This is a genomic window from Olsenella sp. kh2p3 (assembly GCA_900119625.1).
Lineage (GTDB): Bacteria > Actinomycetota > Coriobacteriia > Coriobacteriales > Atopobiaceae > Tractidigestivibacter.
Genome location: FPKD01000010.1, coordinates 1 through 57,671, shown reverse-complemented (window position 1 = coordinate 57,671; position 57,671 = coordinate 1). Strand labels below are relative to the sequence as shown.

The 57,671-nt window shown below is 63.0% G+C and carries 46 protein-coding genes (1 of these 46 running past the window's edge); 22 read left to right on the top strand and 24 right to left on the bottom strand.

Annotation, left to right across the window (positions count from 1 at the left end; genetic code table 11):
- Both BT122_RS09675 and BT122_RS09670 read left to right on the top strand, forming a co-directional pair.
- On the top strand, positions 1–965 hold the end of the coding sequence (locus BT122_RS09675) for a sulfatase-like hydrolase/transferase (protein WP_353612550.1). The gene continues 1,171 nt to the left of window position 1, outside the view; 965 of the gene's 2,136 nt are visible here — the last part of the coding sequence; its start codon lies off the left edge, out of view; it ends in the stop codon at positions 963–965.
- Positions 966–1,100: 135 nt separating this feature from the next.
- Complete coding sequence (locus BT122_RS09670) at positions 1,101–1,931, top strand: HAD hydrolase family protein (RefSeq protein ID WP_072355719.1); 831 nt, start codon at positions 1,101–1,103, stop codon at positions 1,929–1,931.
- A 179-nt stretch (positions 1,932–2,110) separates the two neighbouring features.
- Here BT122_RS09670 and BT122_RS09665 read toward each other — a convergent pair whose 3' ends face one another.
- Positions 2,111–3,319 (bottom strand): NADP-dependent isocitrate dehydrogenase, encoded by a 1,209-nt coding sequence (locus tag BT122_RS09665; RefSeq protein ID WP_072355718.1) that lies wholly within the window; start codon positions 3,317–3,319, stop codon positions 2,111–2,113.
- 68 nt (positions 3,320–3,387) lie between these two features.
- Entirely contained in the window at positions 3,388–5,517 is a 2,130-nt protein-coding gene (locus tag BT122_RS09660; protein WP_072355717.1) for a DUF3825 domain-containing protein, read from the bottom strand.
- A 432-nt stretch (positions 5,518–5,949) separates the two neighbouring features.
- Between BT122_RS09660 and BT122_RS09655 the strand changes: the two genes are divergently transcribed.
- Both BT122_RS09655 and BT122_RS09650 read left to right on the top strand, forming a co-directional pair.
- Positions 5,950–7,281, top strand: a complete 1,332-nt coding sequence (locus tag BT122_RS09655) for an MFS transporter (RefSeq protein ID WP_072355716.1) — start codon at positions 5,950–5,952, stop codon at positions 7,279–7,281.
- A 58-nt stretch (positions 7,282–7,339) separates the two neighbouring features.
- On the top strand, positions 7,340–8,272 hold the full coding sequence (locus BT122_RS09650) for a glycerophosphodiester phosphodiesterase family protein (protein ID WP_072355715.1): 933 nt from the start codon (positions 7,340–7,342) through the stop codon (positions 8,270–8,272).
- A 73-nt stretch (positions 8,273–8,345) separates the two neighbouring features.
- On the opposite strand, the gene trmB is transcribed toward BT122_RS09650, so the two are convergent.
- From trmB to BT122_RS09635, 3 genes are read right to left on the bottom strand one after another with little or no spacing between them, the layout of a single operon-like run.
- Positions 8,346–9,218 carry a tRNA (guanine(46)-N(7))-methyltransferase TrmB gene (gene trmB / locus BT122_RS09645; RefSeq protein ID WP_072355714.1) on the bottom strand — a complete coding sequence of 291 codons (873 nt, stop codon included), beginning with the start codon at positions 9,216–9,218 and terminating at the stop codon, positions 8,346–8,348.
- 10 nt (positions 9,219–9,228) lie between these two features.
- On the bottom strand, positions 9,229–9,531 hold the full coding sequence (locus tag BT122_RS09640) for an NADH-ubiquinone oxidoreductase-F iron-sulfur binding region domain-containing protein (protein ID WP_286130359.1): 303 nt from the start codon (positions 9,529–9,531) through the stop codon (positions 9,229–9,231).
- Positions 9,518–10,483 carry a 3-hydroxyacyl-CoA dehydrogenase family protein gene (locus BT122_RS09635; protein WP_072355712.1) on the bottom strand — a complete coding sequence of 322 codons (966 nt, stop codon included), beginning with the start codon at positions 10,481–10,483 and terminating at the stop codon, positions 9,518–9,520. Before BT122_RS09635 ends, BT122_RS09640 begins: the two co-directional genes overlap by 14 nt.
- Positions 10,484–10,604: 121 nt before the next feature.
- Here BT122_RS09635 and BT122_RS09630 point away from each other — a divergent pair, with 121 nt between their 5' ends.
- Entirely contained in the window at positions 10,605–11,783 is a 1,179-nt protein-coding gene (locus BT122_RS09630) for an NAD(P)-dependent malic enzyme (protein ID WP_072355711.1), read from the top strand.
- A 292-nt stretch (positions 11,784–12,075) separates the two neighbouring features.
- On the top strand, positions 12,076–13,362 hold the full coding sequence (locus tag BT122_RS09625) for an ATP-binding protein (protein ID WP_286130358.1): 1,287 nt from the start codon (positions 12,076–12,078) through the stop codon (positions 13,360–13,362).
- A gap of 15 nt (positions 13,363–13,377) precedes the next feature.
- On the opposite strand, the gene BT122_RS09620 is transcribed toward BT122_RS09625, so the two are convergent.
- From BT122_RS09620 to BT122_RS09595, 6 genes are all read right to left on the bottom strand, one after another.
- Positions 13,378–14,721: a serpin family protein gene (locus BT122_RS09620; RefSeq protein ID WP_072355709.1), complete on the bottom strand. Its 1,344-nt coding sequence runs from the start codon at positions 14,719–14,721 to the stop codon at positions 13,378–13,380.
- A gap of 191 nt (positions 14,722–14,912) precedes the next feature.
- Positions 14,913–15,971, bottom strand: a complete 1,059-nt coding sequence (locus BT122_RS09615) for a hypothetical protein (protein ID WP_072355708.1) — start codon at positions 15,969–15,971, stop codon at positions 14,913–14,915.
- Positions 15,964–16,470, bottom strand: coding sequence for an RNA polymerase sigma factor (locus BT122_RS09610; protein WP_218161981.1), 507 nt, complete (start codon positions 16,468–16,470; stop codon positions 15,964–15,966). Before BT122_RS09610 ends, BT122_RS09615 begins: the two co-directional genes overlap by 8 nt.
- Positions 16,471–16,919: 449 nt before the next feature.
- Positions 16,920–17,924 carry a DMT family transporter gene (locus tag BT122_RS09605; protein WP_218161980.1) on the bottom strand — a complete coding sequence of 335 codons (1,005 nt, stop codon included), beginning with the start codon at positions 17,922–17,924 and terminating at the stop codon, positions 16,920–16,922.
- A 300-nt stretch (positions 17,925–18,224) separates the two neighbouring features.
- Positions 18,225–21,971, bottom strand: a complete 3,747-nt coding sequence (locus BT122_RS09600) for a phosphoribosylformylglycinamidine synthase (RefSeq protein ID WP_072355706.1) — start codon at positions 21,969–21,971, stop codon at positions 18,225–18,227.
- Between the two features lie 529 nt (positions 21,972–22,500).
- Positions 22,501–24,162: a putative manganese-dependent inorganic diphosphatase gene (locus BT122_RS09595; protein ID WP_059054979.1), complete on the bottom strand. Its 1,662-nt coding sequence runs from the start codon at positions 24,160–24,162 to the stop codon at positions 22,501–22,503.
- Positions 24,163–24,480: 318 nt separating this feature from the next.
- Here BT122_RS09595 and ettA point away from each other — a divergent pair, with 318 nt between their 5' ends.
- Positions 24,481–26,160 carry an energy-dependent translational throttle protein EttA gene (gene ettA / locus BT122_RS09590; RefSeq protein ID WP_059054980.1) on the top strand — a complete coding sequence of 560 codons (1,680 nt, stop codon included), beginning with the start codon at positions 24,481–24,483 and terminating at the stop codon, positions 26,158–26,160.
- Positions 26,161–26,328: 168 nt separating this feature from the next.
- Positions 26,329–27,309: an L-lactate dehydrogenase gene (locus BT122_RS09585; protein ID WP_072355705.1), complete on the top strand. Its 981-nt coding sequence runs from the start codon at positions 26,329–26,331 to the stop codon at positions 27,307–27,309.
- Positions 27,310–27,610: 301 nt separating this feature from the next.
- Here BT122_RS09585 and BT122_RS09580 read toward each other — a convergent pair whose 3' ends face one another.
- Entirely contained in the window at positions 27,611–28,984 is a 1,374-nt protein-coding gene (locus BT122_RS09580) for a glycosyltransferase (RefSeq protein ID WP_072355704.1), read from the bottom strand.
- A gap of 140 nt (positions 28,985–29,124) precedes the next feature.
- Between BT122_RS09580 and BT122_RS09575 the strand changes: the two genes are divergently transcribed.
- Together BT122_RS09575 and BT122_RS10895 are read left to right on the top strand one after the other, a co-directional pair.
- On the top strand, positions 29,125–30,552 hold the full coding sequence (locus tag BT122_RS09575) for an immunoglobulin-like domain-containing protein (protein ID WP_083432443.1): 1,428 nt from the start codon (positions 29,125–29,127) through the stop codon (positions 30,550–30,552).
- Positions 30,553–30,757: 205 nt separating this feature from the next.
- The gene (locus BT122_RS10895) at positions 30,758–31,123 is read left to right on the top strand and encodes a hypothetical protein (RefSeq protein ID WP_153001590.1); all 366 of its coding nucleotides are present in this window, start codon (positions 30,758–30,760) and stop codon (positions 31,121–31,123) included.
- A gap of 28 nt (positions 31,124–31,151) precedes the next feature.
- Here the strand turns inward: BT122_RS10895 and BT122_RS11025 are convergent, their stop codons facing one another.
- Positions 31,152–31,400 (bottom strand): hypothetical protein, encoded by a 249-nt coding sequence (locus tag BT122_RS11025; protein ID WP_059054983.1) that lies wholly within the window; start codon positions 31,398–31,400, stop codon positions 31,152–31,154.
- A gap of 317 nt (positions 31,401–31,717) precedes the next feature.
- Positions 31,718–32,641 (bottom strand): DMT family transporter, encoded by a 924-nt coding sequence (locus BT122_RS09565; protein ID WP_072355703.1) that lies wholly within the window; start codon positions 32,639–32,641, stop codon positions 31,718–31,720.
- A 154-nt stretch (positions 32,642–32,795) separates the two neighbouring features.
- On the opposite strand from BT122_RS09565, the gene BT122_RS09560 reads away from it, so the two are divergent.
- On the top strand, positions 32,796–33,653 hold the full coding sequence (locus BT122_RS09560; protein WP_072355702.1) for a LysR family transcriptional regulator: 858 nt from the start codon (positions 32,796–32,798) through the stop codon (positions 33,651–33,653).
- Between the two features lie 21 nt (positions 33,654–33,674).
- Here BT122_RS09560 and BT122_RS09555 read toward each other — a convergent pair whose 3' ends face one another.
- Positions 33,675–34,550: a hypothetical protein gene (locus tag BT122_RS09555; protein ID WP_072355701.1), complete on the bottom strand. Its 876-nt coding sequence runs from the start codon at positions 34,548–34,550 to the stop codon at positions 33,675–33,677.
- A gap of 111 nt (positions 34,551–34,661) precedes the next feature.
- On the opposite strand from BT122_RS09555, the gene BT122_RS09550 reads away from it, so the two are divergent.
- The 5 genes from BT122_RS09550 (at position 34,662) to BT122_RS09530 (ending at position 39,143) form a co-directional block, all read left to right on the top strand.
- Entirely contained in the window at positions 34,662–35,006 is a 345-nt protein-coding gene (locus BT122_RS09550) for a hypothetical protein (protein WP_059054996.1), read from the top strand.
- A 237-nt stretch (positions 35,007–35,243) separates the two neighbouring features.
- Positions 35,244–36,008 (top strand): DeoR/GlpR family DNA-binding transcription regulator, encoded by a 765-nt coding sequence (locus tag BT122_RS09545; protein WP_072355700.1) that lies wholly within the window; start codon positions 35,244–35,246, stop codon positions 36,006–36,008.
- Complete coding sequence (pfkB, locus tag BT122_RS09540) at positions 36,005–36,910, top strand: 1-phosphofructokinase (protein ID WP_072355699.1); 906 nt, start codon at positions 36,005–36,007, stop codon at positions 36,908–36,910. The genes BT122_RS09545 and pfkB overlap by 4 nt, the downstream gene beginning before the upstream one ends.
- 18 nt (positions 36,911–36,928) lie before the next feature.
- Positions 36,929–37,327 carry a PaaI family thioesterase gene (locus tag BT122_RS09535; protein ID WP_072355698.1) on the top strand — a complete coding sequence of 133 codons (399 nt, stop codon included), beginning with the start codon at positions 36,929–36,931 and terminating at the stop codon, positions 37,325–37,327.
- Between the two features lie 439 nt (positions 37,328–37,766).
- The gene (locus BT122_RS09530; protein WP_083432442.1) at positions 37,767–39,143 is read left to right on the top strand and encodes an FAD-dependent oxidoreductase; all 1,377 of its coding nucleotides are present in this window, start codon (positions 37,767–37,769) and stop codon (positions 39,141–39,143) included.
- A gap of 88 nt (positions 39,144–39,231) precedes the next feature.
- Here the strand turns inward: BT122_RS09530 and BT122_RS09525 are convergent, their stop codons facing one another.
- A complete protein-coding gene (locus BT122_RS09525; RefSeq protein WP_072355696.1) occupies positions 39,232–39,468 on the bottom strand; it encodes a hypothetical protein in 237 nt (78 codons plus the stop codon).
- Between the two features lie 298 nt (positions 39,469–39,766).
- On the opposite strand from BT122_RS09525, the gene BT122_RS09520 reads away from it, so the two are divergent.
- Both BT122_RS09520 and BT122_RS09515 read left to right on the top strand, forming a co-directional pair.
- Complete coding sequence (locus BT122_RS09520) at positions 39,767–42,301, top strand: excinuclease ABC subunit UvrA (RefSeq protein ID WP_072355695.1); 2,535 nt, start codon at positions 39,767–39,769, stop codon at positions 42,299–42,301.
- A 74-nt stretch (positions 42,302–42,375) separates the two neighbouring features.
- Positions 42,376–44,205, top strand: a complete 1,830-nt coding sequence (locus BT122_RS09515) for a glycoside hydrolase family 2 protein (RefSeq protein WP_072355694.1) — start codon at positions 42,376–42,378, stop codon at positions 44,203–44,205.
- A 157-nt stretch (positions 44,206–44,362) separates the two neighbouring features.
- Here BT122_RS09515 and pflB read toward each other — a convergent pair whose 3' ends face one another.
- From pflB to BT122_RS09490, 5 genes are all read right to left on the bottom strand, one after another.
- Positions 44,363–46,633, bottom strand: coding sequence for a formate C-acetyltransferase (gene pflB / locus BT122_RS09510; protein WP_072355693.1), 2,271 nt, complete (start codon positions 46,631–46,633; stop codon positions 44,363–44,365).
- A gap of 18 nt (positions 46,634–46,651) precedes the next feature.
- The gene (gene pflA, locus BT122_RS09505) at positions 46,652–47,398 is read right to left on the bottom strand and encodes a pyruvate formate-lyase-activating protein (RefSeq protein WP_072355692.1); all 747 of its coding nucleotides are present in this window, start codon (positions 47,396–47,398) and stop codon (positions 46,652–46,654) included.
- Positions 47,399–47,891: 493 nt separating this feature from the next.
- Positions 47,892–48,602: a Crp/Fnr family transcriptional regulator gene (locus BT122_RS09500; RefSeq protein WP_083432441.1), complete on the bottom strand. Its 711-nt coding sequence runs from the start codon at positions 48,600–48,602 to the stop codon at positions 47,892–47,894.
- An 8-nt stretch (positions 48,603–48,610) separates the two neighbouring features.
- The gene (locus BT122_RS09495; RefSeq protein ID WP_072355691.1) at positions 48,611–49,090 is read right to left on the bottom strand and encodes a cupin domain-containing protein; all 480 of its coding nucleotides are present in this window, start codon (positions 49,088–49,090) and stop codon (positions 48,611–48,613) included.
- Positions 49,077–49,979 carry a helix-turn-helix transcriptional regulator gene (locus BT122_RS09490; RefSeq protein ID WP_072355690.1) on the bottom strand — a complete coding sequence of 301 codons (903 nt, stop codon included), beginning with the start codon at positions 49,977–49,979 and terminating at the stop codon, positions 49,077–49,079. The genes BT122_RS09495 and BT122_RS09490 overlap by 14 nt, the downstream gene beginning before the upstream one ends.
- A gap of 217 nt (positions 49,980–50,196) precedes the next feature.
- Here BT122_RS09490 and BT122_RS09485 point away from each other — a divergent pair, with 217 nt between their 5' ends.
- Positions 50,197–51,942 carry an ABC transporter ATP-binding protein gene (locus BT122_RS09485; RefSeq protein WP_072355689.1) on the top strand — a complete coding sequence of 582 codons (1,746 nt, stop codon included), beginning with the start codon at positions 50,197–50,199 and terminating at the stop codon, positions 51,940–51,942.
- Between the two features lie 185 nt (positions 51,943–52,127).
- Positions 52,128–53,036 (top strand): CPBP family intramembrane glutamic endopeptidase, encoded by a 909-nt coding sequence (locus BT122_RS09480; RefSeq protein WP_072355688.1) that lies wholly within the window; start codon positions 52,128–52,130, stop codon positions 53,034–53,036.
- Here the strand turns inward: BT122_RS09480 and BT122_RS09475 are convergent.
- Complete coding sequence (locus tag BT122_RS09475) at positions 53,029–53,385, bottom strand: DUF1304 domain-containing protein (RefSeq protein ID WP_072355687.1); 357 nt, start codon at positions 53,383–53,385, stop codon at positions 53,029–53,031. The genes BT122_RS09480 and BT122_RS09475 overlap by 8 nt on opposite strands.
- Positions 53,386–53,720: 335 nt before the next feature.
- On the opposite strand from BT122_RS09475, the gene BT122_RS09470 reads away from it, so the two are divergent.
- On the top strand, positions 53,721–54,470 hold the full coding sequence (locus BT122_RS09470; RefSeq protein WP_083432438.1) for a nitroreductase family protein: 750 nt from the start codon (positions 53,721–53,723) through the stop codon (positions 54,468–54,470).
- A 35-nt stretch (positions 54,471–54,505) separates the two neighbouring features.
- Here the strand turns inward: BT122_RS09470 and BT122_RS09465 are convergent, their stop codons facing one another.
- Positions 54,506–54,985 carry a GNAT family N-acetyltransferase gene (locus BT122_RS09465; RefSeq protein ID WP_072355686.1) on the bottom strand — a complete coding sequence of 160 codons (480 nt, stop codon included), beginning with the start codon at positions 54,983–54,985 and terminating at the stop codon, positions 54,506–54,508.
- A 10-nt stretch (positions 54,986–54,995) separates the two neighbouring features.
- A complete protein-coding gene (locus tag BT122_RS09460) occupies positions 54,996–56,255 on the bottom strand; it encodes an ATP-grasp domain-containing protein (protein ID WP_072355685.1) in 1,260 nt (419 codons plus the stop codon).
- A gap of 671 nt (positions 56,256–56,926) precedes the next feature.
- On the opposite strand from BT122_RS09460, the gene BT122_RS09455 reads away from it, so the two are divergent.
- On the top strand, positions 56,927–57,671 hold a 745-nt coding region (locus tag BT122_RS09455; RefSeq protein ID WP_502685900.1), incomplete at its 3' end, for an MBOAT family O-acyltransferase.

Here is a 57,671-nt window from a genome sequence, read left to right as displayed (position 1 = left end):
TGTACACAAACAGCCACTTCTTGGATGATGTGGCGGCTCAGGGCTACACCACGGGCATCTACTCTGACTCTGCGGATTGGATCGATGGCTGGAGTGAGTACCTGGGACAGCATGCTGAGAACTTCGAGAGTACCTCGGACGTTGCGAAGAGCGCCCTTGATTGGCAGGGGACGCTTCGCATTCTGTACCAGTGCGCGCTGTATCGGGACATGCCGTGGATTGCCAAGCCATTCTTCTGGTTCTATACGGACCAGATCAATCAGGTCATGACCGCAAGTACGAGCGGGACATCTCCTGACCTGACGCCCTATATCATGGATGACCCTGCCTACTACCAGGCGCTCAAGGAGAATGGCCTTTCCATCAACGACGAGGATGCCTCGTTCCGCTTCATTCACCTTGTTGGTACGCACTGGCCCTATACCATGGATGCCGACGGCAACAGGGTTGCGGAGTCTAGCGACTGGGAGTCGCAGATGGTTGGTGCCTTCAAGATCGTGCGCACCTACCTTGACGAACTCAAGCGTTTGGGCTTGTATGACAGCACAACGGTGATTATTACAGCAGACCATGGTGTGTGGTATCTCACACCAGACGTGTTGGACGGCGTTTCGACGCCAATCATCTTTGTGAAGCCCGCACAGTCTGCCGAGGCGGACACCGTGCCGTGCCAGATTTCCCAACAGCCAGTGAGCCACTACGATCTTCAGGCAACCATGCTTAAGGGTATGGGTGCCTCGCAGGATGTGCTTAATCACTACGGCGAGTACAACCAGGCAATTGAGGATCGTAGGGACCCTGCGGATCGCCTGCGCTATTACCTCATGACGACGAGTAACGGCAAGTTCGACACCGGTTGGCGTGAGTACCAGATATCCGGCGACTCTCAGGACTTCGCGAACTGGCACCTCGACGGGAACGATTGGACTATCACAGACGATGACGCCAAGCGCATCTGGCACTAATTGTCTTCTGAGGTGACGTTTCTATGCTGCAAGTGGCGCCACCGCTCATCTTGGGCGGTGGCGCCCTTGCTTTTCAACGGCGCCTGAGCCGGCCGCGGTATGATGGCAGGGTTGCGTTATTGAAGGGAGCTGTTGATGACGGGTGCTGGCTTTGCGGGAAGGGCGATGGCGAGCGACTTTGACGGAACACTCTTCTTTGGCATTGGCGGCAGGGCGCATCCGCTTCATCGGTTCCTCCCGCGCGACATTGAAGCTATCCGGACGTTTCGCGCTGGGGGTGGACTCTTTGGCGTGTGCACCGGGCGTCCGCTTGGCGCCGTTCTTGCGGATGCGGGAAGAGACCTGAGCTTCGACTTTGCCATCACGAGCAGTGGTGCGTGCGTGAGCGACGGGGCGGGGAACACGCTGTTCTCACGCGAGATTCCCGACGACGATGTGCGCGCACTTCTGGATGCAACGCGTGGACAGACCTCGCGGCCGCCGTTTATAGCGTTGGAATCTGGGTACCTGGTGCTGGGTGGTGCTAGCATTCCCGGTCTACCCAAAGCGTTTCTCAAGCGACTTAGGGTCGTGAGCTCGGTTGATGAAGCGCTGTCCATTGGACATGGCGACAACGGCGGGGGCGTGCAGGTTATCTCGCTGGGGTTTGGTACCCAGGAGCGCGCTGCGCGTTTTGTGGCTGGAGTGGGGGAGTTGCTTGGGGGCAGGGTTTCCGCTTTCCAGAATCTCGATTCTGTGGACGTGGTGCCCACAGGGTGCTCAAAGGGCGCCGGTCTTGCCGTCGCGCGTGAGCGTCTGGGGCTTGGCCTGGTTGGTGGCATTGGAGATTCCTTCAACGACCTGCCGCTTCTGGACGAAGCGGATGTTGCGTACACCTTCAACCGCGCGCCCGAGGCGGTGCGCGAGGGCGCCGATGTGCTAGTGGACGACGTTGTTGGAGCACTTGCGGATCTTGAGCAGCGATAGACGGGTTCGAGAGGCAGTGGCTTAGCCGTTCCCGCCCCTGGTCCTGGCACGAAAAACCGTAGCCCAACCGTCGAATTGCGCCAGGTCACGCATGCAAGCGCTTGGGGAATTCCCAAAGAGCAGAGGAGGGGGCGAGACTATGGCCTCGCCCCCTCCTGCCTTGATTCGATGCGGCGTCTCTACACGCCGGCTTCAAGCTCGTCGCGAATGGCAAGGATGAAGTCACGCGTGTTGAGCTTGGTGGAGTTCTCTAGCGTGGTGATGCGCGCAAGGTCGCCCGTCATGCGGCCGTCCTCGATAGTCTTGACGGTCGCGTGCTCCAGGCGCTTGGCAAAGTCCACAAGCTCCGGCGTGCCGTCCAGCTCGCCGCGCTTGGCGAGTGCCCCGGTCCACGCAAAGATCGTGGCCACCGAGTTGGTCGAGGTCTCCTCCCCGCGCAGGTACTTGTAGTAGTGGCGCTGTACGGTGCCGTGTGCCGCCTCGTACTCGTACTGGCCGTGGGGTGATACCAGCACCGAGGTCATCATGGCAAGCGACCCAAACGCCGACGAGAGCATGTCGCTCATCACGTCGCCATCGTAGTTCTTGCATGCCCAGATGAAGCCGCCCTCGCTCTTCATGATGCGTGCCACAGCGTCATCGATGAGGGTGTAGAAGTACGTGATGCCCGCCGCCTCAAAGCGCTCGCGGTACTCGTTCTCGTACATGTCCGCGAAGATGTCCTTGAAGCGGTGGTCGTAGATCTTCGAGATGGTGTCCTTCGAGGCGAACCACAGGTCCTGATGGGTGGAGAGTGCGTACTCGAAGCAGCTGTGCGCGAACCCCTCGATGGAGGAGTCCACGTTGTGCATGCCCTGGATCACGCCCGGCTGGTCAAAGTCGTGAATCAGGCGACGCTCCTCGTGGCCCTCCGTGTCGGTGAAGACCAGCTCGGCCTTGCCGGCGCCGGGTACGCGATACTCGACGTTCTTGTACACGTCTCCATACCCGTGACGCGCGATGGTGATGGGGCGCTTCCAGCACTTCACCACGGGCTCAATGCCCTTGACCACGATGGGCGCGCGGAAGATGGTGCCGTCGAGCATCGAACGGATGGTGCCGTTGGGGCTCTTCCACATCTGGTGCAGGTGGTACTCCTCGACGCGCTGCGCGTTGGGGGTGATGGTCGCGCACTTGACTGCCACGCCCAGACGCTTGGTGGCCTCGGCGGAGTCGATGGTCACCTGGTCGCCCGTCTCGTCTCGGTGCTTAAGGCCCAGGTCGTAGTACTCGGTCTTAAGATCGACGTACGGGCAGATAAGCTCGTCCTTGATGATCTGCCAGATGATGCGGGTCATCTCGTCGCCGTCCATCTCGACGAGCGGGGTCTTCATTTCGATTTTCGACATGCATGCCTCCAGCGCGGTCTAGTTGCGGCCCTTCGGTGCCTTTGTGATTCCAGTCTACCCGAGCAAGGCTACAGGACGATTTCCGGCGAGAGCCATGTGGGCTGGTCTCGGCTCACGACGCGCGCGCAGGCATAAGCGCGCGGCAGCGAGAGGATCGCCGCTCCACGGTACGCACCGGACGGCATGAGCTCAAGCGACGCGGCGCAATCGGCCACGCCATCGTCTACCAGGCAGAGCGGCAGCAGGAGCCGCATGGTACTGGTGGCGGGGTCAAATGCCGGCGCTGCCATGCGATAGCTTGCCTGCGCTAGGCGTAGCGAGAGGGTCGTGGCATCCTGGAGCGCGCGACCCATGCGGCGGTAGAGGCTGGGGTCTCCCTTGATGGTGCGCGCCAGCTTCCGGCATGCACTGCGCCCCAGGCGACCGTTGCCGGCATCCATGCCGTCACGCAGCAGGCGCGATGCCTCGGGGCTTCCGGCCAGCTGATCGGCGAGGAAGGCGCGCGGCAGGCGGCCGACCTTCTCGCCCAGAAGCGCTTCGGTGTCAAGGATGAGCATGTGCCCCGGCTGGCAGACAACGTCCTCGACGCGCTCGAGGTAGCTTGCCGGCTGCGGCAGCTCGGGAAGCGTCGCCACAAGGCGGGCGCCCAACTCCCCCGAGCCCGCAGTGGCAAAGCCGTCGAGCTTCCAGGGAATGTCGCCGGAGTTGGGCGAGAAGACTGCGTAGACGTCCTCGCCAAAGGGGGTGAGCAACCCCGTGTTATAAGCAGCGAGTGAGCTGTCCGTCGCCGTGGCAATGCGTCCCTGCTCAACGGCACGATGGAAGGTCACAGTGAGGTACTCGCGCAGGATGCCATAGCGAGAGGGACCGCCCACGCCCTCGCCGGGGAAGTTCCAGCGCTCAGGCGCTGCCATGGTGGCAAGCGTCCCAAGCGTGCGCTCCCAGGAGCCGATGACTGCGAACTGCGCAAACTCGCGAAGCGGGCTTACGGCCGGAGAGCCCGTACCCTGCTGCGGCGCACCGGCTAGGTCGCTCCACGCGCCCTCGTCAGCCGCGGGAAGGCCCTCAAGGCCAACCTGCTCGTGAACCGCACCGGTTCCGTCGTCGCCATCCACCAGCGCGAGACTCCACTGCTTGCCGGACGTTGGCCGTGACGTGCGACGGATTGTGACCTCAACTGGACCAGAACCGTCCTCGTGGAGGTAGCGGAGCGGGAACGTGACGCGGCTCCTTGTGCCCGAGAGGGTCCCGGTCGAGCGGGCCACGCGCCAGTCCTCGTCGAGCGTGCGGGTGACGTCGGCGTCGATGGGGAGCTTCTGGTAGAGCACACGGAGAAGCTCGTCCTTGCAGTGGACCTCTTCCGAGAAGCGCTCGGGGAGGTTCTGATGGGGGAGCTGCTGCGAGTTTGGCGCGGGGGTGGGTGCGGCCGCCGGCGCAGGTGCCGAGACGGGCGTAGGTGCTGGGGCGACGGGCGCCGGGGCTGCAGCCGGTGTTGGCGCCGTGGGCTGTGCCTGGGCAGCGGCTGCGAGGTCTGCCTCCATGTCCTCGTAGGGGTCGTAGGTGATGGTGAGGTTGATGCCAGAGCTGGCGGGCGTCTCGGGCGCCGGCTGCTCGCGGGTCTCGGCTTCAGTGGCCTCTGCCTGCGGCTCGTTTGGCTCTTTGGGGGTCTCGGCGGCGGGGGAGGGCTTCGGCGCCGGCGCAGGTGCTGGCGCCGGTTCGGGTTCCGGCACGGTTACGGTTTCAGGCCCCGGCTCCGGCGCGGATGCCGGCTCTGGCTCGGCCGCAGCTTCCGGCTCCGGCGCGGGCTCCGGCTTGGCCTCGGCCTTCTCGACGTGGCGCGGCTTTGTCGGCTTGGGGTCGTGCGAGCCCTTGCGACGCTTCCACGGCTTGCTCTTGCTTCCCTTCTCGCCTGCGCTGTCGGAACCAGACTGTCCCGCGCGCTCGAGGTAGCCGTCGTACTCCTCGTTGGGCACGATCGTTGCGTAGACGCATCCCTTTTTGAAGACGGTGAGCCGAACGAACTCGGGAAGCGCCTCCATAAGCGATTGAATGTCCTCCTGCCCAAGGTCCTGCGGCGCAATGCCGTCCTCCAGAAGCACCTCCTCGACGCGCGAGAGAAGCGCCTGGCGGTTGGTCCCAAGGGTGGACGAGAGAAGCTTGTACAGGTAAAGCCTGTTTCCTGGTGTGATTCTAGGCATCGTTTGCGGCCTTCCTTCAAGGGCTCCCGAGAGCGGGGGCTGAGTTTGCAAGTTTCTACAGTATCACCCGCGGGTGTCGGCGCACAGCGGATTCGGCGCGGATGGGGCTTGCGCCGACGAGAGTGGTTGCTTGTCGCCGGAGCACGCAATTTGATGCACTGTGCACCATTTGGCCACTTCCGGCGACATTTTGTCGCCGGAGCGGGGGGTTATGTTGCAAATGGCGAAAATATAGCTCTTCCGGCGACGGCGACAAGGGCAGCAAAGCAGCTGAGAAGGGCGCCGCCGGGAGAGGAGCGCGTCGCCGGGCGAGAAGGGCGCCGCTGCCCCGCTCCGCGCCGCCTGCCAGACCGCCGGCGGCCGACGGCACCTCCGTCCCTCGCGCCAGCTAGCATCAAAGATGTGCGGCAACCCCGGCGTTAGGAGGAACCCGTGAAACTCAACGTGCGCAGGACCGTCCTTATCGGCTTTGCGTTCTTCTCCATCTGCGCGTTCTGGCAGATGTACAACAGCGTGATTCCGCTCATGCTCACGAACACGTTCCACTTGGACGAGACGTTCTCGGGCATGATCATGGCCGCCGACAACGTCCTCGCCCTCTTCCTCCTGCCGTTCTTTGGCTCGCTCTCGGACCGGTGCCACAGCCGCCTGGGCCGCCGCATGCCCTTCATCCTCGTGGGTACGGCGCTTGCCGTGGTTGGCATGATCTTCCTGCCCATCATCGACAACGCGTACTATGCGGACGGCTCGGGTGCCCTTCTCGCCGCGTTCATTGGCGTGCTGCTCTTTGTGCTTGTTGCCATGGGGACCTACCGCAGTCCAGCCGTGGCCCTTATGCCGGACTGCACGCCCAAGCCGCTGCGCTCGCCCGCAAACGCGATCATCAACCTCATGGGCGCCGTGGGCGGCATCATCTACCTGGGGATTGCCTCCGTGCTCTACAACAAGGGCCGCACTGCTGGCCTCGATCACGTGGACTACCTGCCGCTCTTTGTGATTGTCGCTGCCATCATGGTGGTCTCGGTAGCTATCGTGTTTCTCACCGTAAAGGAGCCCAAGCTCGAGGCCGAGGTCGCGGCATACGAGGCCAAGCACCCCGAGGAGAACCTTGTCGAGAAGGACGCCGCCACGGGCAAGGAGGTGCTCCCCGCGCCGGTCAGGCGCTCGCTGGGCTTCCTTCTCGCATCCATTGCCCTGTGGTTCATTGGCTACAACGCCATGGAGACCTGGTTTACCACGTATGCGCAGGCAGAGTGGGGCATGGCGCTGGGCGAGGCAAGCCGCTGCCTCATCGTGGCCAACGTTGGCGCCATTGTCTCGTACATTCCCGTGGGCGCCATCGCCAGCCGCGTTGGCCGCAAGCGCACCATCCAGGGCGGCATTGTGCTTCTCGGCGGAGGCTTTGCGTTTTGCGCCGCCTGGACCTTTGCCGGCATGGGCTTCTCGCCCGTGCTCTACGTGGTGATGATCGTCCTTGGCATGGGCTGGGCCGGCATCAACGTGAACTCGCTGCCCATGGTGGTCGAGATGTGCAAGGGCTCCGACACCGGCAAGTTCACGGGCCTCTACTACACGTTCTCGATGGCTGCGCAGACGGTCACGCCGATCGCCGCCGGCTGGCTCATGCACAACGTGAGCTATCGCTCGCTCTTCATCTACGCCACGGTGTTCGTGGCCGCGAGCTTCGTGACCATGCTCTTCGTGCATCACGGCGACTCGAAGTTGGTCGAGAAGCGCGGCCTCGAGGCGTTTGACACGGACTAGCGCTATCCTAGGCGCATTGCGTTCTGTGTCGCTGGAATCGGGGGGGGGAGGACTTTCGATGACAACCTGCATGATTCGCAAGCATCCGGCGCTCTTTGCCGCCGGCATCGCCGCAGGCCTGGGAGCGGCTGCCGTGTGCGGGATGGCACCGCGCACGGGGGACAAGTCGGTCGACGAGCGCTGGGAGGAGTTCGCGCGCTACCGCTACGCGCATCGCGGCCTTCACGACGACACGCTTGGCGCCCCGGAGAACTCGCTCGCGGCCTTCAGACGCGCCCGCGAGTACGGCTTTGGCGTTGAGCTGGACGTTCACCTCACGGCGGACGACCGCCTGGTGGTCATCCACGACTCGGACCTCAAGCGCATGACGGGCAAGGAGGGCACGGTCGAGGAGCTCACGCGCCCGCAGCTCGAGGAGCTTCGCCTCAACGGGACAGGCCAGGGCATTCCCACGCTCGGCGAGGTCCTGCGCATCTTCGAGTGGAACGGGGAGGGTTCCATGCCCGCGCCGCTCATCATCGAGGTCAAGACGTACTGCGAGAACGCCGACCTTCTCACCAGCCGTGTCATGGAGTGCCTGGACACCTTCGACGTGCGCTACTGCATCGAGAGCTTCGATCCCGCAGTGCTCGTGTGGCTTCGCTGCAACCGCCCCGAGGTCATCCGCGGGCAGCTCTCGATGGACTTCCTTGGGCGGGATGCCGGCGCGAGCGCCAAGGCGCTGCCTCTGCCGCTGTGCGTGGGAGCGACCGCACTTCTCGGGAACGCTGCCGCCAAGCCGGACTTCATCGCGTACAAGTTTGATGACCGCAAGCAACCCGCCGTGCGCCTGGTGTGCGGGCTTCTCGGCGGCAAGCTGGTCACGTGGACCATCCGCAGCGAGCGAGACATGCTTGCCTCCGAGGAGGAGGGTGCACCAGTGATCTTCGAGGGCTTTGTGCCCGCGCCGCAGTCCTGCGTGAACGCACATTGGGCTGGCGCCACCGCATAGGCGCGCGAGCAACGCCAGCATCTAGCTGCGTCGCCTTGCCATCATGCAAGGCGGCGCTTCTCTGCTGGGGCATCTAGTCGGCGTTCTGGGCGGAGCTGCTGCCCTTGTGGCCTTTTGCCCAGAGCTTCGCCTCGCGGTTGCGCATGTTCCATACCGTGGCCTCCATGCCCAAGGGAACGTAGTCGAGGTCCGCGAGGTCCTGGGGGAGGTACTCCACCAGGCCGCGCTGCGGCGTGGGCGAGAAGCTCGCGGGTGCTGGTCCCGGCGTTGCCTCCAGCGCGAAGACCTTGGCGCCGTTTGCGGCAAGGCGCTCTTCGTAGCCGCTTGTGGGGTCGTCGGGGAAGTCTGCGCGGGCGTCCTCGCTGGTCCAGAGCACCTTGTAGCCGGCAGCGGCAAGCTCCTCGAGCGTGAAGAGGTAGAGGGGCCGGCTGTCGGTCTTGAGCCGCAGCGTGCCCTGTGGCGCGAGGATGCGACGGTAGTCCATGAGGCAGGTGGCGTCGGTGAGGCGAAGGCGCGCCTGGCGCTTGCGCGGGAACGGCGTGGGGAAGTTGAGGTAGATGCGCGAGAGCTCGCCGGGGGCGAAGGCCTCTGTCACGCGATGGCCGTCCCAGGCGAGAAAGACGACGTTCTCGAGACCGCTCTTTGCGGCGAGACCGCCGGCGTACGCCATGCAGAGGGGCTCGCCGTCCATGCCGAGGAAGAGGACGCCCGGCTCGCGGCGCGCTGCCTCCACCGTGAAGGCGCCCTTGCCGCAGCCCAGGTCGAGGCGTACCTCGCGAAAGCGTCCTGGTTGCTCCGCGCCGTCTGCTGGGATGGCGGTGCCGCTCAGGGGGTGGCATGCCTCGGCCCAGCGGCCGGCATAGTCCTGTGGCGCCGGTTCGATGTAGTCTGCGTAGCGCTCAAGGCGCTCCTCGAGGACGAAGTGCTTGGGTGTGCGTGCGTGCATTGAACCTCGGCTATTCTTTGCTCGTCTCGGCGCTGGATGCGGATGCGATGTCTGCATTTCTCCCGCCTCCCAGCGTGAACGTGGTGGCGGCGTGCAGCATGTTGACCTCTGCCAGCTCCAGCTTGCCGTCGATGTAGGGCTTGTACATGGCATCGATTGACCCCACGCCCATGGAGCAGCCGACGCACTGCTCGCAGGACCCGTCGCCGCAGAAGTTGAGCCCGCGGCGCACGATCTCCTCGCGCTCTTCTCGCGTGGTGTCTTTGATGAGGACGCTCTGTGTCATGTGCTGGCGCTCCCTAGAGCTTGCCATGGAGCTTGAGCTCTTCGATGAGCATATGGTCACGGTATTCGGCAAGGGTCTCCGGAGTGTTGCCCGTCTCGGGGGTGCGGTGCGAGAGCTCCTCGTTAACGCCCCTCTGGGCGATGTCAGCCCACTCGGCTGGGAACTCCTTCCAGTCTGCCATGTCCTGGAGCCAAAGCGTCGTGGAGTCGCGCAGGTGGTTCATGAGCCCGGAGACGCCTCCCTTTCCGCCGCCAAGCTCGAACACAAGGGACGGCCCCATGATGCCCCAGCGGATGCCAGGACCAAAGGTCACCGCCTTGTCCGCGTCCTCGACCGAGCACACGCCGTTCATCACGAGATCCGCCACCTCGCGGTAGAGCGCCATCTGGAGTCGGTTGCAGATGAAGCCCAGGGCTTCTTTCTGGAGCACAACGGGCTCCATGCCAATGCGCTGGTAGAAGTCCTTGGCGCACGCGACGGTCTCCTCCGTGGTCTTCTCGCCGCGCGTTATCTCAACGAGGGGGATGAGATGAGGCGGATTGTAGGGGTGCCCGCCGCAGAAGCGCTCGGGGTGCTTTGCGTTCTTGGCGATTTCGGTCACGAGAAGTCCCGAAGTGGAGCTTGCGATGATTGCGTCCGGGGCTGCGGCGGCCTCGATCTGCCCAACAATCTCCCACTTGACCTCGTAGTGCTCCGCCGAGCTCTCCTGGATGAACTGCGCGTTCTTCACTGCCTCGGCGACGGAGTTGGTGTAGTGGATGCGGGACGCGATTTCCTGCGCCTGCTCCTCGGTGTAGACGCTGTTGTTTACGAGGGAGTTCAGGCTCTCATGCACACGCTGCTGCGCAAGCTTGCTGGACTCCGGCGTGCGGTTTTGTGCCCAGACCTCAAGGCCCGCCATTGCGAACTTGAGTGCGTAGCTGTAGCCGATGACCCCCGCGCAGATGGATGCGGCCACCTTGATGTCGTTCGCCTTCATGCCAATCCTTCCGACGCCCGTTTGCAAAGAAGTATAGGCCGGGTAACGTGCTCTGGGCATCTGTCGATGGCTTAAGATAGAAAGGTCGTGTAAGTTGTCCCCTTTCGTCGAAGGAGCCAAGATGGCTGACGATGCAAAGCAGCACGCACTTGACGCACACAAGGAGTGGCACGGCAAGATCGAGGTCGTGAGCAGGGCCCAGATCAGCACGCCGGAGGAGCTTGCCGTGGCCTACACGCCGGGCGTCGCTGTTCCCTGCCTGGAGATCCAGAAGGATCCGAGCCTCTCGTACGAGTACACCCGTCGCTGGAACCTCGTCGCCGTTGTGACCGATGGCTCCGCGGTTCTCGGCCTGGGCAACATTGGCCCCGAGGCGGGCATGCCCGTCATGGAGGGCAAGTGTGCTCTCTTCAAGACCTTCGCCGACGTGGACGCCTTCCCCCTGTGCATCCGCTCCAACGACGTGGATGAGATCGTGCGCACCGTGCAGCTGCTCGCCGGCAGCTTTGGCGGCGTGAACCTCGAGGACATCTCCGCGCCGCGCTGCTTCGAGATTGAGCGTCGCCTCAAGGAGACCTGCGACATTCCCGTCTTCCATGACGACCAGCATGGCACCGCGGTCGTGACCTGTGCCGCGCTGATCAACGCGTGCCGCCTCACCGGTCGTGATCTCGGCGACGTCAAGGTGGTCTTCTCGGGTGCCGGTGCTGCGGGCATCTCCATTGCTCGCCTCATGAAGCGCATGGGCGTGAAGGACATCATCATCTGCGATCACACTGGTGCCATTTACGAGGGCCGCGACGGATTGAACCCGGTGAAGCAGGAGGTCGCCACTTGGACCAACACCGAGAAGGTCCAGGGCTCACTTGCCGACGCCCTCAAGGGTGCGGACGTCTTTGTGGGCGTCTCCAAGCCCAACCTGGTCTCGCAGGACATGGTGCGCTTGATGGCCAAGGACCCCATCATCTTTGCCTGCGCGAACCCCGTGCCCGAGATCATGCCCGACGAGGCGCTTGCCGCCGGCGCTGCCGTGGCGGCGACTGGCCGTTCGGACTTCCCCAATCAGATCAACAACGTGCTGGCGTTCCCGGGCATCTTCCGCGGCGCGCTTGACGTGCGTGCGAGCGACATCAACGACGACATGATGGAGGCTGCGGCCTACGCCATCGCCGGCCTGGTGGACGACGAGCACCGTGCTGCGGACTACATCATCCCCGGTGCCTTCGACAAGCGCGTCGCGTCTGCCGTCGCTGCAGCCGTGGCCGACGCTGCGCGCAAGAGCGGGGTTGCAAGAATCTAGCTTCGGGCGTTCGAGTACTCGAACGAACGTATTTGAGAGGGCGGGCCTTTGGTCCGCCCTCTTTTCGTAACGAAGCTTCACGTTATTCTGACGGCGGAGTTCCTTTGTGACTGCTGTTTTTTGCCCTTCCTAAACAGCTGCGTATGATTCCATAGGAAAATGTGGGAGACTCGCACGTTTTTCCAACGAATAATGTGGGAGTAATCCACATTATTCCAACGAAAATCGTGTGAGTTGCGTATGATGGGCCATACAAGCGATGGATGGGGGCAGCCTGATGCAGAGAACTCTCATGAACGATCTTCTTGCGTGGAAGACCCGCGAGAACCGTAAGCCCTTGGTTCTAAAGGGGGCTCGTCAGACCGGCAAGACCTGGCTCATCGATGAGTTTGGCCGTTCTCAGTTCAAAGATGTAGTGCGCATCGATTTCATGCAGGATGAGGGCGCACGCACCATCTTCGATGGCGACTTGAATCCGCGTCGCATTGTTCGAGATGTCGAGCTTAGAGCTGGACGCCCAATTGATCCCTTAACGACCCTTCTCGCCTTTGACGAGATTCAAGAAGCACCTCGTGCCTTGACGTCGCTCAAGTACTTCTGCGAGCAGGCGCGTGAGTTTCATGTGATTGCTGCGGGGTCGTACATGGGGCTGGCGCTGAGAAGAGCTGGTGAGTCGTATCCCGTTGGCAAGGTCGACGAGCTCACGCTGCGGCCGCTTTCTTTTGAAGAGTTTCTTAGGGCAGCAAATGGAGATCCCGTTGCGGACGCGCTTGAGGCGCAGGACCTTGGAGCACTTGAGAGACTGCACGATGTGCTTGCCGCTCGCTTGAGGGATTACTTGGCTGTTGGGGGTATGCCCGAGGTTGCCCAGGCGTTTGTGCGGAGTGGGGATTACAACGAGTGTCGCCGGCTACAGCGGCAGATTGTCGACGGATATGAGGCGGACTTCTCAAAACATGCTCCGGCACGCATTCTCGAGAGGATGCGTCTGGTCTGGAAGTCGCTACCCGGTCAGCTCGCGCGCGAGAACAAGCGCTTCGTATACGGGGCAGTGCGGCCAGGAGCGCGTGCCCGAGACTTTGAGGAGTGCATTCAGTGGCTGGTTGATTACGGAGTAGCGAGCAAGGTTCCCCGTGTCGACGCGCTGAGGTATCCCCTTGTGGGCTATGAGGATGTGTCAAGTTTCAAGCTCTTCTGCGTGGATGTGGGACTGTTGGGAGCTTTGGCGGGGCTTGATCAGAAAATCGTCCTTGATGGATCAAGGCTCTTCACGGAGTTCAAAGGTGCGCTTACAGAGCAATACGTGGACCAGCAGCTGCTGGCACATGGGCACGCGCCCGTATACTGGTCGTCTTCGACGGGCACTGCCGAGACAGACTTCGCCATCGAGAAAGATGGCGCTCTGCTTCCCATAGAGGTGAAAGCAGCGGAGAACCTCAAGTCGAAGAGCCTCAAGGTGGCATGCGAGAAGTTCAGTCTGTCTCGCGCCGTGCGCACGTCCCTCTCGCCGTATCGCGATGAGGGGTGGCTTGTGAACATCCCCCTTTGGGCTATTGGACAGATTGACGGCTTGGCGTAAGGGTTTGCACGGCGCCTACTCCATGTGTGTCAGAACGCCTGCAAACAGTGGCGTCAGGGTCATGTTGTCGATGATGAAGTAGACAAAGGGTCGGTCTAGGATGACCTCCCGGACCTCGGGCTCATCTGGCGTTGCCGTTGAACCGGCCTCGCCTATTGCGGTAACCGCTGCCGCCTTTGTGCCTGCCTCATTTACGTCAATGAAGGTCTTTTGGAGCACGGCGCTAATGGCAAGGTTGCCGTCCTTGAGGGTGGCCATGCGCGAGAAGTTGGCGAGGTTTGGGTCGAAGGCATCGCGCACGCCCATGGCTACCAGCTGGTCGTTGAGCGTGGTCTGGTAGTCAAGCGAGAACTTGGGGAGACCGGCTGATACCTCGATGTTGGGAACGGGGTTGGTGATCATGTCGAGTAGAGATGTTCCGTCTAGCGATGCCACGAGGTCCGCAAGCTGCACGCCCTGCTTGGGAAGCAGCGCGACAAAGGCAAAGTTGTAGTTCTTATAGGGCTTCAGGAAGCCCTCTGCAAGGCTGTTCTCGAGGTAGGCTGTCTCATGAGAGTGCATCATGCGGACGCTCTGCTCGTCTCCTTTCTCGGTGGCGAAGGTGTCGCCCTGCACGTCGCTTTCCTCGTACGGTTCTTGCCAAACATCATCAAAAGCAAGGGCGTTAATGAGAAAGAGCTGATCATCTGCGGCGATACGGTCCACAAGCTGGTCGATCATGCCATCGGTCTTGGAGCTGACCCAAGAATTGATGTCTTCGGCGGTCGTTGGGTCGAACGGCGCCGAGAACGCCTGCGCGTCAAAGGAGTCTTTGCAGGCGGCGAGGTAATCCTCCGAGACGCTGAGGTCATCTGACGACCTCAGCCAAATGGAGTTTGCGCACTTGAGGGCAAGGGCGTCACCCTTCTGCTGCGTGTCGTAGAGGTCCTCGCCAGAGATGCGACGGACGCAAGCGCCCAGGTAGGTCGCAAGCGAGTCGATATCCATGCCCGTTGCGGTCCCTAGCTGGGAAAGCGTATCGCCTGCGGCACCGGCTCCCGCTAGGGCCAGGGCAAAGAGCGCCGAGAGGGGAGAGACAAGCACGTTTGTCTGCTGGATTGTGGGATATGTGCCCTGAAGCAGACGAACAGCAAAGTCAAACGGCGCGTGCGTTGCCGTCTGGCCTGCAAGGGTGTCAGCGATGGATTCTTGCTTAAGTGCAGCTCCCTCGACGCCTGCGGTAAGCTCCGTGGCAGAGATGTCTGGGGCATTATCCTGCGCATTATTGCTGCCGCAGCCCGTAAGCGCCGTACCAAGCGAGAGCGCTGCAGGCATACCGAGGAGGGCGAGGGCAGTGCGTCGTTCAACGAGGCGTTCCATGGGGACTCCCTTCGCATTGCGTAACGCAATTATACGTAGAGGAGTCCCAGGGAATCGCCTGCGAGCTGGCGAACGAGTGTTTTTGCACGCATATCGGAGTTACCAGCTAGTGAGCTAGCGCTTGTGAGTACCGACCGGGACGGTGCTGGTGGAGCCGTGCGAATCAAGGCTGCGGTGCAGCGAGCGAGGCCCTATTTCTGCTCGAGCTCAGTTAAAACGAACAGGTCGGGTGGCTGGCTGTAGATGTATCGGAGGCGCTCTTGTGCAGCGGCATAGTCATCCGTATGGTCTGGGTCATCACGATAGCATTTGATGGCTGCCTCGGGCTCGACCTGGGAATCCAGCCATTCGTCCAAAATGTTGTCAAAATCCTCGCGTAGCGAAATGGAATACGCGTGACTCTGCACGCCGCCCCCTTGGAGGTGCGCTGTCATAGTGAGAGTGGTTGACGCCAACAGATCTGCGCTTCGTTTTTCAAGGAGCTTTTGAAGTGCAACGTATGCTTCGGCTTGCTGAACGGCATCTTCCCAGGTTGGTCCAGAAAGGTTTATTTCGGATAGTTGCTGAGAAAGCGCCGCATCGAGAGCGTCGTCCGTGGGGAACTCTGCATACAGAGTTCTGTTAAATGCCCGCTCATCTGCTGCCTGGCCATCGTAAGTCACTACGTAGCTTGTGGCGGTACCGTTATTCTCTGGAAGAGACTCATTCTCGCCTGTCTCCCCGTTATACAGTGCATCAAACCTTACGATAGCTTGCCCTGTCGCATCGTGGTCTTCCTCACGACTTGTATTTGGCCCAGAGAGTGAATACTCAATTGACTCAATCCCATCCCCCATGCAGGTAAGGTCGATATCTCTCGAGGCATACCACGTTCCGGTATCTGTGGTGCCCGAGGAACCAAGGGTGCTAATAAACCTCGTGGTAAGCATGCTTCCGTCCCCCTGGGGCATGCCCTCAGCGTATGCACGCAGCACAAAAGGATTACTAGGATTCTCTGTAAGAGAGTCCTGGTCGTTCTGGTGATTTCTGCCGAGAATTGCCAAACCCAATAGAGAAGCGGCAACACCTGCTGACACGGCGCCACCCCACAGGAGATTCCGTCTTGTGACGGAGCGACCAGTTCCGGTCCGGACGATTGCGTCGCCATCCATTTGCCGAGTCTTGCGTTCAACCCCTTCTCGCACCTTATTGGGAAGCCGTACTTCCTTGGCCAGTGCTTTGAGCTCCCTCTCTAGCTGCTCGTCACTCATAATCGCCCTCCATTCCCATGGATTCGAGATACCTCTTCATCTGCGATCTTGCTCTGTGGAGTCGTGTACGCACAGTGGCAGGCTGACAGCCCACAATCCTGGCGATTGTCTCGGTTGGGTATTCCTCAACGTAGTGAAGAAGAGCGACCACCCGCAGCTTCTCGGGTAGGGACTTGAGTGCCGCCCAGACGGGATTCTGCGCAAGGGCACTTACCACCGCTTCCGCAGGGTCGAGATCTGCAGAAGGGATTGCAGTGATCATCTCGTCGGATGGGGCAATACGCTTGTGCCAAGGAGACCTATACAGCTCACGGCATCGATTGATGGTTACGCGCAATAGCCAGGCGTGGAGGTGCTCTTCATCGGCAAACTCCGTATCGCTCGTAAGAAGGCGCAGGAATACGTCTTGAGAGACATCTTGGGCATCAATTTGAGAGCGAGTCTGGCTTAGGGCAACAAGATATACGGCGTCTCCATGGAGGTTCATTGCATGACGCATGAAGTTTTCGCTTCTGCAGCCCGAGGTGCGATGCTGACTACCTCGCATATGCAACCTCCGCTCCGTCTCGTGGCCGTTTACTTTCTACACGCTTCAATAGAGTCGGATGTTCCCTATAAAAGAAAAAATCGGTCATCGCATGTGATGGCTCTGCGTTTGCATCTTTTACGGCACGTCCGCACTCTGTATGTGGACCATGCGACGCTTCCGCGCAAGAATAACTAACTAAAAGCACTCGGAAGTTAGCATATGAGTATTATTTTATTGGCGAGATGTTGCATCCAGCAGCCGTGCGTGTCCCCCAGAGAGTCGACGGTGGTGTTTCGCTGCCTATTTCCCTGTTGGCACTGAAGCCGGATGCGATTAGGGTGCATCAGTCCCTGCGGGTCTATGCCCCTGGTAGCCAGTTGCTTACTCACTTTCCGGCTTTTGCGGGCACTTTTGGGTTTTCAGTTTGCGCGCCTTGACTCGGAGCTGCCTTCGGTCTTCGCGCCCACGCGGTTAACTACCACAATGCCGGCGCTTACCAGCACCAACGCGCAGATGGAGCGCACGGGGTCAACCTGCTGGTACTCGCCGAGGAGCACTGCAGAAAGCACGAAGCCAAACACCGGGTTCATGAACCCATAGACCGAGATGCGCGAGACCGAGTTCACGGAAAGCAGGAGCGACCACACGCTGTACGCTGCAGCCGAGATGAACGCCATGTATGCGAGCAGCGCAATGGCGTTCGGTCCGGTGGGCGAAAGCGTCCCGCCGCCAGCCACGCCCATAGCCATGAGTCCAAGCCCGCCCACCACAAACTGCCATCCGCTGAGCAGCACCGGGTCCTGCCGTTTGGAAAGTCGCTGGATAAGGCAGGAGGACGTGGCCGAGCACAGCGTGCTCAGAAGAATCATGCCCTCGCCATCGGGCGAGAAGGAAAATGAGAAGCTGCCCAGGCCACCGCCAAGATTGATGAGAACAACACCCGCAAATCCCAGCAGGCAACCTGCCAGCTTTCTGCCGGTAAGCCGCTCTTGCCGAAACGCCAGCGCCGAAAGCAGGATGGCAAAGAAGTTGGCGCTTGCCTCGATGACCGAGCTCGTGGTTCCCGCGGCGTGTGCAAGTCCCAGATAGAAGAATGCGTACTGCCCAAATGTCTGGAAGAGCGCAAGCAAGCAGGTGGCACCAATATCCGTGCGCTTGGGCACCAGCGGGCGCCTTCTGGCAATGCTCACAAAGACGATGACCATCGCCCCGGCGAGAAGAAAGCGCGTTCCCGCAAAGAGCATCTGGGACGCGGTGTTGGTACCCGCGATGTCGAACAGCGCGTAGCCAATCTTGATGCACGGAAACGCCGACCCCCAGAGAAGGCAGCAGAACGCGGCCGCGAGCAGGGCTCCCCACGTGCTCGTAAGGAGGCGTTCCTGTCGCTCGCCCATGTGGAACACTGCGCTGTCTTCTCGTGCCATGCTGCTCCTCTCGCGTAGCCGGCGAACCAGTATACGCGGGACGGCTGCCGCTCGCAGGCAGTCGCAAGACGACGTGCCGCGCGAGGACAGCGGGGCAAATTCCGGACGTTCTGGAGCCGAGAAGCCCGGGAAAACGTCCAGATTTAGCCCCGCAGCCACCAGTAGCTTTGCTAGGTCGCTCCAGCAGGTAAGGAAGCGACCCCCGGGGAGGGCCTCAGCCCTTGTCCCCCAGGGGTCGTGGGTTTGATGTACTTCGACGCCTGGGGGACAAGGGCTGAGGCCCCACCTCCCTGGCTGCGCTTAAGCGAAGTAGCTCACACCGCCTTCGAACAGCGGCTGGTATGCGTTGCCGGGCACGTTCTTGTAGAGGCCCGCGCCACTGCGCTCGGTGTGGCCCATCTTGCCCAGCACGCGGCCGTCGGGCGAGGTGAGGCCCTCAACCGCCATGAAAGACCCGTTGGGGTTGGAGCGCAGGTTCATGGACGGCAGCCGGTCGGCGTTCACGTACTGCGTGGCGATCTGACCTGCCGCCTCAAGGCGCTCCAGCTCCTCGGTGGTGCACACAAAACGTCCCTCTCCGTGGCTGATTGCGATGTTGTGCACGTCGCCCACCTTGCACTTGGAGAGCCACGGCGAGATGGTCGACGCCACGCGCGTGCGCACGAGGCGGCTCTGGTGGCGCCCAATGGGGTTGAAGGTGAGGGTGGGGGAGTCCTCGCGCGCGTCCACGATGTCGCCGTAGGGAACGAGCCCCAGCTTGATGAGAGCCTGGAAGCCGTTGCAGACACCCAGCATGAGGCCGTCGCGCGCCTGGAGCAGGTCGCGAACCGCCTCGGTGACGGCGGGGTTGCGGAAGAATGCCACGATGAACTTGGCCGATCCGTCGGGCTCGTCGCCGCCGGAGAAGCCGCCGGGGATGAAGACGATCTGGCTCTCGCGGATGGCACGCACCATGGCGTCGACGCTCTCGGCGACGGCCTGCGGCGTGAGGTTGTTCACGATGACCGTCTTTGCCACGGCACCCACGCGCTCAAACGCCCGCGCTGAGTCGTATTCGCAGTTGTTGCCTGGGAAGACGGGAATCACCACGCGTGGCTTGGCATAGCTGGCGCCGGTCGTATGCCGCGTGGGCGTGACGCCGGCCTTCTCAGCGTCAAACGAGAGAGGCGCGCATGCCGGGCCATCGGCCTTGCCCAGGTACGGATACACGCCGGAGAGCGCATTCTCCCAGGGCTTCTGAAGGTCGTCCGGGATGGACATGCGCTCGCCGCAGGCGTAGAGCGCGTATTCTGCGAGCGTTTGGCCAAACGCCGCCACGGTCACGCCCTTTGGCACCTCGGGCAGGCTGGCATCCGGTGCAAGCTCGATCACAAAGCTGCCGTACGCGGGGTTGAGCAGTGCCTCCTGGGTGAACTCGGGGCGCACGCGCAGGCCAATGAAGTTGCCCACGCACATCTTGAACATGGCCTCGGCCATGCAGCCATAGCCCGGCGTGCTCACCGCGCGCGCGGCGCCGGAGCCAATAAGCTTCTCGACGTAGTCAAACGCGGCGAGAAGGGACTCCGCCGCGGGCGTGATGCCATCGTCGGCGTACTCCGGCACCACAACGATCACCTGGTCGTCGGCGTGCTTGAACTCCGGCGAGGTCACGCGGTCGACCTTGCCCAGGCCGGTGGCAAACGAGACGAGCGTGGGCGGCACGTCGAGGTCCTCGAACGAGCCGGACATGGAGTCCTTACCGCCAATGGAGCCAATGCCCAGGTCGAGTTGGGCCATGAGCGCACCGAGAAGTGCGGCCGTGGGCCTGCCCCAGCGCTTGGGGTCGTCGCGGAGCTTCTCGAAGTACTCCTGGAACGTGAGGTAGAAGTTCTTGTGCTCGAAGCCCATGGCCACAAGCTTGGAGACGGACTCAACAACGGCCAGGTAGGCGCCTGTGTACTCGTCCTCGCTCATGAGGTAGGGGTTGTAGCCCCACGCCATGCCCGAGCACGTGGTTGTCTCGCCGTCCACGGGGAGCTTCGCCGCCATGCCAAGCGCCGGCGTGAGCTGTGTTGTGCCGCCAAACGGCATGAGGACGGTCGCGGCGCCAATGGTGGAGTCGAACCTCTCGGCCAGACCCTTGTTGGATGCCACGTTGAGGTCGCTTACCAGCGATACCATCTTCTGAGCAAAGGTGTCGCCTGCCCACTCGTGGTGGTACTCGTGCGGCGCGCAGACGCGCACCGAGGTGGACTTGGGCGCGCCGTTGGACGAGAGGAACTCGCGGCTCACGTCCACGATGGTCTTGCCGCGCCAGGTCATGCGCAGGCGGGGCTCCTCGGTGACCTCTGCGACAACCGTGGCCTCGAGGTTCTCCTCGCGCGCGTAGCCCAGGAACTCGTCCACGTCCTCTGGGGCCAGCGCCACGGCCATGCGCTCCTGCGATTCGGAGATGGCAAGCTCGGTGCCGTCAAGGCCGTCGTACTTCTTGGGCACGCGGTCAAGGTCGATGAGAAGGCCGTCGGCAAGCTCGCCAATGGCAACCGAGACGCCGCCGGCGCCAAAGTCGTTGCAACGCTTGATGAGGCGGCACGCGTCGCCGCGACGGAAGAGGCGCTGCAGCTTGCGCTCGGTGGGGGCGTTGCCCTTCTGGACCTCGGCGCCGTCCTTCTCGAGCGACTCCACGTTGTGCGCCTTGGAGCTGCCCGTGGCGCCGCCGATGCCGTCGCGGCCGGTACGACCGCCGAGAAGCACGATCTTGTCGCCCGGGGCAGGGCACTCGCGGCGCACGTGGTCCGCAGGCGTGGCGCCCACCACGGCGCCGATCTCCATGCGCTTGGCCACGTAGCCGGGGTGGTAGAGCTCGGAGACCTGGCCGGTGGCAAGGCCGATCTGGTTTCCGTAGGAGGAGTAGCCAGCAGCAGCCGTGCGGCAGATCTTGCGCTGCGGGAGCTTACCGGGAAGCGTGGTCGACACCGGTGCCGTGGGGTCTGCCGCGCCGGTCACGCGCATGGCCTGGTACACGTAGCTGCGGCCCGAAAGTGGGTCGCGGATGGCGCCGCCAATGCAGGTGGCCGCGCCACCAAAGGGCTCGATCTCGGTGGGGTGGTTGTGCGTCTCGTTCTTGAAGAGGTAGAGCCAGTCCTCGTTGTGGCCGTTGACGTCGACCTTTGCCTTCACGGTGCAGGCGTTGATCTCCTCGGACTCGTCGAGACCGGTGAGCTGGCCCGTGTGCTTGAGCCACTTGGCTCCAATGGTGCCCATGTCCATGAGGCAGACGGGCTTGTTGTCGCGGCCAAGCTGGTGGCGTACATCCATGTAGCGGCGGAACGCGGCCGCTGCCTGGGTGTTGTCGAACTGGATGTCGGTGAGGGCGGTGCCAAAGGTGGTGTGGCGGCAGTGGTCGGACCAGTAGGTGTCGATCATGCGAATCTCGGTAATGGTGGGAACGCGGCCCTCGTGCGTAAAGTAGCTCTGGCAGAACTTGGCGTCTGCCACGTCCATGGCCAGGCCGCGGTCGCGCACAAAGTCCTCGATGCCCTTATCGTCCAGGTCGAGGAAGCCGTCCAGAACCTCGACGTCTGCGGGCTCCGGGTACGTGGTTGCGAGGGTCTCGCGCTTCTCGAGCGACGCCTCGCGCGCCTCGACCGGGTTGATTACGTAGTGCTTGATGGCTGTAAGGTCGTCGTCGGTGAGTTCGCCCTCTAGCACGTAGACCTTGGCGTTTCTCACCGTGGGACGCTCGCCCTGAGAGACGAGCTGGATGCACTCGGCCGCCGAGGCGTCGCGCATGTCAAACTGGCCGGGCAGGGACTCCACGGCAAAGACGCGCGCGCCCTCCGCAACCTCGGGCATCTCGCGCGTGGCGCGGTCGGTTTGGGGCTCGGAGAAGACAACGGGCACACACTGCTCGAAGAGCTCTTCGGAGATGCCTTCGACGTCGTAGCGGTTGATGATGCGCAGGCCTGTGAGCGACGAGATGCCCAGCATGTGCCGCAGCTCGTGGCTGAGCGCCCGCGCCTCCCCGTCGAATCCGTCCCTTTTCTCAACGTAGATGCGCGAGACCATCGAGGCCACCTTTCCTGCTGGGTGTTGGCAGAGTGCGCCGCGGGTGCGACGCCGAGAAGGACCGCCCACCATTCTACGGCAGCCGGAGCGCCGGCGCCGGAAGGTGGCGTTCCCGTCACACATTCGTTGCCGAACGCGTTACGGGGCGTCACGCATTGGGGGCTGAGAAAAACTGTGGCAGGTTCGACTTGCGCGGCTAAACCTCACACGTGAGGTTCGACTTGCGCGGCTAAACCTCACACGTGAGGTTCGACTTGCGCGGCTAAACCTCACACGTGATATTTCTTTTTTGATATATAACGACAAAAGCCCAGGTGAAGTTACGCGTACATCAAAGAAGAAACAACACGTGTGAGGTTGTGTGGCTTGCCCAGCATAGGGTTGGGTTGGCCTGTCTCCGGAGCGCGCGATCCTTGCTGATCGATGAGCCGCCTGGTGCCGAGAAGGACCTCGCGCCGAGAAAAGCAGCCGCCCCGGTCGCCAGCATGTCGGCGGCCGGGGCGGCATCAAGCGCGGGGGGCGAGAATTGCTAATCGTCCTCGTCGATCTTCTGGAGCGTTGCCATGATGGGCGGGATGATCTGCTTCTTGCGGCTCACAACGCCCTTGAGCAGCGCCATGCCGTCCTTGGGCGTGACGTCAAAGGCCTGCGCCACCACGTCCTCGGCGCCGTTGCCGTAGATCATGAGGTCGGTGCTCTGCGACTTAACGTCGGTGAACATGTAGAAGATCATGGGCAGCTCCTCGGCCTTGGCGGCCTCGGCGAGGAACGGCCGCACGAGGTTCTCGGCAGCCACGCGGCTGTTCTTTGTCATGTAGCTGCCCTGGCCCACGCCAAACTTGGCGTTGCCGCGGCTGAAGACCTTGAAGTCCTGGTGGAAGACCTCCTCGGCGGTGCGACCCGTGAGGTCGGCGCCGGCCTCGAACATCGAGTCGGCGTACGTCTCGATGTCCTCGCCGCAGATCTTGGCCAGCTCCTCGGCCGCGTGACGGTCCTTGGCCGTGCAGGTGGGGGAGCGGAACGTGAGCGTGTCGGAGAGAATGGCCGAGAGCATGAGGCCCGCAATGTTGGGCGGAATCTCCACGCCGGCCTCGGCGTAGGCGCTGTAGATGATCGTGCAGGTGCAGCCAACGGGCTCGGCGCGGTAGTAGACGGGCGCGTTTGTCTCGATGGTGCCAATGCGGTGGTGGTCGAGAATCTCCATGATCTCGGCCTGGTCAAGGCCGTCCACGGCCTGCGAGCGCTCGGAGTGGTCGACGAGAATGACGTGCTTGCGCTTGATGTTGATGAGGTTGGGCGAGCTCACCAGGCCAAAGTAGGAGCCGTCCTCGTCGATGACGGGGAAGAAGCGGTGACGCGACTTTGCCATGATCTTGCGCGCGTCGTCCACGGACGTGTTGACCGAGAACTGCAGGATGCCCTTGCGCAGCATCTTGGCGCGCACCGGCACGGACATGCCGATGAGGCGCGCAGCGGCGAAGGTGTCGTACGGCGTGGTGATGATGGTGCAGCCGTGGCGCTCGGCGGAGGCGATGACGCGCTTGGACACGTTGGCGCCGCAGCAGATGACCAGGCAGCCGGCGTCGCACTCGACGGCGAACTGCTGGGTCTCGTAGCGGTTGGTGACCAGCACGATGTCGCCGGCCTTGATGGTGTCCTCCATCATCTCGGGCGTGGTGCCCACCCGCACGTTGCCCTTGGTCACGCGGCCGTTGGGGTCGCCCAGAAGCAGCGTGCCGTTGAGCGTCTCGATGATGTTCTTGTAGGAGGTCTGCGCCTCGGAGAGCATGGCGGTGTCGAAGATGTCCATGTTCGCGTTGGCAACGTCCTTCACCGCGATGAGGCCTTCGAGGTGCTTGTCCTCATCGGTGATGCAGAGCGTATCCACCTTGGTGTCCTGCATCATGTTCCAGGCAGCGAAGAGGCTCATCTCGGCGTCGATGCCAGGCTGCTTTTGCACCACGATGTCCTTGATCTGCGGCGTCACCGAGGTGATGAGCGGCGGCTCCTCGAAGCCAAAGTGCTTGAGCACAAAAGCCGTCTCGCGGTTGATGGCGCCCGCGCGCCTGGCCTCGTAGATTGGCTCGTCAATCTGGTTCTTGAGGTAAGCGTAGGAAATGGCGGCGCAGATGCTGTCCGTGTCCGGATGCAGGTGGCCGATAACGTTGACCTTGCGGATTGCCTCTGGCATGAATCCCCCTCAGTTCTCTTTGCACCATGCCCGCCGTCAGAGCGGTCGCGGCCGTACAGGTGTATCCCATCCCCCTCGATTGTGCCACCGGTAGTAACAAAAAAGATGCACGCATGGGCGAAACCGCAGGTTTTGGGCATGCAACGGCATCCGATTGTGCACAAACGTTGAAGGGCGCGGCCCCGTGCGCCGCCGCCCGCGGGGTCGCCCACACGCCCTCCCGTAGAATGGGAGCATACACACGCCCGTGGCGAGTACTTCTCGCCGCATGCGGCACCCCTCACCCAAGGGCACGTTTGGCCCCAGACAGGAGCAGCAATGGCAGAGTTCGTGTACCAGATGTACAAGGCCCGCAAGGTCGTGGGCGAGAAGGTCATTCTCGACGACGTCACCGTGGGCGTCTATCCCGGTGCCAAGATCGGTGTGGTTGGCCCCAACGGCATGGGCAAGTCAACGCTTCTCAAGGTCATGGCCGGCCTCGAGGACGTCTCCAACGGCGAGGCCCGCCTCACGCCGGGCTACACGGTGGGGCTTCTGCAGCAGGAACCGCCCCTCGATGAGGACAAGACCGTGCGCGAGAACATCGAGATGGCCTTCTCGGACGTGATTGCCAAGGTCAACCGCTTCAACCAGATTGGCGAGGAGATGGCGAGCCCCGACGCGGACTTTGACGCCCTCATGGCCGAGATGGGCCGCCTCCAGGACGAGATCGACGCCGCCAATGGCTGGGACCTGGACTCCCAGCTCTCGCAGGCCATGGACGCCCTGCAGTGCCCCGACCCGGACGCCCCGGTGACCCAGCTCTCCGGTGGCGAGCGTCGCCGCGTGGCGCTGTGCCGCCTGCTGCTCGAGGCGCCTGACCTGCTCCTTCTCGACGAGCCCACCAACCACCTGGACGCCGAGAGCGTGCTGTGGCTCGAGCAGTTCCTGCACAACTATCCCGGTGCCGTCATGGCCGTCACGCACGATCGCTACTTCCTGAACGACGTTGCCGGCTGGATCTGCGAGGTGGACCGCGGCCAGCTCTACCCCTATGAGGGCAACTACTCCACCTACCTGGAGAAGAAGGCCGCCCGCCTGGAGGCAGAGGGTCGCGAGAACGCCAAGCGCGCCAAGAAGATGCGCTCAGAGCTCGAGTGGGTGCGCCAGAGCCCCAAGGCGCGCCAGGCCAAGAACCGCGCGCGCCTGGAGCGCTACGAGCAGATGGAGGCCGAGGCCAGGGCCACCAAGAAGCTCGACTTCTCCGAGATCCAGATTCCCGTGGGCCCGCGCCTGGGCGCCAAGGTGCTTACGGTGGAGCATCTCACCAAGGCGTTTGGCGACCGCATCCTTATCGACGACCTCTCCTTTGACCTGCCGCGCAACGGCATCGTGGGCGTGATTGGCCCCAACGGCGTGGGCAAGACCACGCTCTTCAAGATGATCGTTGGCCAGGAGCAGCCCTCCTCGGGCACGCTGGAGCTGGGCGAGACGGTCAAGCTCTCCTACGTGGACCAGATGCGCGCCGGCATCGACCCCAAGAAGAGCGTCTGGGAGGTTGTCTCGGACGGCAACGACTACATCACCGTGGGCGACACGGAGATTCCCAGCCGCGCCTACGTGGCGACCTTTGGCTTCAAGGGCACGGACCAGCAGAAGCCTGCCGGCGTGCTCTCCGGTGGCGAGAGGAACCGCCTGAACCTGGCCCTCACCCTTCGCCAGGGCGGAAACCTCCTCCTGCTGGACGAGCCCACGAACGACCTCGACACCGAGACGAGCGAGAGCCTGGAGGACGCCCTCGAGCGCTTCCCCGGCTGCTCGGTGGTCACGAGCCACGACCGCTGGTTCCTCGACCGCGTGGCCACGCACATCCTGGCCTGGGAGGGCACGGACGAGAACCCCGGCTGCTGGCACTGGTTCGAGGGCAACTTCGAGGCCTACCAGGCCGACCGCGAGCGTCGCCTGGGCCCGGAGGCGTCCAAGCCCCACCGCCTGCACCGCAAGCTCACCCGCGACTAATGAGACAAAGGGACTGTCCCTTTGTCTCATTCAGGGCGGTTCCCCGACTCATTCAAACAAGTCGGCGAGCGGACGGTCGCGAGGCCGCCCGCTCGCTTTCTAGTGACGTATCATTTCCCCTTGGTGAGTAGTTGCACAGTAGTTGTCCGTCCATCAAGGAGGAAAGCAATGCCTATTGAGAAGCCATTCCAGACGCGCAAGGTTGTCATTATCGGCGCCGGTCGCGTTGGCAGCCACGTTGCACTGTGCCTGATGTTTCGCCACCTCGTGAACGAGATCGTGTTTCTCGACGTGAACCGTGAGGCCGCAGAGGCCCAGGTCATGGACCTCGAGGACCTTGCCTCGGGCATGGGCGACTCGTTCACCATCCGCGTTGGTGACTACGCCGACTGCGCGGACGCCCACTTCATCGTCCTCACCGCCGGCCGCAGCCGCAGGCCCGGCGAGACGCGCCTCGACATGCTCGGCGGCACCATGAAGGTGCTCGAGGGCATCGTTGGCCCCGTGCGCGACTCCGGCTTCAACGGCATCGTGCTGAGCGTCTCCAACCCCGCCGACATTGTGACCGAGTACCTGTACCGCAACCTCGGCCTGCCGCGCGAGCACGTCTTTGGCACCGGCACCGCGCTCGACTCCGTGCGCCTGCGCCGCATCCTCTCCGGCATCATCGACGTCGACGCCAAGCAGATTCAGGCCTTCTGCATGGGCGAGCACGGCGACTCGTCGTTCATCCCCACCTCGCACGTGACCGTTGGCTCCATCTCGCTGCGCGAGTACCTTGCGATGGACCACCACTCCAACACCAACATCGACTTCGATGAGGTCAAGCGCATGGTCAAGGAGTCTGGCAGCAAGATTGTGGGCGGCAAGGGCTGCACCGAGTTTGGCATCGCCTCGGTTGTCGCCGAGATCATCACGGCCATCCTGCACAATGAGAAGCGCATGCTGCCCCTCTCGGTGCACCTTGAGGGCGAGTACGGCGAGAGTGGTATCTCCGCTGGTACGCCCTGCATCGTGGGCTCCAACGGTATCGACGCCGTGCTCGAGATTGACCTCTCTTACGACGAGCGCCGCGCGATGCGCAACTCGTGCTCCATCATCCGCGGGTACGTCGACCAGGTCATGCCCGAGACTCCCGCGCAGGAGTAGGGAAGGGCCTCCCGGCGCCTGGCGCTGCGCTGGAATGGCGCGTTGCGCCAGGTGCGCGGATACAGATTCGGCCCCGAATGTGTACCGCGCGCAGGTCGATACAGGTTCGGACGCCGAATGTGTGGCGCCAGGATACAGATTCGAACCCGAATGTGTAACGCGCGCAGGTCGATACACAATCGCATCCCGAATGTGTTGCAAACGGGCCGGCCGTGCGGGAATCCCGCGCGACCGGTCCGAACTTTGCGGGCGCCGAGAAGTGCTTCATCGAGAAGCACTTCGCCGAGAAGCGCCATCCGCCCTACGCCAGGGTGCGCCGGATGCTCTCGAGCGCCTTCCTCCGGTCGCTCCGGTAGCGGTTGGCCTCGTCCTCGCCCATGGACGAGCAGCGCACGCGGTCGCAGTCGCGCAGCGCCTGCGCGATCGCCTCCATCACGGGCCGGGCCTGCTCGGTCGGCTCGACCACCAGGAGCTTGGTCCTTGTCGTACCGGGGATGCCCGCCGTGCTTGCAACGCCGTCGGCGGCAACCGCCTCGCCGTCCGCATCCGTGCGCTCCACACGCATCTCCACGGTTATCAGGCGCTTCGACTGCAGCCGCTGCAGCGTGCGCGCCAGCTGCGGCGAGGAGAGTCCGCAGTAGTCCGCCAGCTCCTCTCTGCCCGAGAAGACCGTCCCCAGCCGCACGAAGCCAAGGAGCCGCACGTCGCGGGGGGTAAGGTCGAACTGCGCGGCCACAAGCTCCAGGTTCCTCTCGACGAGCTTCTCCTCGAAGTACAGGCCGAGAAGCGCGTCCTCCTGCATCTCGGGATTCACGAAGACGGGCACGCGCTCCTCGCCCAGCTTGGCCGAGCGCTGCCACGGCATGATGTCGCCGTCGCCGGCGGACTCGATGTAGAAGCGGTAGATGTCGGGACGGCGCGCGCGGTAGTCCTCCTCGTCGAAGACCTGCTTGTAGAAGTCGTTGTAGTACTCGATCACATTGAGCTTCATCTGGACGACCTTGGCGGGGTTGGCGCCCTGGCTGGCCAGCGAGCCCTTGGTCCGCACGTAGTAGTAGACGGGGACCTGCAGCGGGTAGATGCGCTTGCAGTGCAGCTCGTACTCCATGTTGAAGATGAAGTCCTCGCACCAGCTGAGCGTGACGTCCATGCGCAGCTGGTACTTCTCGATGATGTCGCGGCGGTAGAGCTTGTTCCACACAACGCCAAAGTAGAAGTCCGAGGGGTTCTGGATCATGTAGTCGCCAAACTCCTCGCGCGAGAGGACGCCCTCGGCGTCGATGTCGCCCTTGCGCGAGACCTTGCTGCCAATCACGCGGTAGAAGTCCGCGATGACCATGTCGCAGTCGTTGTCCTCCATGGCGCGCACGAGAAGGCGCGTGGCCTCGGGGGCAATCCAGTCATCCGAGTCGAGAAACTGCACGTACTCGCCTTGCGCGGCGTCTAGCGCCTTGTTGCGCGTGTCCGAGACGCCGGAGTTCTCCTTGTGGAGCACGCGCACGCGGCTGTCCTTCTCGGCGTATTCGTCACAAAGGGCGGGCGAGGAGTCCGTGCTGCCGTCGTCTGCAAGGATGAGCTCGAAGTCGCGGTACTCCTGCCCCAGGATGCTGTCGACGCACCTGCGCAGCGTCTCTTGGGCGTTGAAGACGGGAACGATGATGCTTACCTTGGGCATGGCGCCCCTCTCGACGAGACCGTTGCGTGGTGTGCGCCCCGTGGCGGGCGCGCGGGCTTCAATTGTAGACTACGGGCTTTGCTATCCTTTAAGGTCGAGAAGGCCGTGTTGGGCGGTCTCAATCGGATTGGTGATGGCTCATGGCAAACAGGGAGAACAACTACAGGGGCCGCGTCGAGCGTGACGACATTCGCGTTTCGCGCTACGTGCCAGAGGATCCGGTCGAGAAGGTCGCCGGCACCGGTTCCGCGAGCGACGTCCAGAGGCGCGTGCAGCAGCGCGGGCAGCATCGTCGCCAGCCGGCAGGTGACGTGCGCGTGCTGCGCCCCGGGGACGGGTATCGCACGCAGCCTCCCGCCAGGGCCGAGCAAGCCCGTGCGTACGCCGAGCGTCACCGCAAGGAGCAGCGCTCCCGTGCCGTGCGCCGTGGAGTCATTATCGCCGTTGCCTGCGTAGCCGCGCTTGTCATTGGTATTGTGGTTGCCCGTGGAGGAGCGGGGCTGGCGCTGCCGTCCCTTGGCGGCTCTGGAAGCGGCGATGCTTCCGCTACACAGGGCGAGCAGGGAACGGATTCCTCGCAGGATGCGGGACAGGCCGCACAGGCCACTGTTCTCGAGAATGACGGCAGCATCGTGATGACGCTGGGGGGCAGCGCGGACACCTACGTCAAGCGGGGCGAGGATTACGTGGACGGCGGCTGCTACGCGCACGACCGCACCGACGGCATGATTACGGACAAGGTCACTGCCACGGGCGAGGTCGACACCTCGACACTTGGGGACTACACCGTTACCTATACCGTCGAAGACTCCGCTGGCATGGTGGCCACGGCCACTCGCACCGTCCACGTGGTGGATGACGTTGATGGAGGCTGGGATAGTGACGGCATTTCGGTCTTCATGTACCACGACGTCTACGATGCGGCAAACCCTCCCGAGGGTGCCTCCGAGGATCAGAACCTTATTTCCACCACCCTGCTTGGCCAGCAGCTCTCTTGGCTCAACGAGAATGGCTACTACTTCCCGTCCTGGGCCGAGATACGCGCGTACATTGACGGTGGCCACTCGCTGCCGGCAAAGTCGGTGGTGCTCACCTTCGACGACGGATCCGATGGTTTTCTCACCTATGCGATTCCCCTGCTTGAGAGCCACAAGATTCCCGCGACCTCGTTTGTCATCTGCAGCGACAGCGACATTCAGGATAAGCTTTCGAACTACGCCAGCCCGTACGTCGACTTCCAGTCGCACTCGTACGACCTGCACCGCGCGGGTACCTCGGGCAAGGGCCATGGTGGGCGCATCTACGACCTTACCTCTGCCGAGATCTCCGAGGACCTCAAGCAGTCCGCGGATATTCTCAAGACGAGCGACGCATTTGCGTATCCGTACGGCGACGTCTCCGACGCTGCACCTTCCGGGGTCAAGCAGTCGGGCTTCCTGCTCGCCTTTACCACGCAGTATGGGCAGGTGCATGTGGGCGACGACCCCACGCAGCTCAAGCGCATGCGTGTGTTTGGCACCTATGAGCTTGGCAGCTTCGAGTACCAGGCGGCTCATGGCGTAGGGTAGGGTGTGCGGTATGGCACGTGGCCGGCTGCCCGAGTGGGACGGCCGGCCGCTTGGCTTGGCCTCAAGGTATTTGTCTGCGAGCCGTAGGTTGCGTGGTGGCGGTTTGTCTCGCCGCCTTTCCCGGTATCATCACTGTGCAGATGGTGCGCTTGTTTTGGCGCGCCACATAGATGGGGCCAGCTGCCCCGAGGGGCGGGGGTCTCTTATGGCTTTGTTCGACAGGAAATCAAAGGGTGCGCGCTCGGCATCTGGTGCTGTGCACGTTCCTCCAACGGCATCGCGCCATGATGGCAATACGGCAGATCGCGACGGCCGGCGGCGGCGCGTGGCAAGCGTGACACCTGCATCGCCGGTTTCTCCGGCTGCGGCCCCCGCAGGGCATGGTTCATCTGCGCCTACGTATGAGACGGGCAGCTACGGCGCCATTGACGCACGCGATGCAGAGGCGCAGGTCTACGCAAGGCGCCGTCGCGAGCAGGCGCGGCGCGATACCCTGAGGGTTGTGGCAATCGTTGCGGTAGCCGTGGTCGTACTTGTTGTCGTGCTGGTGATTTCCGGACTGCTGGGATAGGGCGCTGTCCGTTTGAGGAGCTTCTTGGCTAGTGGTGGTACTTGGGCAAGGAGCTTGCCGCAGAGGGGGATGCGATGAACATCTGCGACACGGCGGCGATGGCAACTATAACCAGAGCACAAGCCACAATGATAAGCAGTACGTAGATAAGGGTGCGGCTGTCGATGTGGCCAACGTTAGCCATCAGGTTGGAGAGGCGCGAAGGCTTGCGTGAGCTGGAAGTCGAGGGAGTATTGCCCTTCTCGGCATGTGTCCTGTCTTCTGTCCCAAGCCCCATCGCGATTCCCTCATCCCAATTCGCGCCTCTCAAGACAATTAAGTATGAGCCAACTTAGCTTTCAGCTGCCTTGTCTTTCAAGTTCTCTTGGGAATCTCACGGAGCTTGAGGTGTAGGGGGATTGACAATCCGACCACGTGCCCACCGGCGCTATATGCGTCCTCGGTGTGGTGGGCGTCCAAATTATCGCGCGAAAAATCAGACCAGGAGAACGTTTCCGCAGTTGAGCAAAATGCGAGCAGAAATATCGTTCAATAATTGGCTGCGAGGCCCTGTGCTGCGATGTCCTAGGCTGCGAGGCCCTGTGCTGCGAGGCCCTAGGCTGCGAGATTGCCGGCAGAACGGCTCCCCGCAAGGCGACGGCTGGTCTTCTCGGCGCCACGGCGCTTGCCGGCGACCTCGCAGAAGATGGCACCACCCAGGATAAACACCGTACCGGCAACGTTCGCGGGCGTGAGTGCCTCGCCAAGAATGAGCGCCGAGAGGATCACGGCAGAGAGCGGCTCGAGGTAGCCCCACACCGAGACGCGCTGCACAGGCAGCTGACCCATGGCGGAGAAGTACAGGTAGCAACCAAGGCCCGTGTTCACGAGGCCAAGGCAGAGAATGGCGGGCCAGTTCGCCGAGAGGGGCACGGCCAGCTCGGAGCCATGGGCGACAAGCGCAAACACGGCAACGGCGGCAAAGCTCGCAACCAGCTGGATTGCAGAGGCCTCAATACCGACTACGGCGTTGGATGCGCGCTTGCTGCAGATGACCATCACCGCGTACATGACGGCCGACATGCCACCGCACACAAGCCCCCATGGCGAGAGCGCCACGCCTTTGCCCTGCGCCACTACGAGAAACGCACCGCAGATAACGGCCGCAAAGCCCAGCAGCTTGGCGGGGGTGAGTCGCTCGTGGAAGAGGACCGGCGAGAGCGCCATCACGATGACCGGCCCACAGTAGTAGGCAAGAGACGCAATGCCCACGCCAATGAGCTTGTATGCCTCAAAGAGGAAGATCCAACCCACGCCTAGCGCCGCGCCGGATGCGGCAAGGTAGGCGGCGTCGCGCGGGTGGTCGAGAAACGCAGGACGCTTGCGGGCGCCCAGCACGATGAGGGCAAGCAGCGTGCCGCCAAGCAGGGTGCGGAGCAGGACGATCTGCCAGCTGGGAAGCGAGATCTGGCTAGCAATGATGCCGTTCGAGCCAAAGACGAGCAGTGACAGCAGGTACTTCCTCGACGCGCGCGACATGCATGACCTCCCATGGCCCCTCAATTTCCTCAAACACTTTCGCAGAATGTGTATGCTGATAAAAGCGAATGTTTATCATGAGATATATGATGATTCGTCATGCAATCGGTGTCAGCGGCTTGCAGCGCCGCACCGTGTGCCGCAAGGGGGCTCCATGGACGCAAACATCCAGAAATACCAGGCATTTGTCGAGACCGTACGAACGGGTAGCTTTACGCGGGCAGCGCGCTCGCTCTCGTACACGCAGTCCGGTGTGAGCCGCATGATCGCCGACCTCGAGCGCGACTGGGGCATGACGCTTCTCGAGCGCAGCCGCGCGGGAGTGACGCTCACCAGCGAGGGGCGCGCGGTGCTGCCCTTCGTGGAGGGCGTGTGCGACGACTATCGCCGCCTGGAGTCGCAGATAGATGACCTCAATGGGCTTGCCGCGGGCAGTATCCGCATAGGGACCTTCTCGTCTGTGGCCACACATATCCTGCCCAAGGTCATCGGCCGCTTCCAGAAGGACTACCCCGCCATCGAGTACGAGCTGCTCATGGGTGACTACACCGAGATCGACGGCTGGGTGGCGTCTGGCCGCGTGGACTTTGGATTCCTGCCGAGGGCGCCCTGCTACTCGGGGCTCGCCGAGCGCGTGATTGAGCGAGACGAGCTCATGGCGGTGCTCCCGGTGGGTCATCGGCTTGCGGGGGAGGCGTCCGTGCCCGTCTCGGCGCTCTGCGAGGAGCCGTTCATCGTGCTCGAGCGCGGTCAGGACGACGAGATAACCCCCATCTTCGAACGTGCGGGCCTCTCGCCCAACGCGCGCTTCTCCACCTGGGATGACTACGCCATCATGTCGATGGTCGAGAGCGGCCTGGGCCTTTCGATCCTGCCTGCACTCATCCTGCGGAGAAACCCCTATGCCATCGTGACCAAGCCGCTCGAGCCAGCAACGTACCGCGACAATCGCGTGGTTTATCGCGAGGGCGCGCTGCCACGGGCCGCGCGTCGCTTCCTCGAGTACCTGTGAGCGGATTTTGGTTGCGACTCCCTACTCTCCCGTGGCGTCGCGGAACTCCTGCGTGCCGGTATCGGACCAGGAGGTCTTTCCAGATGCGATGACCTCGCCAGTCTCGTACGCGTAGGCGTACTCGTCGAGCAGCGTGGCCTCTTCAATCGACCAGCTGCCGTAACCCTTCACGGGGCAGCTCTCCAGCGCAAAGAGCGCACACGCGCCATTAGCGGACTCGCGGTCGTAGATGAGAAGCACGACCTTCTCGCTGTCCTGGGAGAGAATGACCCGCTCGTCCCCCTTGGCGCTGTACGTCACCTGGTAGCCGTAGCCCTGCGACTTGAGTGCCGCGTCGTAGACGGCCTTGTAGCCGGCATCGATCTGCTCGGCTTCTTGCTGGGCAACCCCAGAGGATATCGCCCCGCCATCGGTTGGCGCGGGTGACGTATCCGTCTCCGCGTCTGGCAGCTCTCCCAGACTCTCATCCGCAGTGGCCCGCCCTGTTGAGACGCTGCCGTCAAAGCCCATGGTCACAAGCTCGTCGTTCTGCTCGGATCCCCTAAGGCGCACCTCAACACCGTCGTCTTCCCAGCTCACTTGCCAGCTTGTGGGGCGCACCTGCCCGCCATCGTCTGAGATTTGCGTGTCCATGCGCGAGACCTCGTAGCGGCCAAACTTGAGGACAAGGCGCGCGCCCGCGGGGGAGAAGAACATGGGCTCGCCAACGGACTGCAGCTCAAGCGTGTAATTGCCGTCTGGTGAGACCGACGTGTCGACGGTGCTCACGGCATAGTTGAGCTCGTACACCAGTGCTGCTGCGAGAAGCGCCATAACCACGACAACACCGCCCACAACGGCAAGCACGGTCTTTGCCACATGGCGGGCGCGATGCTTCTTGCCGTGCTCGGATGTCATGGCGCCTCCTCTTACGTTGCGTGGTTAGGCAAAATGCTAGCAGGACTTTGGTGTGGGACGGCAGGGCGCTGCCGCCCCTCTTGGGATAAAGTGTCTTTGAGAGGGGGTGCCATGGAAGATAAGCTGCTTAAGCTAGTTGGGTTGGCCTTTGGGGTGTTCGTTGCCATTGCGATTGTCTTCCAGATTGCCGAGCAGCTGGATGCCTTCGCCCGTGGCATCGCGTGCGCTGCAGGAATCGGCGTGATGGTTGGCCTTCCCATCTGCGTGCTACGCACCTTCTTTGGGCCAGACGCACAGCCCAGGCCCGGCACTTGGGGCGGACTTGTCGCGGTGATTGCCATTTTCGCGTTCTCTCTCCTCTTCTACGGGATGTCTGGCCAGCTTGATGGTGGAGCCGCAGCAGCCATGGTGCTGCTTCCCGGATTCGTGACCTTCCTGGGCATCTTGCGAGGCTAAACAGGCTCTGAGGAGTGCGGCGCCATCTCCGCTGCTACGCGTAAACTTGATTGAAATTGACGTAACCTGATTGAAATTGAATGAAATTGCGAGATAATCATGCTACGCGCGAGGCCCGTACGACGATTCATTGGGGGAGCGTGCGGGTCTCGCGCCTGTATTGCATTACCATGCTGAAAGAGTGGTCTACCAGCTCTGACAGTGCTTCTTGTTTAGCGAGCCGTGGGGGTGGCGCGCATGCTTGCGCGTGAGCGACAGGACATCATCGTTCGGCTCGTGCACGAGCGTGGATCTGTCACCACGCAAGAGCTCATGGCCATGCTTGGCGCCTCCGAGTCGACCATCCGCCGTGACCTCGAGATTCTCGACGAGCAACACCAGCTTGTCCGCGTGCGTGGTGGTGCCACGGCCGCGGTCTCCCGTGCGCGTCTCGTCCTCCATGACGCATCCGTTGCCCAGAAGCGCGACGTCAATACCGTTGCCAAGCGCGCCATCGGCGTCCGAGCGGCCTCGCTCGTTGGTCCGGATGACTTTGTCTACATCGACGCGGGCACCTCGACCATGCAGCTTGCGGAGGCCATCACGCAGACGGAGGCAACGTACTTTACCAACTCGATTCCCCATGCGCAGCTTCTTCTCGCCAAGGGGTGCAAGACCTACCTCCCTGGCGGAATGGTTAAGCCCCTCACGGAGGCGCTGGTGGGGGAGGCAACCATCGCCTCGCTTGAGAATCTCCACTTTACGCTGGGCTTCTGGGGTACCAACGGCATCTCGCGCGAGGCGGGCTTCACAACGCCGGAGTACAGCGAGGCCAGGGTGAAGGAGGTCAGCATGGTGCATACTCTGCGTCGCTACGTGCTGGCCGACCAGAGCAAGTTCGACCAGGTCTCTCTCGTCACCTTTGCGTCCTTCGAGGACGCGACCATACTCACCGACCGGCTCCCGCAAGGTGGGAGCTTTCAGGATGCAGACAATGTCGTGGAAGTGGGGAGCAGCTCATGATCTACACCGTAACGTTCAACCCGTCGCTCGACTACATCGTTCGTCTCGACGACCTTCGCCTGGGCGAGATTAACCGCGTGAACTATGAGCAGGTCCTGCCCGGCGGCAAGGGAATCAACGTCTCCATTGTGCTCTCCAACCTGGGGCACAAGTCCACGGCGCTGGGCTTTGTCGCCGGCTTTACGGGTAGGGAGATTGAGGCGCGCATGAGCGCCTATGGTGCCACCTGCGACTTTATCCAGGTCAAAGAGGGCATGAGCCGCATTAACGTGAAGGCAAAGGCCAAGGAGGAGACGGCGATCAACGGCCTTGGGCCCAAGATCGCGCCGCAGGATATCGACGCGCTCTACGCAAAGCTTGACGCCCTTCAGGCCGGAGACCTGCTGGTTATTGCCGGTAACGTACCCTCGATGCTGCCCTCCGACATCTACGAGCGCATCATGAGCCGCCTCGACGGGCGTGGCATTGACATTGTGGTGGACGCTGAGCGCGACCTCCTTGTGAACGTCCTGCCGTACCATCCGTTCCTGGTAAAGCCCAACAACCACGAGCTGGGCGACATCGTTGGCGCCACCATCACGCATCGCGACGAGGTCGAGCCCTACGCGCGCATGCTGCAGGAGCGCGGTGCTAGGAACGTGCTGGTATCCATGGGCGGCGAGGGCGCCGTCCTTGTTCCCGAGAACGGCGACGTGATCATGAGCGAGGCGCCCAAGGGGACCATGGTCAACACCGTAGGCGCGGGCGATTCGATGGTCGCCGGCTTCCTCACCGGTTGGATTGAGAGCAACGGAGACTACGAGACGGCCTTCAAGATGGGTGTCTGCACGGGCTCTGCCAGCGCGTTCTCGGACAATCTGGCCACGCGTCCCGAGGTTGAGGCCCTGCTCGCAAAGATGTAAACGTTGGGAGAGCTTTGCATGGCAGACGACACGCTCGACCAGGTACGCGAGAAGTTCTCGCACGACCGCTTTGCGACTGATGCCTGCGGCTGCAGGGTGGACGAGGCCCGCGCGGGTCATGCGGTTTGCTCGCTCGATATCACGCCCAAGCACATCAACGAGAAGGGCGTCCCCATGGGTGGCGCCATCTTCACGCTGGCGGACTTTGCGATTGCCGTTGCCTCTAACCTGGGGCGCGTTCCCACGTTTTCCGTCTCGTGCAACATCGAGTTTCTCAGCGTGGCCAAGGGGAGCCGTCTGATTGCGACTGCAGACGTTGATCGTGCCGGCCACACGCTGGGGTTCTATACGGCTGTGGTGACCGACGAGCTGGGGACGCTGGTCGCAAAGATGACGTCTGTTGGGTATGGCAAGTAGGTAAGCCTGCGACGTTTATTGGCGGGCGGCTGTAGCCACGGCCGCCCGCCTGCATCGAAACCGCCTTCGCTACACGATTTTCCGGATTCTTGCGCCAAACTACCCTTCGTTACACGGGGTTTGGAGAGACTCAGAAGTATCGAGGTGTCGCGATACTCAACATGTTGGGGTTATGCTGCTCACGACCACAACATGCATACCTCTCTACTTCACCATCCTTCGAAACTACGTGTAACGAAGGGCAGTTCAGCGCATTTGTTCGCGAATTTGTGTAACGAGGGCGGTTTCGATGCAGGTGGAGCTGTACATCAGATTCAGGCATCTGACATTCCTTGCCCCACTCGCCCAATAGTTGGCTGCACCTCGATTCCGTCGGTATATCATCGAAATTACGTGAATTTGTTTGCTTTCGAGCAATTTACTTCGAAAGGTGGGCACGGTGGACAAAAACTCCAGCATCTGCATTGTTGGCGGCGGCCCCGCGGGACTTTCGCTGGCCATGTACCTTGAGAAGAATGGCTACGACAACTACCGCATCTTTGAGCGCGCAGACCACGTGGGCGGCAAGGCATTCTCGCCGCTCATGAAGGTCAAGAACACCAACGGCGACTGGGAGGACCGCACCATCGAGATGGGCGCGGTCATGGGCTGCGACACCTACTTTGCTGTCCACGAGTGCGAAGAGTTCGGCGGCACCACGCACGAGGACGGCCCCAAGATGGGCCGCAAGTTCATGAACACCGACGGCACACCGCTCAAGTCCAAGAAAATTGACCTTCTCAAGAAGGTCATGAAGATGAACAAGCTGTCGCGCCTGCTCGACAAGAAGTACAAGGGCTACGACGTCAATGGCCACCGTGGCGTGGCGCAGGGTCGCTACGAGGGCCCGTGCCCCTCGCCGGAGCTCAAGCTTGCGCACATCGAGGGCGAGAACCCCAACCTCAAGGACCTTTCGATGCCGTTCTCGGAGTTCCTCAAGAAGAATGGCTGCGAGGACGCCGAGCTGGTCTGGAAGGGCCCCTTCACCTCGTTTGGCTACGGCTACTTTGACGAGATTCCCGCAGCTTACGTCCTCAAGTATCTGGATGCCTTCACCGTGAGGCAGTTCCTCTCCACCGGCAAGCTCTGGACCTGGAAGAACGGTACCCAGTCCATCTGGCAGGGCGTGAACGACCACCTCAAGCACCCGGCCGAGCTCAACAGCACCATCACGTCGATCCGCCGCACGCCCGAGAAGGTCTACGTCACCGTGAACGGCGGCGAGGAGCAGGCCTTCGACAAGCTGGTCATCTGCACGCCGCTGGAGCTCTTCCTCGAATACGGCGACGCCAACCAGGCCGAGCGCGAGCTCTTCTCCAAGATCGTGCACAAGGAGTACTTCACGATGGCCGTGCGCACGGACGAGGACAAGGCGCCGGAGATCTCGTATTACTACTTCGACAACATGACGCCCGAGACCCGCGGACACCTCATGGTCTTCTACCACCGCTGGCCGGATGCCGGCCCGCAGCCGCTGGTCACCTTCACGCTGCGCAACCATGAGGGCATGGAGGACGTGCCGTTCGAGGAGGCGCGCGACACCACGCTTGCCGACATGGCCAAGTCCGGCCTGCCGGTGACCAAGACCGAGCGCATCGACGACTGGTACTACTTCCCGCATGTGAGCTCGAAGGACTATGCGGACGGCTGGTACGACAAGGTCGAAGCCATGCAGGGCGAGAACAACACCTTCTATGCCGGCGAGGTCATGGCCTTTGGCGACATGGAGGAGACGGCCGAGTACTCACGTGACCTGGTGAGAAGGTTCTTCTCGTAGGGCACGTTGGGAGAATGCGCGTTGTGGCGGCGCCGGGGTCCGTTGGGGCCTCGGCGCCGCTTTTGCGCGGAGTTCTCGCTCTGCGGCCCTACCCAAGCCGTCCCCCATTGCAGTCACGCCAGGTGGCGTAGGTTACCGCAGCCGCAACACCCATCGCGAGCAGGTCGGATATCCCGGCGTTCAGCGTGTTGGGCGCACCTCCGCCCACGTAGCCCAGAATCGAGAGGAAGCTCGACGAGCCCATGATGTAGGCCGTCACATGTGTGGTGCCGGCCCAAATGCCGCCAACAAACCCGCCAGCGGCAAGGCCAATGAGCGTCTGCACGGTCTGAACATGCCGCAGACGAGAAGTACCGGAATCATCTTCACCATGGCTCCGGAGAGGTAGTCCAGTGCGGAAGCGACGCGGTGCGAACCGGCCTGCGCGCGGGGGTTGCGGGAGAGGTGGTCTCGGCCTTCTCGGCGTGGCTCATGTTTGCTCACAATCGTCATGCAACGTTAGATAACGAACATACTATACGCGTGATGTGTGACTTTACGGCCCTGCTTGCAGGGCTCCGTCTGCAACCCCGCGCGGCTGTACCATGGTTTCGAAATGCAGCTGACAAGGGAGGGGGACCGCAGTGTCTCTCGGCAAAACCGCCCCGCGCGCCATCGAGGTGCGTGGCGCACGCGTGCACAACCTCAAGAACGTTGACGTATCCGTGCCGCTGGGCGAGCTCGTGGGCATTGCGGGCGTCTCCGGCTCCGGCAAGTCGAGCCTTGCCCTGGGCGTGCTCTACGCCGAGGGCAGCCGCCGCTACCTCGAGGCGCTCTCGACCTACACGCGTCGTCGCCTCACGCAGTCTGCCCGAGCCGACGTCGACCTGGTCGAGCACGTGCCTGCTGCCCTTGCGCTGCGGCAGCGTCCCGGCGTGCCTGGCGTGCGCTCAACCTTTGGCACCTCGACCGAGCTTCTGAACGGCCTGCGACTGCTCTTCTCGCGCGTGGGCTCCTACACCTGCCCCAATGGTCATCGCTGCCCGCCCTCCATGAGCGTGGCGCTTGAGCAGCCCATTGTCTGCCCCGTGTGCGGTGAGAAGTTCTACGGCCGCGGTGCCGAGGAGCTGGCCTTCAACTCCACGGGCGCCTGCCCCACCTGCGGTGGCACCGGCGTGTCTCGCGTGGTTGACGAGTCTACGCTCGTGCCGGACGAGAGCCTGACCATCGACGAAGGCGCGGTTAAGCCCTGGGGCAGCCTCATGTGGAGCCTTATGGTGGACATCGCGCGCGACTCGGGAGTGCGTACGGACGTCCCCTTCCGCGACCTCACGCCAAAGGAGCGGGAGTTCGTCCTGCATGGCCCTGCCGAGAAGCACCACCTTCTCTATCACAACGAGAAGACCAACACCGCCGGCGAGATGGACTTCACCTATTACAGCGCGGTCTACTCCGTCGAGAACGCCCTGGCGCGCGTGAAGGACGAGAAGGGCATGAAGCGCGTCGCCAGGTTCCTGCGCGAGGGCCCGTGCCCGGACTGCCACGGTACGCGCCTCTCGGCCGCGGCGAGAGACCCGCAGGTACGTGGCATCAACCTCGCCGAGGCAACGGCGATGACGCTCGATGAGCTGGCGGAGTGGCTTCCTGGCGTCTCGGCGACGCTGCCGCCGGAGGTTGCCGCCATGGCCGACCAGATTGTGTCTACCATGGCCGAGCCCATTGCCCGGCTGTGCCAGCTTGGGCTGGGCTACCTCGCCCTTGACCGCGCGAGCTCCACGCTCTCCAACGGCGAGCGACAGCGCGTGCAGCTTGCCCGCGCCGTGCGCAACCGCACCACGGGCGTGCTCTACGTGCTCGACGAGCCCTCGATTGGGCTGCACCCCTCGAATGTGGAGGGGCTTCTCGGCGTGGTGGACGACCTTCTCGCCGACGGGAACTCCGTCGTGCTGGTCGACCACGACGTGCGGGTGCTGCGCCATGCGGACCACCTCATCGAGGTGGGGCCGGGATCAGGCAAGAATGGCGGCACAATTATCTGCCAGGGGAGTGTTGAGCAGGTCGAGAAGGACGAGGCCTCTCGCATTGCGCCGTTCCTCTCGGGCGAGCGCAGGATTCGCACGCGTCGTCGAGCCGAGGGAAGCGCGATGTTTGACCTGGGCCGCATTCACCTGGAGACCAACCGGGTCCACACCGTACAGCCCCTTGGTCTGGATGTGCCGCAGGGCCGCATGGTCGCGGTGACCGGAGTCTCGGGCTCGGGCAAGACCACGCTGGTGCTCGAGAGCCTGGTGCCCGCGCTTGAGGCGCGCATTGCCGGCACCGCGCTTCCCGAGACCGTGCGCGCCTGCGATGCGCCGGGCATCCGCCGCGTGTGCCTCATCGACTCCACGCCCATCGGTGCGAACGTGCGCTCCACGGTGGCCACGTATTCCGGCGTGATGGACGACCTGCGTCGCGCCTTTGCCCAGACCACCGACGCAAAGGCCCGCGGGCTGCATGCGGGGGACTTCTCGTACAACACGGGCTCGCTTCGATGCCCCACGTGCGACGGGACGGGGACCATCTCGCTTGACGTGCAGTTTCTTCCCGACGTCGAGATAGACTGCCCGGATTGCCACGGCTCGCGCTACGCGCCCGGGGCATGGGAGGTGCGCCGCCACACCACGCGCGGCACGGGCGGCGAGAAGGGCGGCTACGTGAGCCTGCCTGAGCTCATGGAGATGACCGTGGACGAGGCACTCGGGCGGCTTGGGCGCCTGCGCCGCGTGGCCGCCAAGCTGCAGACGCTCTCGGATATTGGGCTGGGTTACCTCACGCTGGGCGAGGCCACGCCGGCGCTCTCTGGCGGCGAGGCGCAGCGGCTCAAACTCTCAAGTGAAATTGGCCGCAGCCAGGAGGGTACCCTCTTTGTCTTCGACGAGCCGACGATTGGCCTGCACCCGCTTGACGTGGAGGTACTTCTCGGCGTGCTCCAGGGGCTGGTAGAACATGGCGCGACGGTTGTGGTGATTGAGCACGACCTGGACATGATTGCTAACGCCGACTACGTGATTGACATGGGGCCAGGTGGCGGCGAGGCTGGCGGGCGCATAGTCTGCGTGGGCACGCCCGAGGGCGTGGCGGCGTGCGGGGCGTCGGTTACCGGGCGCTACTTGGCCGAGGAGCTGGCCCAGGGGTAGGACCGCAGCGCGAACGACGTTGCTGCTAAACTCTCCGCAGGTACGATTGGTAGCCATGTGGGAACGGAGGCGGTATGGACATTCGACGCATGCTTGCGGGCAGGCTTCGCACGCACGAGCGGCAAGATCCGTTGCCCCTCTGGACGCCTTGGGGAGAAGCGCTGCAAACCGGTGACGCGCAGCCGCCGCTTACCCATCCACACCCCCAGTTAGCCCGCGAGTCGTGGGGGAGCCTCAACGGGTGGTGGGACTGCGCCTTCGTGCCCGGTCCCGGCGGTGCCGCGCCGGAGCGTACGGCTGCCGTGCCCGCGTCGTTTTCCCAGCGTATCCGCGTGCCCTTCTCGCCGGAGGCGCTGCTCTCGGGCGTGGGGCGACAGCTCAAGCCGGACGAGCTGCTGTGGTATCGGCGCGCGTTCGACGCGCCGTCGCTTGGACCCGGGGAGCGGCTGCTCCTTCACTTTGACGCCGTCGACTATGCCTGCGCCTGCTACGTGAACGGGCGTCTTGCTGGCACTCACGCCGGCGGCTACCTGCCGTTCTCGTTTGATGTGACGGATCTGCTTGCGCCAGGCGAGAAGAACGAACTCTTTCTCTGCGTGCGCGATCCCAGCGACACCGAGCCGCATCCCCGCGGCAAGCAGCTCCTCCAGTGCGGAACCATCTGGTACACCGCGCAGAGCGGCATTTGGCAGGACGTGTGGTGGGAGCGCGCGCCCGAGAACCGCATCGAGGAGCTGCTTGTCGACGCGAGCCCAGACGCCGGCGACGTGACGGTTGCCGTGCGGGTCTCGCGGCCGGGCGAGGAGCTGCGCGTGTCGCTCCTCTCGCCAGGCGGAGCGGTCGTTGCCCGTGGTGCGGCCACGGCAACCGAGAACAGCGCACCCGTGCGAATCCCCGTTGCGGAGCCGCACCTGTGGTCCCCGGAGGATCCCTACCTCTACGGGCTGCGCATCGAGTATGGCGCGGACGAGGTGACAAGCTATTGCGCATTCCGCACCGTGTCGATAGAGCCGGACTCCGCCGGCGTGCCGCGCTTCTGCCTCAATCACCAGCCGCTCTTTCTGCGCGGCGTCCTGGACCAGGGCTATTGGTCCGACGGTCTTCTCAGCGCGCCTTCGATAGACGCACTGGCGGCAGACATCAATGCCGCGAGGAACCTTGGCTTCAACCTGCTGCGCAAGCACATTAAGATTGAGCAGGACCGCTGGTACTGGCTCTGCGATCGCATGGGCATGCTCGTCTGGCAGGACATGGTGAGTGGTGGCACGGCGCCGTATGACATGTGGCAGGTCAACCAGAAGCCCACGCTCTCGCGGTTTGCCTGCGGGCACTTTCGCGACGACACTCCGGCCCACCAGGTGCGCCTTTCGTCTGCAGACCCCGCCTTCCAGCAGGAGTGGACGCGTGACTGCGAGGGCGCAGTGCGCTACCTGCGCAACCACCCCTGCATCGTGACGTGGGGCCTCTTCAACGAGGGTTGGGGCCAGTTCAACGCGCGCGATGCCGTGAACCGCGTGCGTGCGATTGACCCCACGCGACCCATCGACGCCACAAGCGGGTGGTACGACCAGGGTTGTGGTGACTACGCAAGCGAACACAACTACTTCCGGAGGCTTCGCGTGCCGCGAGGGCTGCGGGGTTCCTCGCGGGCCTTTGTGCTATCGGAGTTTGGCGGACTCACCTGGCACGTTGAGGGGCACAGCTCGTTCTTGGAGCCGTATGGCTATGCGGGCTTCGAAAGCCTGGAGGAGTGGCGCCGCGCGGTGCGGGCGCTTCTCGACGAGGCGGCCGCGCTTGAGGCCAAGGGACTTGCCGGCTACGTGTATACGCAGCTCTCGGACGTGGAGGAGGAGACCAACGGCCTTCTCGGCTTCGATCGCCAGGTGAACAAGCTGTTGTGGTAGGCGACTGTTTGCATTGCGCGCTGTTGAGAAGAAATTCGACAAAACTAGCCCCTCGCACAGCCCAAAACGTCGAAATGGTTCTCAGCAGCACCGGGACGAATAGGAACGGGGCGACCGTAACACGGCCGCCCCGTTGGTGCGCATCTCTCGCATGTGCCTACATGTGGTCGTGGCAGGTACGCGCGATCACGTCGAGCTGCTGCTCGCGCGTGAGGTCGATGAACTTCACGGCATAGCCGGAGACGCGAATCGTGAAGTTGGCATACTCGGGCTTCTCGGGATGCTCCATCGCGTCCTTGAGCTTCTCGACGCCAAACACGTTGACGTTCAAGTGGTGCGCGCCGTTGGCAAAGTAGCCGTCAAGCACGTTGACCAGGTTGCTCACGCGCTGCGTCTCGTCGGTGCCAAGCGCGCCGGGGTTGATGGTCTGCGTGTTAGAGATGCCGTCCAGTGCGTACTCGTAGGGTAGCTTGGCCACGGAGTTGAGGCTGGCGAGAAGTCCGTTCTTCTCGGCGCCGTAGCTGGGGTTTGCGCCTGGCGAGAAGGGCGTGTAGGCCGGACGGCCGTCGGGCAGGGCGCCGGTGGCCTTGCCGTACACCACGTTGGACGTGATGGTGAGGATGGACGTCGTTGCCTCGGAGTTGCGGTAGGTGTGGTGCTTCTTGATCTTGGTCATGAAGGTCTTGAGCAGCCACACGGCAATATCGTCGGCACGGTCGTCGTCGTTGCCGTAACGGGGGAAGTCTCCCTCGGGCACGTAGTCGACTACCAGGCCAGACTCGTCGCGCACGGTGCGCACGCGGGCGTACTTGATGGCCGAGAGCGAGTCCACCACGTGGCTGAAGCCCGCGATGCCGGTGGCGAAGGTGCGGCGCACGTCAGTGTCGATGAGGGCCATCTCGGCGGCCTCGTAGTAGTACTTGTCGTGCATGTACTGGATGAGGTCGAGAATGTTCACGTACAGGCCGGCCAGCCAGTCCATCATGATGTCGAACTTGTGCATGACCTCGCCGTAGTCCAGGTACTCGCTCGTGATGGGGGAAAGCTCGGGTCCAACCTGCATGTGGTTGCCCTGCTTGTCGGTGTACTTGAGGTCTTTGCCGCCGTTGATGGCGTAGTTTAGGCACTTGGCGAGGTTCGCACGGGCGCCAAAGAACTGCATCTCCTTGCCGGTCTGGGTGGCCGAGACGCAGCAGCAGATGCTGTAGTCGTCACCCCACACCGGACGCATGACGTCGTCGTTCTCGTACTGAATCGAGCTGGTGGTGATGGAGATCTTGGCTGCGTAGCGACGGAAGGCCTCGGGCAGGCGCTTGGAGTAGAGCACCGTGAGGTTGGGCTCGGGCGCGGGGCCCATGTTCTCAAGCGTGTGCAGAAAGCGGAAATCGTTTTTGGTCACCATGTGGCGGCCATCCTGGCCGAGGCCCGCCATCTCGAGCGTTGCCCACACGGGGTCGCCGGAGAAGAGCTCGTTGTAGCTGGGGATGCGTGCGAACTTAACCATGCGGAACTTGAGGACCAGGTGGTCGATGAGCTCCTGCGCCTGGGCCTCGTCGAGCTTGCCGGCCTCGAGGTCGCGCTGGATGTAGATGTCGAGGAACGTGGAGATGCGGCCAACGGACATGGCGGCGCCGTTCTGGGTCTTGATGGCGGCCAGGTAGCCAAAGTAGAGCCACTGCACGGCCTCGTGCGCGTCGCGTGCGGGCTGCGAGATGTCGTAGCCGTAGATCTTGGCCATCGCCTTGATGCCCTTGAGGGCGCGGATCTGCTCGGCAATCTCTTCGCGCAGGCGGATGACGTCGTCGGTCATGGTGCCGTCGCCGCAGTTGAGGAGGTCCTCCTGCTTCTTCGCGATGAGGAAGTCGATGCCGTAGAGCGCCACACGGCGATAGTCGCCCACGATGCGACCGCGGCCGTAGGTGTCGGGCAGACCGGTGATCACGTGGCTGTGGCGGGCGGCGCGCATCTCGGGAGTGTAGGCGTCAAAGACGGCCTGGTTGTGGGTCTTGTGATACTCGTTGAAGATCTGGTCGTACTTGGGGTTGATCTTGTAGCCGTAGCTCTCGGCCGCCTGCTGGGCCATCTTGATGCCGCCATAGGGCATGAATGCGCGCTTGAGGGGCTTGTCGGTCTGCAGGCCAACGACCTTCTCAAGGTCCTTGAGCTCGGGGTCGATGTAGCCGGGGCCGTACGCAGTGAGGCCCGAGACGACCTCGGTCTCGCAGTCGAGAACGCCGCCGTTTGCGCGCTCCTGCTTCTGGAGTTCCTGGACCTTGCCCCAGAGCTTGTCAGTGGCCTCGGTGGGGCCGGCGAGGAACGACTCGTCGCCGTCGTACTGGGTGTAGTTGCGCTGGATAAAGTCGCGGACGTTCACGTCGTCCGTCCAGTGACCCGCCGAGAAGCCCTGCCATTCTTCACGTAGTGCCATGCGTTCCTCCTGTAGTTGCTATGCCTGCGGAAGCCCCGACACGGCTGCGCCGAGGATTCGTTCCGCGTTTTCCACACGTTCCTTGTTGGGTGGCTGGGTGTCGCGCAGCGTGTAGGGAATGCCGAGTTCGTCCCACTTGTAAACGCCCAAGCTGTGATAGGGGAGCACGTCGACGCGGCGGACGTTCGAAAGCGTTTTGATGAAGTCCGCGGTGCGGCGGAGGTACTCGTCGTTGTCGGTGATGCCAGGGACCAGCACGTGGCGGATCCACACGGGGACGTCCGCGTGGGAGAGCCAGTGCAGCGCGTCGAGGATGTTCTCGTTGGTGTGGCCGGTGAGGGCTCGGTGCTCGGCAGGGTCGATGTGCTTGATGTCCGCGAGGACCAGGTCGCAGGCGGCCATGACGCGTTCCCACGCCTGGTAGAAGGGCTGCTGACGCGTGAACGGTGCAAGCGACGTGTCCAGACACGTGTTGATGCCGCGGGCATGGGCACCTTCGAAGAGCTCTGCCACGAAGTCTGGCTGGAGGAGCGCCTCGCCGCCCGAGACGGTGATGCCACCCTCACGCCCCCAGTAGCTGCGGTAACGTTCTGCCTGGTCAAGTAGCTCGGCTGGCTCCATGAGGGTGCCTCGGTCAAGCGCCCAGGTATCGGGGTTGTGGCAGTAGCGGCAGCGCATGGGGCATCCCTGGAGGAAGACAATGAAGCGCACGCCCGGGCCATCCGCCGACCCAAACGACTCCGTCGAGTGAACGCGTCCCTGCATGGCTTGCCTCCGCCCCTGAGCTAGTCCCAACCGACTCTGCGCGCTTAAATGTAAGGTGGCTGTGCAGATGTTTCCTTGATTGAAATCAAGTAATGGGAAATTCCAGAGCATTACTGCGGGAGCGGCGGTGATAATCGGTGCGCACCATATGCGACGCCCTCCATTGGAAGCCTTATGCGAGGGGCATTGACCTGTTCATGCTATCGGCGCCGCATAAAAACGCTCTATCGAGCGGGATAAATGCGGTTGCTGCACAAAAATGCTCTATCGAACGGTGACAATCACGTTGCGATATCAAACATTGAATATATGTTACAGTATATTGCAAATTATTGCAGTAATATGCATATATTTTCATATAAAGTTCAACAATTTATGTCAATCCCCGCAAGACACCGTTCGATAGGGCATTTTTGTGCAGGCTGATCCCATATTCCGTTCGATAGGCGGTTTTTATGCGTCACGGCTGTCCGATGCCAGTGCTATCCGCGCGCTACACCCCTCGAATGCCGTTCCGGTCGATGATGCGCAGCCGCCCACGACCCACGCGCTCGACCAGCCCCTCCTTGCTCAGAGAGGAAATCGCGCGAGAGACGGTCTCGGGCCGCAGGCCCACCGAGGCCGCAATGTCTTCCAGCCCAAGGTGGATCTCGGTGCCCATGCAGCGCTCGTCACGAAGCAGCAGGTACTGCGCCACGCGTCGCCGAGGGTCGCGAATGCCCAGCATCATGGCCTTTTCTTCCGCGTCGTCCAGCTCGGTGCAGACCATGCGGATTAGCCCCATTGCAGCGTCGGGATGCTCCGAGAGCATTGCCTCGAAGTCTGAGCGGTGAATGGAGCACAGCTCAACGCGGGTGAGGCACCCCACGGAGTAGTGGTAGACGTTGTCCTCGAGGAACATCCCGTGCCAGATCGCCTGCCCGTCGTGCAGGACGTCAAGCACGTATTCCACGCCATCGGGGTCGATGCGGAAGGTCTTGATCCGCCCGGACCGTACGATGAGGACCGAGTCGATGGGGTCACCCTCGTGCACCAGGATGTCTCCGCGCCGGTGGGTAGAGCGCACGGAGCGTGCAAGAAGATCGCGCTTCGCGTTGTCGGGCAGGCCCGCGAACAGGCGGATCCTGTTCACGCAGGTGCCGTTTGCCGCCTTGAAGCTGCAGTCCTTGCACTGCTGGCAGGGTATGTCGTCCTCGTGAGCCACGTGTGCGCCTAGTCCTGTGAAGCCAGTTTGAAGCCGTCGAAGGTAAAGCCCGGGCTTACCACGCAGGAGACGAGCGCATCCTCGCAGGAGGGAATCGTGCGCTGCCAGACCCCGGCGGGGACGACTAGCTCGCCGCAGGCGCCGCGCTTGTCCACGCGAAGTGTGACGCTCCGCGCGCTGGCCTCGTCGGGCTGCTCGCCGTTGCCGCCAAGCTCGAGCGTCACCGCGCCCGGCCCGTGCCAGAGCCACAGCTCGTCCGCTTCGACAACATGCCACGCGCTGGCATCGCCCGCCGGCAGCAGAAAGTAGATGCATGACGCAAGCGGCCGGTCCCCACCTGCGTTGACCGGAGTTGCAGACTGCCATGTGCGGCGATACCACCCGCCCTCGGGGTGTGGTGCTAGCCCAAGCTCGGCAATAACGTGCTGCGCATAGTTGCTGAGCAGCGGCGTGCCATCTGCAGCCGCGTTGCTGTTATCCTTGGCCATCGTGTGCCTCCTGCAACTGGTCGTCGTGAGCCTGAGCCTCCATCATAGCTGCGCCGTGTGTGCTACGTCCGGCGCGCACCTGCGCGGGGGTCTCGCCAAAGCGCTCGCGGAACAGCCGATGGAAGTTGCTGGTTCCCTCATACCCAACCATGGCCGCGACCTTCGCCACAGAAAGCCCGGTGTCCGTAAGCAGCTGATGGGCGCGAAGCATGCGCTGCTCGCGCACAAGATGCGAGAAGGTCCGTCCGCACCGCTCGTGAAGCAACCCCGAGAGGTAGGTGGGGTTGTACGAGAAGCGCTCGGCCAATCCCTGGAGCGTGACGCTTTCGGGGTGCGTGGCAATTTCGGTGAGGAGCAGGGCGACAAGGTCGTCGGGGCTTCGACGCCCGGGCTGGTGGCTAATTGCGGGACTTGCCAGAGCGATAGCCGCCGAGGCCAGGCCATCTATTGCCAGCTCCCACTCCTCCCGACGCTCGGCGTAGGCCACCACCATGAGCGAGAAGATATCCTGCAGCATAGCGGGGTCGACCTCGCCAGACTCCGTTATTACCGTGGTGCTTTGCTGCTCTTGGCCAAGGTTGTCAACCAATACCTGGAAGAAGTTGGACGAGGAGGGCGCCAGGGCCATGAGCACCCGGTCCAGCTGCCGCTTGCCGATAAAGGCATAGACCATGATGTCGTCTGGCCTGGGGCGACGATCCAACAGCAGATGCGCCGGGTGCTCCGCGTCGTAGGTGGTTCTCAGGATGTGGCAGGGCACCGAGCTGGGAATGGCCGGCATATCGCGCAGCCGGTACGCCACGAGGAGCGTGCCCGACCCTGGTTCCGGGTGCTCCTGCGGTTCTGCAAGCAGGGTGTCCAGCGCGCGCTTGAGCCTCGCTTCGTCCATGGGTCCTCCAACTCCATAGCCCAGAGACCTGTCCGTGTCCCTATGGTACGCCAGAATTTCTGGTATCTAACGCTAACGGTTTGGGTCTGGCGCTGTGGCGCTGCCGGAACATTCTTCCTGTTTTAGCGTGAATTACAACAAGGATTCATAGCGCATGTCGCATGACGCTTACATCACGCGAGCGACAAAACTTCAGGCATATGTATGGGAGCATTCAATGGATGCGCAGAGAAGAACGTCCACGGCAGGTAGGGAAGACGCTGCGCGCGAGCTGTGGGCCAGCATGTTTCGCAGGAACTGGCTGCTCTTCTCGGCAAACGTTGTGCTGTATCTGGCGCAGGCCATCATCACGCTTGCCTTTGCCTACATACTCAAGCAGACCTTCGACGCCGTGGCAGCAGGGTCTCTCGACCTTCTCGCCCAGACGGGTCAAGTGGTTGCCCTGCTGATGGCGGCCGAGCTTGCAACAGAGCTGGCCATGCGTGCCTCGCTGCCGGCATTTCTCCGCCGCGCGGTGAGTGGGTATCGCCGTGCCGTCTTCGACCGGCTGCTAGGCAAAGGCATTGGCGCCTTCGACGGCGGCGGGGCGAGCCGCTACGAGTCAGCGCTCACCAACGACGTTACCACCATCGAGACTACCTACCTCGAGAAGATCTTCACGATGGTCACCGAGATCGTCTCGCTGGCGGGCTCCGTTGCCATGCTCCTAGCCCAAAGCGTGCCTCTGGCCGTGGTGGCAATTGTGTCCGCGCTGGTGCCGCTTGCGATTGGCCTTGCGTCCGGCGGTCGGCTTGCCTCGCGCCAGCGTGTGGTCTCCGATGCCATGGGGCGCTTTGTGGGAGTGGTCCACGACCTCGCCTGCGGCTTCCCTCTCATCAAGAGTTTTCGCGCCGAGCCCGCCGCGCGCGAGCGATTCGAGACAGCAAACGGCACGCTTGAGGCCGACAAGCGCCTCCGCCGCCGCATGGAGCTAGGCATACGTGCGCTGGCAATGACCGCGCAGGGCGTCTCTCAGCTTTCTGTCATGTTCTTTGGCGCGTGGCTCGCGCTTTCGGGCCGTGGGATGACGGTGGGTGGCATCCTCATGGCCACGCAGCTCATGAACAGCATTGCCCAGCCAATCCAGGGCCTGCCGTCCATCTTTGCCGCGCGTCGGGCGTCGCTGGGGCTGGTGGGAAAGCTCGCCCAGATGCTCGGCGAGAACCGCGAGCGTACGGGCGGTACGGCGCTGCCCGCCTCGCTCGCCCAGGGCATCTCGCTTTCAAACGTTACCTTTGGCTATGACGAGAACCGCCCCGTTCTCTCTGGCCTGAGCGTGGAGTTTGCCGCAGGTGGCTGCTACGCCGTGGTGGGGGCATCGGGCAGCGGGAAGTCGACGCTGCTCTCGCTGCTCATGGGTGCGCACCCCAACTACGGTGGTCGGATTGCCTTCGACGGGTGCGAGCTGCGCGACGCGAGCCTTGAGTCGCTCTGGAAGACGGTGTCGCTGGTGCGGCAGAATACGTTCCTATTTGATGCCACGCTGCGGGAGAACGTTACGATGTTTGCAAACGTTGATGCCGCTGAGCTGGAGTCTGCCGTACAGCGGGCGGGGCTTGCCAGCTTTGTGGCGGCACACGGCATGGACTACCCGTGCGGCGAGGGAGGCTCCAACCTATCCGGCGGCGAGCGGCAGCGGGTGTGCATCGCGCGGAGCCTGCTGCATGGATCGGGCGTTCTGCTCCTCGACGAAGCCACGTCGGCTCTGGACCAGGAGACGGCCGACCAGGTCACCCGCTCGGTGGTGGCACTTACCGGGACCACACGCATCTTGGTGACGCATCGCCTGGACGCCGGGCAGCTGCGGCTCTTTGACGGCATCGTGGTGCTGCGCGACGGCTGCGTGTGCGAGCAGGGCACCTTCGACGAGCTCATGGCCGTGCCGGGTGGCTACTTCCGGGCGCTCTATACCGTGGGGGAGTAGGGCGGCGCGCTGGGTGGCAGGGCGTGGCTGGTGTTCCGGGGCTGCGTTCCCAGCCGGCGTTCCGGGGCTGTTCTGGGCCGTTTTTCTTGTCTAGGACGGTGTAATGTGTCGTGTATTGGCCCCGCAGCGCTCGCGTGGTGGGGCCAAGCGCTGCTGACAGCTCGATGCGGGAGATGGTGTCTGTTATGGATTCCGATGAGCCGGTTCAGTCCGCGAGAAGTACCATCATTCTCTTCCTTGTGGCGGCATTTGCCCTGGATTGGGTGGGTTGGATTATCGCCGGTGCCCAATCGGGATGGGTCATTGACGAGTCGAGTGGCATATGGGGTCCGCTGCTTGCCGTCTCGATGTTTGGACCTCTTGCTTCTGCCGTCATAGTTCGCGTGACGAGAAAGACCGCCGTCGACGCTGGCTGGCGGCCTCGCATCAAGGGTGGCGTGCGCTGGTACATGCTGGCACTGGCAATCCCACCGGCCCTTACGCTGGCCGGCTCCGCAGTCTACTTCCTCTTCTTCTCTGGTGACTTTGATCCGGAGGCCTCGCGCTTCTCCGCTGCCGCCATCGCCCAGCTGGGCGTAGGCACTGATCAGGTTCCGGCAATCTTCGCCATCCAGGTGGCCAATGCTGTAATCTTCGCCCCGTTCATCAACATGCTGCTGGCCATTGGCGAGGAGGCGGGCTGGCGCGGGTTTCTCTATCCCGCGATGAGGGAGCAGATGCCACGCCGCCGCGCGGCAATTCTCACTGGAGCTGCATGGGGCCTCTGGCATGCGCCCCTCATTGCGATGGGGTACAACTACGGTAGCGATTACCTGGGATTTCCTGTGAGTGGCATTGTTGCCATGACCATCTTCTGCATGGCGTTTGGAACGTTTCTCTGCTTTCTCCGCGAGCGCTCGGGAAGCGTCTGGCCTTGCGCACTTGCGCATGGGTCACTCAACGCCGTGGCCGGGCTGGGTATGTGGTTTAGCCGCAGTGCAGGCGGCACTCTGGGGCCAATGCCGCTGGGGCTTCTCGGGTGCATCCCGGTGGTGTTGCTCGCGCTCTGGCTGCTGGGGCGCCTTGGCGCCCCAGGCGCGGACATCGCTAGATAAGGCAGCTCACCAGGAGAATCGCAGGCAGAAGGCCCTGCTTGAGGAGAATCTTGGGGTCGCTGGTGGCGGCTCCGTATGCGGCGACGACAACCATCGACGTGCTGAGGGCAATCACCGCCGCCTTGCTGGGGATGCACAGCGCGGCCACAAGCAGCAGAATCGCAAGGACGCCGTTGTAGACGCCCTGGTTCTTGAAGAGCGTGCTCACCGAGGGGCGCGACAGCTCGTCGACGGTCATGTTGAACGTCTGCGCCGTGCGCGCCGACGTGGTCGCGAGGGTCTCCAGGTAGAAGATGAAGAGAAACTCCGCCGCAACCAGCACGGCGAGGACGGTAGTGATGACGGACATGGCAACTCCTATCGGCGGCGTAGCAATTCTTTCTCGGCCCCTAGTCTAGGCGCATCCCATTCGACGGCACGTCGCGTTGGCGAGAAAAACAAATTGCACACAATTGAAATTTGGGTTTGGATGGGGCCGAATCGAGTTTCGGAGGCCGTGTGCTTCTCGCCGTCCCCAGAGCTCCGAACTACGCACGGCTGAGTCTATCGTCCAGAAAAGCCCAGCAACACACAAACCTGAATTACGACCGTGCGTAGTTCCGGTGCGTCGGTTGCTACAACAGGGGGTTGGCGCTGGCGGTGAAAAGAACGTCGACGAGAGCGGAACCCCGCGGGAACGCTACCATGAGGCGTACTGAATCCAACGGAAAGGGCAACGAGATGGACTACCGCATGAGCATCGACGAGGCCGTTGAGTCGCGGCATGCCGTCAGGAGCTACACCGAGGAGCCCATCTCGGCGGAGGAGCGCGCGGCGCTGGAGAAGGCCGTTGCCGCGGCGAACGCCGACGGCGCGCTCCACCTGCGTCTGGCGTACGACGACCCAGAGGTGTTCTCGAGCACGCTCGCCCGCCGCGCCGGCTTTGCCAACGCCAACAACTACCTGGTCGTGGCCGGTCACGAGAGCAACAACCTCGACATGCGCGCAGGATACTTTGCCGAGAAGGTAGTGCTCGAGGCGCAGCGGCTTGGCCTCAACAGCTGTTGGGTTGCCGGCACCGCCAAGCGCCGCGCCGTCCGACAGACGCTCGCCAAAAAGGACAAGCTCGTGGCCATCGTTGCGCTTGGCCACGGCGCAACCCAGGGCGAGCCGCACCGCTCGCGGACAATCGCGCAGGTGTCACGCCCAGTCAACAACGTTCCCGAGTGGTTTGCGCGCGGCGTTCGCTATGCCCTTCTCGCCCCAACGGCCCTCAACCAGCAGACCTTCTGGGTGCAAATGCTGAGAAAGACGAACGCAGCCGGGCTGCCGCTGGTTGCCCTAAGCACCAATGGTGGCCCCTGCGCCCGCGTTGACCTGGGCATTGTGAAGCTGCACTTTGAGCTGGGCGCCGGTTTGGAGAACTTTGCCTGGGCAGACCCGGTGGTGCACTAGCACATCAGGCCGTCGACCGCGCTGGCGCGCCTCCGCTAGAGCACCTGCTCCATGCAGGTCTTCTGGATGCTCATGCCCATCGTCTCGTAGAACTTGCGCGCGCCGGGGTTGCACTCCCACACGTTGAGGGTCACGTTGTGGAAGCCGCCCTCGCGCGCAAAGGCAATGATGTGCTGGTAGATTGCCGTGGCGACGCCGTGGCCACGCGCGCCCTCGTCCACGCAGATATCATCGATGTAAAGCGTGCGAATGGGCTGGAAGTTGTTTGAGTGCGCGTGGTCCTCCACCACGCAGAAGCCGTAGCCCAGAATCTCGCCGGGTGCGGCGCCCTCGTTCACTGCGACAAAGACTGGCCTATCGTCATCTGTGATGATCTGGCGCAGCTCGTCGTCGGTGTACTTGCGCGTGCCAGAACGGAAGAGGTCTGGCCGTCCCTTGGCGTGCACCTCGAGCACCTGCGAGAGACAGTTGTCGATTCCCGGGATGTCTGCGTCGATGGCCCTTCTCACCTGCATGTATGTTGCCTTACCCTTCTTGTGCGTCGTTGTTCTCGCCAGCATCTGCCTCCGAGAAGCCCTCGGGCGCGCGCTCCTGCACGAAAGAGATGAACTCCTCGCGCTCATCCTCGGTGCGCACGCGCGCCACGTACATGTGGTTGCCCATGTCGTCAGAGAGAACCCCAGGCACGCGCCTCTCCATCATGATGCTTCCACCCCAGCGCGCAAGTATCTCGCGGTGGCTGTGCGCGTAGGTATGGTTGTCTCGCCGGCTGGCGTACACGGCGAACCAGTTGTCATGCGCGTCGTGCAGGCGGCGCTCGCCAAAGCACACCATCTCTGCCCAGATACGGTAGACGTCGGTGGAGTGGGCGAAGTTCATCATGTCTGGCGTGTATCCGCCGGTCGGGCGGCAGTTGACCTCAAGGCCAACGTAGTCGCCAGCGTGCCCCAGGCCCTCGCGGTCCTCGGCGAGACGGAAGAACTCAAGGTGGACGAAGCGTGCCCGAATCCCAAAGGCGTGCACCGCTGCATGGCCCAGGTCGCGCAGGCGGGGATCGATGCCGGGGCAGCAGTAGTACGAGAGGTCAAGGCCCTGCCGCGCGACGTCGGACATCGACGGCGGGAACTCCTCCTGGTTCTCGAAGACCGGCTTGCCCCAGGGGTCGATGATTGCGTCGTAGGCTGCGATACCGCTGGCGGGGACAAACTCCTCGAGCACGTAGCGCGCGGCCCCCTGCCACGAGCAGCGGCCGACAAGGTCTCTGAGCTGGTCGTCGTTGTCGATGCGCATGGCGCCGCCGGCACCCACGCCGTACTCGGGCTTCGCGAAGGCGGGAAAGCCACCCCATTCCCACACGGCGCGGCGGGCATCGTCGAGCGAACCCACGCGGACTTGCCTGGCGGTGGGCACGTTTCCCGCCGCGTAGAGCGGCTTCATCTGGGCCTTTGACTGCCACTGGTCGATGGTGGCTAGGCTGGCGCCGGTGGTGACGTGGAAGTCATCGCGAAGCCGAGCGTCAAGCGACAGCCAGTGCTCGTTCATCGACTCGATCCAGTCCATGTGGCCGTGCTTCCAGGAGAGGTACGCGACGGCACGAAACACCTGGTCGTAGTTCTCAAGGGAATCAACGTGGACGTACTCGTCAAGCGCGCGGTGCAGCTCCGGCGAGATTGCCTCCGCAGGAGTGTCGCCAATGCCGTAGACCGAGGCACCGCACGAGCGCAGGCGGTCGCACCACAGCCAGTAGGTCTCGGGGAACTGAGGCGAGATGAAGACGAAGTTCATGTTGCCCTCCCTGCTACGAATGGGTGGCCGCTGGGGTTCGATTGACCGAATGTGTCCCACATGATAGAGCGACGCAACGTCATTCATTCTTCGGAGTTTATCGCCATTTCTTAAAGTGCCGACGCGTTTGCGCAGGTCGCAGTCATCCGTTTTAAGAGATGCCGATAATCTTTGCGAGTGCGGTGGGCGAGAAGGACGATGAGCCCGTAGGAAAACGCCCTGGTGTGGTGCCGGAGCTTCGGGGGAAATCCTCGCTTTGGCGAGAAAACGACGCCCGAGAAGGACTTTCGTACGCACTTGCCGCGGGAACGCGTCCTCCGGCGAGAAAGTGACGCCGGAACCGGGGCTTCGGACGCCATTCCGTACGAGATGGCCCCTCCGGCGTCGAAATGACGCCGGAGCGAAGGTTCCGTACGTCATCGCCGCGGGAACGCGCCCTCCGGCGAGAAAACGGCGCCGGAACCGGGGCTTCGGACGGGATTCCGTACGAGATGGCCCCTCCGGCGTCGAAATGACGCCGGAGCGAGACTTCGATAACGGCGAGAGCGCCTAAAGTCCCAGAAAGCCGTTTCGTGTTTCTTGTGTCGGATATCCTGCGGTCCCACATGAGTTGGATAGAGTGAACTCGTCTGTACACGCGCGAAGGGTGCCGAAGGCCGGGAGACTGCGTTTTGGAACTGTTCTCGCTGCATTTTCTGCTGTTCCTCGTGGCATCTCTCGCTGCCTACCACGTGGTGGGCCGCCTCGCGCGGGACCACGCCTGGCTGGTCCTTCTCGCAGCGAGCCTCGCCTTCTACTGCCTGGTGGGCCGCTGGCAGACGCTGGCCTACATGCTTGCCTGCGCCGCGGTCACCTGGGCGGCGCCCCTGGCGCTCGCGCGCATGGGCGAGAGGTGCAGGGAGGAGCGCGCCGCCGCCCCGGACCGCGCGGCGAGGAGGGCCGTGAGGGCCGCCTGGGACCGCCGCCGCCGCGCGGTGCTGGCGGCCGCGCTCCTGGCCTGCTTCGGTATGCTCGCCTACCTCAAGTACTGGAACGTCCTGCTCTTCGAGGTGGGGCTCGCCGCCTCGCCCGCGAGCCTGGGGCTGGTGCTGCCGCTCGGCATCTCCTTCTACACCTTCCAGGCCGTCTCCTACCTCGTGGACGCCTACAACGGCCGCTTCGAGCCGCAGCGAAACCCCCTCAAGCACCTGCTCTTCGTCTCCTGGTTCCCGCAGTTCATCCAGGGCCCCATCAACCGGTACGCCGACCTCGGGCCGCAGCTGCTCGAGGGGCACTCCGCCAAGGACGTGCCCGTGCGCCGGTCTCTCTTGCGCTTTGGCTATGGCGCGCTCAAGAAGTACGCGATCGCCAACATGCTCGTTGGCACCATCGACCAGATCTTCTCCAACGTCACCCCCGGCATCCCCGGCAGCGTCG

Excerpts from the sequence above, each read along its gene's own strand:
- BT122_RS09615 (WP_072355708.1), bottom strand. The coding sequence starts at position 15,971 with ATGAGTGACGAGCAGCTAGAGAGGGAGCTCAAAGCACTGGCCAAGGAA.
- BT122_RS09515 (WP_072355694.1), top strand. The coding sequence starts at position 42,376 with ATGGACATTCGACGCATGCTTGCGGGCAGGCTTCGCACGCACGAGCGG.
- BT122_RS11025 (WP_059054983.1), bottom strand. The coding sequence starts at position 31,400 with ATGGGGCTTGGGACAGAAGACAGGACACATGCCGAGAAGGGCAATACT.
- BT122_RS09605 (WP_218161980.1), bottom strand. The coding sequence starts at position 17,924 with ATGGCACGAGAAGACAGCGCAGTGTTCCACATGGGCGAGCGACAGGAA.
- BT122_RS10895 (WP_153001590.1), top strand. The coding sequence starts at position 30,758 with ATGGCTTTGTTCGACAGGAAATCAAAGGGTGCGCGCTCGGCATCTGGT.
- BT122_RS09470 (WP_083432438.1), top strand. The coding sequence starts at position 53,721 with ATGAGGCGTACTGAATCCAACGGAAAGGGCAACGAGATGGACTACCGC.
- BT122_RS09640 (WP_286130359.1), bottom strand. The coding sequence starts at position 9,531 with ATGGCAAGCTCTAGGGAGCGCCAGCACATGACACAGAGCGTCCTCATC.
- pflB (WP_072355693.1), bottom strand. The coding sequence starts at position 46,633 with ATGGCACTACGTGAAGAATGGCAGGGCTTCTCGGCGGGTCACTGGACG.
- BT122_RS09485 (WP_072355689.1), top strand. The coding sequence starts at position 50,197 with ATGGATGCGCAGAGAAGAACGTCCACGGCAGGTAGGGAAGACGCTGCG.
- BT122_RS09650 (WP_072355715.1), top strand. The coding sequence starts at position 7,340 with ATGACAACCTGCATGATTCGCAAGCATCCGGCGCTCTTTGCCGCCGGC.
- BT122_RS09600 (WP_072355706.1), bottom strand. The coding sequence starts at position 21,971 with ATGGTCTCGCGCATCTACGTTGAGAAAAGGGACGGATTCGACGGGGAG.
- BT122_RS09585 (WP_072355705.1), top strand. The coding sequence starts at position 26,329 with ATGCCTATTGAGAAGCCATTCCAGACGCGCAAGGTTGTCATTATCGGC.
- BT122_RS09580 (WP_072355704.1), bottom strand. The coding sequence starts at position 28,984 with ATGCCCAAGGTAAGCATCATCGTTCCCGTCTTCAACGCCCAAGAGACG.
- BT122_RS09465 (WP_072355686.1), bottom strand. The coding sequence starts at position 54,985 with ATGCAGGTGAGAAGGGCCATCGACGCAGACATCCCGGGAATCGACAAC.
- ettA (WP_059054980.1), top strand. The coding sequence starts at position 24,481 with ATGGCAGAGTTCGTGTACCAGATGTACAAGGCCCGCAAGGTCGTGGGC.
- BT122_RS09480 (WP_072355688.1), top strand. The coding sequence starts at position 52,128 with ATGGATTCCGATGAGCCGGTTCAGTCCGCGAGAAGTACCATCATTCTC.
- BT122_RS09545 (WP_072355700.1), top strand. The coding sequence starts at position 35,244 with ATGCTTGCGCGTGAGCGACAGGACATCATCGTTCGGCTCGTGCACGAG.
- BT122_RS09475 (WP_072355687.1), bottom strand. The coding sequence starts at position 53,385 with ATGTCCGTCATCACTACCGTCCTCGCCGTGCTGGTTGCGGCGGAGTTT.
- BT122_RS09555 (WP_072355701.1), bottom strand. The coding sequence starts at position 34,550 with ATGACATCCGAGCACGGCAAGAAGCATCGCGCCCGCCATGTGGCAAAG.
- BT122_RS09535 (WP_072355698.1), top strand. The coding sequence starts at position 36,929 with ATGGCAGACGACACGCTCGACCAGGTACGCGAGAAGTTCTCGCACGAC.
- BT122_RS09490 (WP_072355690.1), bottom strand. The coding sequence starts at position 49,979 with ATGGACGAAGCGAGGCTCAAGCGCGCGCTGGACACCCTGCTTGCAGAA.
- pflA (WP_072355692.1), bottom strand. The coding sequence starts at position 47,398 with ATGCAGGGACGCGTTCACTCGACGGAGTCGTTTGGGTCGGCGGATGGC.
- BT122_RS09630 (WP_072355711.1), top strand. The coding sequence starts at position 10,605 with ATGGCTGACGATGCAAAGCAGCACGCACTTGACGCACACAAGGAGTGG.
- BT122_RS09560 (WP_072355702.1), top strand. The coding sequence starts at position 32,796 with ATGGACGCAAACATCCAGAAATACCAGGCATTTGTCGAGACCGTACGA.
- BT122_RS09620 (WP_072355709.1), bottom strand. The coding sequence starts at position 14,721 with ATGGAACGCCTCGTTGAACGACGCACTGCCCTCGCCCTCCTCGGTATG.
- BT122_RS09610 (WP_218161981.1), bottom strand. The coding sequence starts at position 16,470 with ATGCGTCATGCAATGAACCTCCATGGAGACGCCGTATATCTTGTTGCC.
- BT122_RS09495 (WP_072355691.1), bottom strand. The coding sequence starts at position 49,090 with ATGGCCAAGGATAACAGCAACGCGGCTGCAGATGGCACGCCGCTGCTC.
- BT122_RS09595 (WP_059054979.1), bottom strand. The coding sequence starts at position 24,162 with ATGCCAGAGGCAATCCGCAAGGTCAACGTTATCGGCCACCTGCATCCG.
- BT122_RS09665 (WP_072355718.1), bottom strand. The coding sequence starts at position 3,319 with ATGTCGAAAATCGAAATGAAGACCCCGCTCGTCGAGATGGACGGCGAC.
- BT122_RS09565 (WP_072355703.1), bottom strand. The coding sequence starts at position 32,641 with ATGTCGCGCGCGTCGAGGAAGTACCTGCTGTCACTGCTCGTCTTTGGC.
- pfkB (WP_072355699.1), top strand. The coding sequence starts at position 36,005 with ATGATCTACACCGTAACGTTCAACCCGTCGCTCGACTACATCGTTCGT.
- BT122_RS09575 (WP_083432443.1), top strand. The coding sequence starts at position 29,125 with ATGGCAAACAGGGAGAACAACTACAGGGGCCGCGTCGAGCGTGACGAC.
- BT122_RS09550 (WP_059054996.1), top strand. The coding sequence starts at position 34,662 with ATGGAAGATAAGCTGCTTAAGCTAGTTGGGTTGGCCTTTGGGGTGTTC.
- BT122_RS09460 (WP_072355685.1), bottom strand. The coding sequence starts at position 56,255 with ATGAACTTCGTCTTCATCTCGCCTCAGTTCCCCGAGACCTACTGGCTG.
- BT122_RS09635 (WP_072355712.1), bottom strand. The coding sequence starts at position 10,483 with ATGAAGGCGAACGACATCAAGGTGGCCGCATCCATCTGCGCGGGGGTC.
- BT122_RS09625 (WP_286130358.1), top strand. The coding sequence starts at position 12,076 with ATGAACGATCTTCTTGCGTGGAAGACCCGCGAGAACCGTAAGCCCTTG.
- BT122_RS09670 (WP_072355719.1), top strand. The coding sequence starts at position 1,101 with ATGACGGGTGCTGGCTTTGCGGGAAGGGCGATGGCGAGCGACTTTGAC.
- BT122_RS09660 (WP_072355717.1), bottom strand. The coding sequence starts at position 5,517 with ATGCCTAGAATCACACCAGGAAACAGGCTTTACCTGTACAAGCTTCTC.
- trmB (WP_072355714.1), bottom strand. The coding sequence starts at position 9,218 with ATGCACGCACGCACACCCAAGCACTTCGTCCTCGAGGAGCGCCTTGAG.